This is a genomic window from Fusibacter sp. 3D3 (assembly GCF_001748365.1).
Taxonomy (GTDB): Bacteria; Bacillota; Clostridia; order Peptostreptococcales; family Acidaminobacteraceae; genus Fusibacter_A.
In genome coordinates this window covers 1-57,671 of record NZ_BDHH01000005.1, presented here as the reverse complement: position 1 = coordinate 57,671, position 57,671 = coordinate 1, and the positions used below count along the sequence as shown (strand labels likewise).

Here is a 57,671-nt window from a genome sequence, read left to right as displayed (position 1 = left end):
ATTGCCAAGAGTGCTATTATATAAAACTTTTTCATAGTGACCTCTTTTTATAAAATATTATAAATAGAACGCTTTACACAACAAAAACTTTAAGTTAACTTGATTCTTAAACTTCCATGAAAATCGGTAAAATCATTGGAGAGCGCTTTGTACTTTGATAAATATATTGACTTAAAGCATCTCTTACAGAGGATTTTAAACTTGCCCAATCCTTGATATTTTTACTTAAGCATTTCGCGAGCTCGGCCTCGACCACTTTGCTTGCACCATCCATTAAGGTTTCGGATTCTCTCACATAAACAAATCCTCTAGAGATTAAATCAGGGCCATTGACGAGTTCACCTGTAGCACTTGATAATGCAACCACAATGATAATCAAACCATCTTCGGACAGATGCTTACGATCTCTTAATACGATGTTTCCAACATCGCCAACACCAAGTCCATCGATAAACACACGACCCGCTGGCACCGACTTACCAATTTTAGCTGTTTTGGATGTAAACTCTAGAACGCCACCATTGCTCAAAATGAAGATGTTATTAGGACTCATTCCCAATTCCAGCGCTAATTTTTTATGTCTATCCAAATGAACATATTCACCATGAACAGGCATAAAGTATTTTGGCTTGACGAGAGAATGCATGAGCTTTAGCTCCTCTTGCTTCGCATGCCCCGAAACATGAACATCTGCAAGCGATTCGTAAATCATAGTGGCACCTTTTTTCGTCAGTTGATTGATAATTTTTCCAATGCTTTTTTCGTTACCAGGGATTGGCGATGACGACAGGATCACCAAATCTCCAGGAACGATTTCCATGCTTCTATGTTCGGAATTCGCCATTCTTACAAGAGCACTCATCGGCTCCCCTTGTGAACCCGTGGTAATCACGACAATTTCATTTTCTGGATAACGATCAATGTCTTTGATATCAATAATGATATCTTCTGGTAACTTTAAATAGCCCAGTTCCGTCGCGACACTAGAAACATTCAACATACTTCTACCCGAAAATGCAACACGTCTATTGTTCAAATAAGCTGCATTGATAATTTGTTGAAGCCTATGAATATTAGATGAGAACGATGCGACGATTATCCTTGCCGTTGCATGCTTGAATATGTTCTCAAAAGTCTCCCCCACAGTGCTTTCACTCATGGTGTAACCTTCTCTTACAACGTTTGTACTATCCGCAAGAAGTGCTAAAACACCATCATCACCAAGTCTTGCAAATCTAGCCAAATCCATTTTTTGACCATCAATTGGTGTAAAGTCAATTTTAAAATCGCCAGTGTGTACAATTTTACCGTATGGGGTCGTAATTGCATACGCAACAGCATCTGCAATACTATGACAAACCCTTATTGGTTCAACTTCAAATACACCCAACTTTATGATTTGTCCTGGTACAATTGTAACGAGCTTCACATCATTAAGGCGGTGCTCCTTAAGCTTGTTTTCAACAAGTCCCAGTGTCAATCTGGTCCCATAAACAGGCACTTTAATTTCTCTTAAGACATAAGGTAGTGCACCAATATGATCTTCGTGACCATGTGTTAGAACAATTCCTTTTATTTTAGACAAATTCTTTTTAAGATACGTAATATCTGGAATAACAACATCTATCCCAAGCAATTCATCCTCTGGAAATGCCAACCCACTATCAATAATGAAGATATCCTCTTCATACTGAACTACAGTCATATTTTTGCCAATTTCGTTAAGACCTCCAAGCGGGATAATCTTTAAAAGGGGCTCATCTGATACTGGCCCTTCTACGACTGGCGCTACTTGCGGTGTCGGCGTTTTCTTTTTTTGAAAATTATTGCGATTTTGTTGTGGTCTTTGCTGAGGATTCTGTTGAACCACCTGCTGTGGTACTTGCTGAGGCGTTTGTTTTGGTTTTACACCCTCATTTACGGCGCCATTACTCTGAGTTTCTTTTTTCACAGGTGCTTTTTTTGCAGGCGCCTTTCTTGCAGGCTGCTGCTTGATGGCTTGTTGCTTTTCAACCGCTTCATTTGAATTTACATTTGTACTTTCAGTTCCATTTTTATTTACATTTTTTTGATTTGTCATAATTTCACCTCTCCAATTTTTCTGTGATATGACAAAGGCCGATCCATGAGATTTTATATACGAAAAATAAACCCTGTATCAAACAAGGTTTTTACATTTACTACATAAGCCATAGAATTTCAATTTATGATCCACAATCTTAAAATCATACTCTTTTTCTATTTTAGCTTCAAGTTGATCTAGTAAATCGCCTTCTACTTCAATTACCGCACCACAGCTTGAACATATCAAATGATGGTGATGATGTGAACCATCATCACAGTACAATTCGTACCTTACGCAACCGTCCTCTAGATTCAAAGAGGATACTACTTCTAGCTCATCTAACATCTGTAATGTTCTGTATACTGTAGCAAGTCCCATTTCCGGATTCCTTTGTTTAACGATATCATATATTTCTTCTGTATTAAGATGTTTTCCTTTATTTTCTTCAATGGCATTGATAATAGCAAGACGTTGCGGCGTAAGTTTATATCCGGACTCTTTTAATTTTATTTTATATGCTTCTTGACATGAATTCATTTTAACACCTCAATACTTTTTTTAAATTTTAACATACAGGAAACGATACGACAACTTACTCTTCCTCGTCGTCTTCGTCGTCGTCATCATCATCCATTTCATCCATTAATTCATTGTAGGCTTGAATAACCGATTCAAGCTCTTCTTCATCCGAGATCGTCTCAAAGATGAATTCAGCATCTTCTTCAGTCACTTTAAAAATGAGTACTTCATCTTCATCTTCCACGTTTGAAAGGATGGCATACTCTTGTTCATCAAGTTCTAAAGTTGCGATGATGTTAAATTTCACTGCTTTACCATTGTCGTCAAATAATTCGACAATATCTTCATGATTATGATCATGCGTGTCTACTACTTCGAACAAGTTTTCTTCTTTTTTCATTCTACACCTCTATTCGTTCTTAATATTTATCCTTAACACGGGCTATGCGCTTGGCCATATCCGTGTACAGTTCTATTTTTCAATTCATTCGGTTCTTGAAAGACTGTCAAGGTATCCTTGCAGAATTAACTGTGCTGCAATTTTATCGATTACAGTTTTACGTTTTTGTCTACTGACATCCGCTTGAATTAGCATTTTTTGGGCACCAATCGTCGTCAGACGTTCATCCCAAAATATAATCTCTATATCACGACTAATACGATCTGAATATTTGATTTTTTTTTCAAGTTTTTTGATGAAATCCTGCGTTTTTTCACCTTGTGGTCCTAACGTGCCATTCATGTTTTTGGGAAGCCCAGAAACAACTCTTGTGACTTCATATTCTAAGATCAAATCCACCAGCCTATCGATATCTTGCTTTATGCTCTGTCTGAAGATTGTCTCTTTACCCTGTGCTGTTATTTTAAGCGAATCGCTTATGGCTACACCAATAGTTCTATCGCCAACATCTAGTCCCATATATCTCATTAATACATATCCTCCAGTATAACCGAATATCTTCAAAATAACAATAGCATTTAAAAAATCAGGGCGCCCGGCTCAGAAGATCATTTTCTCTGAGGGGGGGCCCATTGGAAAGCTACCAAAGCAAAGTTTGGCACCTTACATATCTGTTTTTCAATTTGTAGTTAGGGTTTCAAAATTTTATTACTTTTTAACACATTCCATATAATGTGTTAAAAGTTCTTCCAGGATTTCATCTCTTTCCACTTTTTTAATCATTGTCCTTGCATCATTGAAAGTTGTGATATAAGTTGGATCGCCAGAAAGCAAATAGCCCACCAGTTGATTTACGGGATTGTAACCTTTCTCTTCAAGTGCTTTAAACACATAGAGTAAAATATCTTTTTGATTGCCTTGCTCTAAATAATCTTCAACGCTGAACTTCATCGTGTTTTTCATGTAAAAACCCCCTTCTCCAAGTACTTATATCCATTATATACCCGATTTATGACAATAACTCATAAACTTTCTTAAGTGCCTCTTTAACTTTTTCAGGATGCTTGCCACCAGCTTGTGCCATGTTCGGTTTGCCACCGCCACCGCCACCTGCTACCTTTGCAGTTTCTCTGATGAGATTGCCCGCATGAGCGCCAAGTTTAATCGCCTCGTCCGAAACCATTGCTAAAAATTCGACTTTATCGGTTTCAACATTTGCAAGGACAACAACACTATTTTCCAATTTCATTTTGATTTGATCTGCTAAATTTCTAAGTGTATTCATATCCACGCCTGTAAAATCAGCAGTTACAATGTGCATGCCTCTTACGACTTGGGCACTTTTAAGAAGTTGTTCCAAATCACTTGTCACCAATTTATTTTTGAGCTTTTCATTTTCTCTCTGCATTTGCTTCATCTCTAGAAGCAAACTTTCAGCCTTGTGTTCCAAATCATTCTGATTTGTCTTAAGCATATCAGAGAGTTTTTGAATTTTACCATCAAGTTGTGTTAACATTTTATAAACATTTTCGCCAGTGATTGCTTCTATCCTTCTAACACCAGCCGCTACACCTGTCTCACTAACGATTTTAAACAGACCTGCTTCTGCGGTATTTTTAAGATGTGTGCCACCGCAAAGCTCAACGCTAAAGTCCCCCATGGTTACCACGCGCACCCGATCACCATATTTTTCGCCAAAGAGTGCCATAGCCCCTTTTTCTTTAGCTTCATTAACGCTCATATTTTCGGTTTGAATAGGAAGTCTTTTTAAAATTTGCTCATTCACACGCATTTCTATTTTCATGAGATCTTCATATGCAATGGCTTCAAAGTGTGAAAAGTCGAATCTCAACCGCTCAGGCGAAACCATAGAACCCGCCTGTTCCACATGTGTACCCAGTACTTCTCTGAGCGCTTTATGCAAAAGATGTGTCATAGAGTGATTCCTTGCAGTCGCAAGTCTTCTATGCATATCAACAGATGCAAGTACCGTGTCACCCACTCTAATCGTGCCTTTATTTACTTTAACGTGATGTGCAATGAGTTTACCTACACTTTTTCTGGTCTCCTCTACATCTGCTTCAAATGCATCTGTGGATAACTTGCCCATATCGAACACTTGTCCCCCACCTTCAGGGTAAAACGGTGTTTGATCAAGAACAATGCTCACTTCCATGCCTTCAAAAGCTTCATCCAAAAGCGTCTCGCCCACAATAGCCAAAATTTTAGATTTCACTTCTGTTTGGTCATAACCAACGAATTCGCTTGACATATCCTTTGGTAATTGACCGAGTGCGTCTTGTGCCCAACCGAGTTCATCGCCTGATCCTCTCGCAGTTCTCGCACGTTCTTTTTGCATCATCATTTGCGCCTTAAAAGCTTCTTCATCTACAGTCATTTGATACTCTTCCAAAATTTCAAGCGTCAACTCAAGCGGAAAACCGTAAGTGTCATATAATCTAAACGCTTTTTCGCCACTGAGTACTTTTTGATCTTCAACTTTCATAGACGCCATATACTCTGTCAAAATGGTAAGTCCTTGATCTATAGTGGTTTGAAAACGCTCTTCTTCCACTGCAATAATTTTTTTAATGTAGTCTTTTCTAGTCGACAAGTTTGGATAACTTTCGCCATATGCAGCCACCACCGCATCCACGAGTTCAGTGAGAATATTACCTGTCATACCGAGCATTTTAGCATGTCTTGCTGCCCTTCTGAGCAATCGTCTCAAAACATAGCCTCTTCCCTCGTTATTAGGCATGATGCCATCACCTACCATAAACGTTACCGCTTTCACATGATCTGTAATAATACGAATGGAAATATCTTGTTTTCTATCAGCGCCATAGTCCACGTCACACTTTGAAATAACTGCATCTCTAATCTGTTTAATCGTGTCCACTTCGAAAATTGTATCTACATCTTGCATAATGCAAGCGATTCTTTCAAGGCCCATACCGGTATCAATATTCGGTTTTTCAAGCAAATTGTAATGACCTTGCTCGTCCTTATCATATTGTGTAAAGACATGATTCCAAAATTCTAAAAAGCGTTCACAGTCGCACCCTGGTTTACAGTCTGGATCGCTGCAGCCAAATTCAGGTCCCCTGTCAAAATAAATTTCTGAACATGGACCACAAGGACCCGTTCCTATTTCCCAAAAGTTATCTGCCTTTCCCAGTCTTGTAATCTTATTTTCTGGAATGCCGATCACATCTCGCCAAATCGCAAAAGCTTCATCGTCTTCAAGATAAACAGATGGCCAAAGTTTATCCACAGGAAGTTCAAGCACTTCTGTGATAAATTCCCATCCAAATTTAATAGAGCCTTCTTTAAAGTAATCCCCAAAAGAAAAGTTGCCAAGCATTTCAAAAAAAGTAGCGTGTCGAGCCGTTATCCCCACATTTTCGATATCACCTGTCCTAATACACTTTTGACAAGTTGCCATTCGCGGCTGTGGAGGAATTTCTGTCCCCATAAAGTATTTTTTTAAAGGTTGCATCCCTGCATTCACAAGCAGCAAACTCTTATCGCCTTGTGGCACCAGCGAATAGCTCGATGTAACGTAATGATCTTTAGACGCATAAAAATCTAAAAAAGCTTTTCTGATCTCATTTAATCCCATAGATTTCATTGGTATATCCTCCCAAAACAGTCCTTTTCTAAATTTGTTACAAAAAAACAAAAAAACCTTCAAAAGCTGTAGGGACGACAATATCGCGGTACCACCCTACTTAAAGATGCCAAGGCATCGATCACTCTTAAAGGTAAACTGCAAAATAACGATTGCAAATCGCAAACATCTACTATTAATTCAATATTTGAGCTCAGAAGCTGCTTCGATCACGATGAATTCATTTCAGCATTAGAATTCTCTCTAAGGATGTGATTTACTCCTCTTCGTCATAGCGATTTTATATTCTCAATATTAATAGTTTATCACAGTTTTTTTAAAAATAAAGTCTTTTTTAAAATTCTATATTCACAACATCATGATGATCGTGCTCTTCATTCGGGTCAAAATCTTTTAAAGCTTCAAAATGCAAATCATTTTTAGTAGCATAGTCATAAATTGCCGCTTTTAAAGCTTGTTCCGCCAAAACAGAACAATGAATTTTCACAGGTGGGAGCCCACCAAGTTCATCGACCACTTGCTTGTTCGTAAGCGCTAGAGCTTCTTCAATCGTTTTCCCCATGATGAGCTCAGTTGCTACGGAAGATGCTGCAATTGCAGATCCACATCCAAAAGTTTTAAATTTCACATCTTCTATAACGTCACCATTAACCTTGATGTAAATACGCATAATATCGCCACACTTCACGTTGCCAACTTCACCAACACCATCCGCATTCTCAATCTCGCCAACATTTCTAGGATTCATGAAATGATCCATAACCTTTTCTGTATACATACTACTTTCCTCCCGCAACTCTATCATATAAGGGTGACATCATTCTCAGTTTATGAACCACTTCTTTTAACGATTCAATCGCATAATCCACATCTTCTTCTGTGGTGAAATCACCCATAGATAACCTCAAAGAACCATGCGCAATTTCATGTGGCAATCCAATCGCCAAAAGCACATGAGAGGGATCAAGAGATCCAGATGTACATGCAGAGCCGCTTGAACCTGCAATGCCCTTTGCATTGAGCATCAACAAGAGACCTTCTCCTTCGATGAATTCAAAACAAACACTGACATTTCCAGGATGTCTCTGCGTTGGATGTCCATTATATCTTGAATAATCTATATTTTCTATGATGCCTTTTGCAAGTCTATCTCTTAACCCAGACAATCTTTTAATGTGCTCATCCAGCTGAGCCTCTGCAAGTTCCGCTGCTTTTGCAAAACCTACAATACCTACAACGTTCTCAGTACCCGCTCTACGGTTGCGTTCTTGTGCGCCGCCTTCAATAATATTTTGAATTTTAATGCCCTTTCGGATATACAAAGCGCCCACGCCTTTGGGCCCATATATTTTATGGCTTGAAACACTCATCAAATCTATATTGAATGTATCGACGTCTATTTTAACATTGCCATAAGCCTGAACAGCGTCTGTATGAAAAATCACTTTATGCTTTCTTGCAATTTCACCAATGCTTTTAACGTCTTGCATCGTACCAATTTCGTTGTTGATAAACATGATCGAAATCATAACCGTTTTCTCGGTAATAGCAGCTTCAAGCGCCTCTAAACTGATAAGACCTTTATCATCTACCTCTAAATAAGTCACTTCAAAACCTTCTTTTTCAAGCGCATTACAAGTATGCAAAATGCCGTGATGTTCAATCGTCGTTGTGATCAAGTGATTGCCTTTGGCTTTGTTTGCACGCATAACACCCTTTAGTGCCCAGTTGTCTGATTCAGAACCACCCGCTGTAAAGTAAAGTGTCTCCGGTGTGGTCCCCATGGTTGCCGCAATAGTCGCTCTTGCAGATTCCAGCGCACGTTTAGCCTCTTGACCAAAGCCGTGTATGCTTGAAGCATTTCCAAAATTTTCTGTAAAGTACGGCATCATCGCATCTAAAACTTCTTGCTTTACTGGAGTTGTTGCTGAATAGTCCATATAGATCCTTTTCATAAGAACCCTCCTCATAAACGTAATATTTCAATTATTGGTTACTTTCTCGCCAGAGTAAAAGCCTATTTATTACTATCTACATTCACAAATAGTCTCAATGATGAGGCTATCTTGATTTTGTTCATAATCGTCGAGCATGTGTTGTAATGTAATTGAATTTACAACACTTGTAATACTTTCATAAATTTTCTCATAAATGACCTTTGTAACACAGTAGTGAGAGTGATCACAAGCATCCCCATCATCGTCCTCAACCACACAGTCTGTAGGCGCAAGAGGACCTTCTAAGGTCGTTAATATGATCCCCACGGTAATTTCATTTGCGGGTCTGGCAAGCATATAGCCACCTTGAGCGCCTCGTATACTAGTCACAAGGCCTGCTTTTCGAAGCGGCGATATCAATTGTTCTAAATAATTCACTGAAATGGCTTGTCTCTCCGAAATGCTCGTTAGAGATATAGGGCCTTCTCCATAATGCATGGCTAGATCAAACATTGCCTTAAGACCATATCGTCCTCTCGTTGATAGTTTCAAAATTATCCTCTCCTTCAATTCCTAGTCATTTACTATGAAATCCCTTTAATTATAATATATCCGATTAATTGAGTCAACTTTAAAGCCATAATTTCTTATGAATTAATTGTTAACATTTTATCGAAATGTGCCGATAATGGTTATAAAGCTATAAAGAATGAGGTGTTAAAATGTCAGAACGCATGAATGAGCTCTACAACTTAACTCAAAAGGCCCAAAAAATGGAACTTATTAATGAAGAAATTGCGCTTGGAATTTATCAAGAAATCTTTGCTAATTATACCCCAAAGATTTCAAAAACCTATGAAAGTGGTATCAGGCTTTTAGAAAAAAGACACCGCTATGATGAAGCCCTCGTTATTTGCACGCGTGCAATTGAATTGATCAAAGCAGATCAAATTTCTGGAACGCTTGAACGCTTTGAATCTATAAAAGAGCGTTTAGAGCGCAAAATGAAAGAACTTAATCCAGAACCTGTAGCGTCCGAGAAAAAGCCCCTAAAAATCAACTACAAATTCATACTTATTTGCTTTTTCATCTTTGTCGCTGGCGTATATCTTTTTAGGCTTTCTAATCCCTATACTGAAATTGAAGTCAACCTAGAAGGTAAACAGGCCCTAGAAGGTGCCGACCAAGTATTTGATACTTCAAAATCTGGCGAAACAAATTCAGATGAAGTAAAGTATCCCATTACAGAGGGCATGATTGAAATCGCATCCATTGAAGGCCTTAAAAATCATGACGTCACCAATATCAGCATTGTACCTCAAAGCGAAACGATTGGCATTGGCATTCTCGTCACTGCTGGAACAAGTGAAAAGCGCTGTAAAAATATTGCAATTGACATTATAAAAACACTTTCAGGTGCCGCTTCCGCATCCTATTCAGAGATTAAAGGTCCTGGTATTGGTTCACTTGGTGAAATTTATGATTATTATGAACTCGTCATTTCTGTTGGCACTGGGGCAAATGAAGATGAAATCATCGCAAGAGGCACTAAAAATAAGGATTCTGCCGATATTTATTGGCGCAACTCAGAAAAGTAATCAAAATTTTTTATTATTGAAATGGACTCAAAATTCAATAATCTGCTCTTGCCACACGGCATTTGAGTCCAAATAGCGCTCAGCATAGGTAACTCGGTCTTCCCGATCCACTAATATAACGGTTTGATAGAGCGTCCCATAAGTTTCCAAATCTATAAAAATGGACGAAAGACTACGTTCTAAAGCAATATCAATCCCCGTATGAGGTAAATTCATCTCTATTGCCGAGATAAATGAGCTTATACTTGGGATGTTGATTGAGCGCAAATAAGATTGTACACATCTCTTACCTGCTTTCCATTGTGGGCATGACCATCTTTTCACTTAATGCTTCTGCAATTGGACTGCCTTTTAACACGGTCACAAGCTTCAAAGCAAATTCAAGCGCAACGCCAACACCTCTACCTGTGATCAATTTGCCATCTTGTACGACGGGTTCGTCTACCTGAATACACTGATCTAGTTTCTTCAAAAAGTTTGGATAAGCAGTCACTTTTCTTTTGTCAATTAGGCCCCAATCATAGAGCACCGAAGGCGCTGCACAGATTGCTGCAATATAGACATGCTCTTCGAATCCTTTTTTGACAAGTGCTTCTAAATCGCGATTTGCTTTGAGATTATCAATGCCAGGAACACCACCTGGTAAAACCAACATTTCAACTTTTTCAGTTGGATTTAGCAATTCAATCTCAGTATCCATTTTAATCGTGATGCCGTGTCCACCAGTGATCTCACGACCGTTTATGCCAACCATTTTCACGTCTATATCTGCTCGCCGTAAAACATCCACCGTTGCAAGTGCTTCTACTTCTTCAAATCCTGTTGCAAAAAAAATGTAAACCATCTCTTATACCTCCATATTCTAGCGCTCATAGCGTACACTCAGTCCGCTGCGCTCTTCGTAACCCTTGCGCAATCCGTTCCCGCGATTACCGAAGTTCATCCTTTTCACCCTTAGGGGGAAAGTGGCGTAGTCCTTGCATCGCAAGGAATATGACATCAGATGGATTTCCTGTAATCGACGTGTTAGACGACGTTAATTTATTGTATCTAAACGGTGGTTCTTAATATCCTGAATTGTCTTATAGACCATCACTACTTTTTCAAACAACATCCAGCAATCATAAACAAATTCTAATAAAAATAATTCATCAGTTAAAATACCTGAAGTATTAAATATTTCAATTTTATGCTCATAAGGAATGTAATTCCATGATTCATGACCTATTGCATTTCTTACTTTATTGTCAAACTTTGGCATCAAACTATCAAATCCTACATTTAAATCTAAAAATTTCTGTTTATCTCCCTTAGAGAGACGTGAAAACTGATTAAAAGTATTAATACTCTTATTTTTAATTAATATTTCAGTTGGAAATTGACAATAATTATCTCTTTCTAATATATTATTTAGCAATATAATTGTATCGTATACAGATAGTAAATTTTCGTAAACCGTCAAATAAATATTCTTAATATCAGTGAAATCAGTGGTCGTCAAAGTATATTCTTTATATATAGCATCGTGCGATGATTCGTTAATGTAACATAAAAGAGTCGATGGCAAAAATAAGTAATAATTATTTATAATTGAGTTTAAACTTCTGAACAATCTTAAATCACAATCTTTTAACCTTTCAACCGTGCAATGCTCTGTTAGAAATTTATTATACGCGATTTTTTTTTCGATTCTTAAAATCTTCATAAGCCTTAAATTCTCTTTATTATAGTTCGTAATTGTCTTGTCTTTTAAAAAAGCAGAATAAATATTTATATTATAAGTATATAAATGCTCTAAAAGTGTCTTATCAGTATGAATATAACTAGAATCAAGATCAAGACGATCTTTTAATTGTTGAGACAAATATTGAATATTATTGTTATAATATAGATCGTTAATCCTTTGATAAATATGCAATTCATTTTCATAAACTTCAATGCCTCTTAAAAAACATTTTCTAAAACTCTCATAATTTTCAGGTCCAATATATTGAATTGATCTAATAAAAGGAGTCATTCCCGGTTTAACATTTCTTTGTTTAGTAATCTTATATGTCAAAAGTTCAGATGAAGTTTCTGCAATAAAATCATAATCATCTCCTTCAACCCTAGTCGCATTTTTAGTAGTCATATCAATAGTAATATTTTCTTGATCAGTAATTAAATCGAACTTCAAAATGGTTTTACATTCTGGACATACAATACTGACTGGTGCTTGTTTAATATGTCCAACTTGCCATTTCAAATCTACTATTGAATTACATACATCACATTTCATGTATATGTTAGTTACCATAATGCCCCCCTAATAAATTAATGTTGTCTAACGTTTCCGCGATTACCGAAGTCACTCTCTTTTAACACCTTAGCGGAAAAAGTGTCACAGCACTTGCCACACAAGGGCTGTGACATAAGAGTGATTTAGGTAATAGGCGTGTTAGCTGTTGGAACTAGAGTTGATAAGATCAGTTTCAATTTCACAAATTTCTTTCTCTAAAACACTAATTTTATTTACTAATTTTGAGTGAATTTTTAGTACCCTTTTCTCTAAGAAATCATCAAATTGATTAAAGAATTTAATTGGATTAAACTCTTTTCTAAACAGAATATTATGAGAAGTAACAATAATTGGTGTAAGACCTAAAAACAAGTAAAACTTCCAACTATAAGTTCCTGAATCATTCAATATTTGATTTTTAAACCCTATAAAGTAGTAAAAAAACAAAACAAATATCGTTAATATTTTAATAATCTTCTTGTAAATTATAACTCGATTTTTTATATCCCGTAGTTTAGTTTTATCAATGCCTAAAGCTGTTTTTTTCTCATTTAGGAGCTTCTTTAGAATGGCAGTACTTTTTTGTATTACATCACTTTTTTCATTTATTTCTGATTTCATATTCGCTATTTCTTTATTTAAAATTTCAATACGATTTCGTTTAACTTCCTCTTCCTCAATAAATTTATTAATTGAATCTTCTGTAATTAGAGACAGCGCATCATTAATTCTTGATTTGGTGATCTCTTCTGGTTTCATAACATAGGATTTCAGATGAATAAGTCTTGCAATTGCAAGTTCTTCACTTAATTTTCCGGAATTTGCTTCTTTCTTTAACTCAAAAAACTTATCTGAGACTTTACATCTTATAATTGTTGATAAGATAGTCTGTGATTTTGAAATAACATTAAAAGATTTTGGATAGTTCAAATTTCCGAAACCTTTATTCAATACATACCATAACTCCTCGGTTATTCTGAATAAATTAATTGCATATTTATATATTTCTTTACTTTTAACTCTTCTATCTTTTGCAATTTTAAGAGTTTCTGTTGTCCCAGTTAAAAAAATATATTCACATTCTCTTAAATTGATCGATCCATTTCTTTTTCTTAATATTGCTATATAATTTAATATTTTTAACGTATTGTCAATATCATTAAAATCAGTTGATAATTCCCTTATTAATTCCTCACTAATTAAATTGAATTTTTGATTTTCTTCACAATAAAAATCTTGATATTCAGCTTCATAAATATTGTGTTTTTCTAGAGTAATAAAAAAATCCGTTTTCTTTTCAAGAATATCGCTTGGCATACCACACCCATTTAAAATTGAATTCATGGCAACATTTGACGGGTCAATCTGCTCATCTCCATCAAGTAGATATTTAGCTTTTGTAAAAAATCCATCTATTTCTCTTTTTACTTCTTCAAAATATTTCAATTTTATTGCGGTTCCGCCAACCTTTTCATTTATTTCAGAAACTAATTTTAGAAAATCTTCTAAAAATATTTTATATAATTCACCATTATAACCAGCTAAATGAAACAATATTTCAACATCACAAAAAATCACAAGCTCATTTTTCCAACAGTTTGCATCAAAATAATCACTCTCATGTTTCAATCCGCTATATAAAATTACTCCTTCTTTTATTTTTTCCAAATTACTCGAAAAATCAAGTTTTGTAGAATTGCTGATTATAAATGCTGAAACATATTCGTTATATTCGTTATCATTAACCTCATTAAGTAGAAATGAACAAAATGAAGCTTGTAAATTGTGCTTCCTCTTCGCAGTTATTTTAATATTTTTTTGCTCTTCTACAAACTTTATTAATGCATCAATGATTGTATTTGTCTCAATTTGGCTTTCCTGAAATTGTACATCTACCTCACTTGTCAAATTAACATCCACATTTTGAACATAGCATTTTCCATCTATTCTTTGGATACTACTCATTTTAGAAATTGTTGAATTAACAATTGCAACTGGTATTTCAAATTCAAATGTTTCATTTAACAAATTTGAAATTTCTATCAATTTGAAATTATGTAGACGTTTATCATGTATTATATAATTGATGAATGTCTCAATTATTTGATAGTAATCTTTCTTTGAGTTATATAATTCTCGAAATACTGCTAATGAAGATAAAAGTTTTGTTTGATTTCTTTGAGTGTTCATTTCATAGTCCCCCTTCTAGTTCTTTCAGCTAACTTGCGGATTGTCGGTATCTCCCAATACTCAGTCCGCTGCGCTACCTTCGTAACCCTTGCGCAATCCTTGCGGATTGTCGGTATCTCCCAATACTCAGTCCGCTGCGCTACCTTCGTAACCCTTGCGCAATCCTTGCGGATTGTCGGTATCTCCCAATACTCAGTCCGCTGCGCTACCTTCGTAACCCTTGCGCAATCCTTGCGGATTGTCGGTATCTCCCAATACTCAGTCCGCTGCGCTACCTTCGTAACCCTTGCGCAATCCTTGCGGATTGCATTCAGCGGGAGTTTCACTCCCGCTGAATTAGGAATATGTTCTCCCACTTTTTAAAAAGTGGGAGAACATATTCCCAAGGGTTATATTAACATTATAATATATTTAACAGAAATCATGAGACATTTTTGTGGTGATTGCGTATAATTAGGGTAACAGTAGAAAAATGGAGGTAAATATTATGTTTAAATTTGCTAAAAAAATGGAAGAAGAAAGACAATATTATGAAGATCTGCTTACTAGATCAGAACAAAAACAAACTGCCAGCCTTATAGTGGGCTTTGCTGTTGGCGCTGTTGCAGGCTATTGTGCTAAAAAATATGTTTTGCCAAAGCTTGCTAAAATTGAGTATAAAGAAAGATTTTCAGAAGAAACCGATTTTTTAAAAGAGCGCTTTAGCGATTTAAAACATTCATTTCTCTCATTAAAAGATAAGCTGCCATTTGGAGACTGCTGTGATCATCTCTGTTGTTGCGGTGAGGATGATGAATGTGATGATGAATGCTGTTGTGAAGAAAGTAAGGCTGAAGAAATATCATCTAAAGCTGTTGACGCCGTTAAAGGTGCTCAAGAAGCCATCCATGACAAAGTAAAAGAAACTTTTAATGAATAATCGTGCAAAGAGTTGTCGCATAAAACGACAACTCTTTTTTTGAGCTTTAATACATAAAATGTTTTATTTTGAAAACTTAGTGCGCTCAAGGTATGCCTTAATAACCGCTTCATGTCCCAAATCAGTCGGTCTATAATAACGCTTTTCTTTGATCTCATCTGGTAAATATTGTTGTTTGATATAATGACCTTCAAATGCATGTGGATACTGATATTTTGGATAAGCCGAGTCCCCACTGTAGTTGCGCTCTAGTTTTAAAGAGGTTCCGTCTTTGAGATAATAAGGTATTCTGCCTGTATCGTGATTGGCGATATCTTCAAGCACTTCGTCTATGCCAAGATATGCTGCGTTTGATTTAGGGGCTGTCGCCACATAAGTTGCAGCTTGAGCCAGTAAAATACGCCCCTCTGGCATGCCTATAAAGTCCACAGCTTGAGCTGCATTGTTGGCCACCACAAGCGCCATCGGGTCTGCGTTTCCCACATCTTCTGCTGCACAGATCACGATTCTCCTTGCAATAAATCTTGGATTCTCCCCCCCGTAAATCATCTTGCCCAGATAGTAAAGTGCCGCATCTGGATCAGAACCTCGCATACTCTTAATAAAGGCAGAGACAATATCATAATGATTGTCTCCATTTTTATCATAATCCATATATTTCATTTGAAGACATTCTTCAATCACTTCTGGTGTGATATTGACTTTTCCGAGCAAATCATCTTGCGAAAATACCGCAAGCTCCAAAACATTCAAAGCCCTTCTCGCATCTCCAGCCGCCATCTCTGCTATATACTGCTTTGTTTCATCCGAAATAGCGATGTCATACATCCCAAGTCCGTTTTCCATATCCGAAAGCGCCTTGTTGATGATATTCAAAATACTCTCACTGTCCAATTTTTCAAGTTTAAAAACAGATGATCTGGAAATCAAAGCACTGTTCACCTCAAAATAAGGATTTTCAGTGGTTGCACCGATCAATATAACCGTACCATCTTCCACAAAAGGCAAAAGTGCATCCTGCTGGCTTTTGTTAAATCTATGAATTTCATCAATAAATAAAATTGTCCGTTTGCCATAAAGGGATAAATTATCCTTGGCCATCTGCACCGTATCTCTGATGTCCTTAACCCCTGAAGTTACCGCATTTAAGCTGATAAATTCCGATTCCGTCTTTTTTGCGATAATTTTTGCAAGCGAAGTCTTACCACTCCCAGGGGGCCCATAAAGCAGTATAGAACTCAATCGATCCGATTGAATCAGCTTTGAAAGAAGTCGCCCTTCACCAATAATCTTCTCTTGCCCAAAAAAAGCATCCAGCGTTTCAGGTTTCATCCGTTCTGCCAGCGGCGCTTGTTTTTCAAGTTTTGCCTTTGCCATTAAATCAAATAAATCCATCCTTAAACCACCTTCTCCAAAGTCCACTTCACAATCTCATTAAATGTCATTTTAAGCGGTTCTATTGCTTTGTTTTTAAAAGCATTTTGCCAATCTAGATAGAAAGTTCTGATTTCATCGTTTAATTCAATCTCAAGGGGGTTCAAATATTCTGCCACGAGTTGCTGCATTATGATGAGCAAACGATAGCTCAGTTCATCTTGTAACAATTTGGCGGCACCCTCTAAGCATTTTAGCATGGACTCATAATAAGCGACTAGAGTCTCCTTTTCCATATTTTGAACGCCATACTGATTGATCATCATTTGAAGATCATGAGGCGTAACCGTTTTGAGTCGTGTCATCATTTGATACGCTTGAAATTGTATTGTTGAAAATAAAATAGCAGGATTCGCTGAAAAATTTATAAATTCAGAACCCAGTGGATTCTTTGAAAGTCCTGGTACTTGTGCCACATAAGTCCCAATTCCCCTCTTTACTTCAAGGACATTGCGACTCTCAAGTGTTTTGATCGCTTCCCTCAACGTCGCTCTTGATATATTGAGTTCTTCTGATAACTGTAACTCATTGGGCATCTTGTCTCCTGGCTTAAATAAGCCTTTAACGATTAAATCCACTATATTTTCGACTATTTTCTCTGAAAGAAGTTTTTTTTGATACATCATATGCGCTCTCCTGAAATTACGCTTTAAAATTATAAAGCGGTCTAATGATTTCTACTACATCAACGGTATCTTCAATATATTTTAAAATCAGATCCAGCGGTTTATAAGCCATCGGACTTTCATCCAATGTTTTCTCTGTAATGCTGCTACTATAAATGCCCTGCATCTCATTTTTAAACTCTGTAAGCGATAAGTTTTCAATAGCCATCCTTCTGCTGAGTAACCGTCCTGCACCATGAGGTGCGGAATAATTGTAGTCTGCATTGCCTTTCCCAATTGCAATTATAGAACCGTCTCTCATGTTTATAGGGATCACCAATTGCTCACCTTTCTGCGCGCTAACCGCGCCCTTTCGAATCATAAAATCATCAAAATGAATATAGTTATGCACGGTTTCAAAGTGCACTAATGTTTCTAGAGGCTGCTTCAGATGTTCACAAATCTTTTGAGCGATTATGCTTCGATTTAAAGAAGCGTACTTTTGAGCAAATTTCATATCTTGAAGATAATTCTCTCGATCATGTCCTTCCAGAAAAGCCAACTGATTAGACACATGATACGGTTCCATTTTCTTTTCGAATTCTAAAAGAATTGCCTTTTCTAATGCTTTGTTCTTTTGTTTTCGAATGCGTTTTAGAGCCTGATCTTTTTCAGATTTAAGTTTCTTTTTAACATGCTCACAATAATGTATGGCCTTTTTTTGATAAAAGGAGGCTACTTGGTGTCCAAAGTTTCGGCTACCTGTATGGATCACTAAATATTTCTCACCTTCTGAATTGACATTGATTTCAATAAAGTGATTACCGCCACCCAAAGTGCCTAGTGAAAGCAAATGCTTACGCGCATCCGAACAGGTTAATTTAGAAAGTCGTTCCACTTCCAATTTAAAATCGTCCTCAAAAGTCGTTGATAATTGTGCGTTGATTTCAAATCCACTTGGAATATGCGCCCTAATGTACTGATCTAAAAGTTTAAAGTCAATCTCCATTTGCCCTAAAGCAACAAGCATCATACCACAACCGATATCCACACCGATGAGGCTTGGTACAATCTCGTTGGGCACTTGAGCTGTAAAGCCTATGACACACCCTTTACCCGAATGACAATCTGGCATAATCCGTATCTTTTGATCCTTAAAAATGAACAAATCACAGACGCTTTTCACTTGCCTTTTAGCATCTTCTTCTATTGCGTCACAAAAGACCAGTGCTTTATTGTATTTGCCGTTAATTTCAATCATCTCATCACGTCCTAAGTCAGTGCTGGAATTCTCCTAATTTTCAATCATCTCAATCATTTAATCCAATTGTAACATGAATATATTCGATTATCAAAATATCAGTGCACAAAATTTCTAAAGTTCTTCTATATATTGCCGATATATCTATTGCAAGGATGCCAATGATTTCAAGGAGGAATAATTATGGATATTCAGGTTAAATCTTACGAATACTCAAAAATAGAAAGCACGAGTGCTTCTATTTCAAAATCATCAACAGGTGATTCTAAGGCTCAAATTAATTCATCCAAAACAGAGCAAGCTGTTTATAAGGAACAATCTCTTTATATTGAAGATACACTAGAGATTGGCACTCCCCCACCTAAAGCTGAGGCGACTTATAAATTCGATGCTAAAAAAATTGCAGAAATGAAAAATGAAATGTCTTTAAAAAGCGATTCTTTTAAAAGCATGGTTCGAGATATGCTCGAAAAACAGGGTTTAAATGCAGATGTTATTTTGGCAAGAATGGATCAAGGTGAAAAAGTTCAAGTTAAGGTCGATGACGAAACCAAAGCTAAGGCAAAAGAAAACATTTCCGAAGACGGTTTTTGGGGTGTTAAAGAAACTTCTAAACGCATCTTAGATTTTGCAAAAGCAATCAGTAACAGTGACCCTTCTAAAATCGAAATGTTAAAAGATGCTTTTAAAGCCAGTTATGAGGAAGTTAAAGAACTTTTCGGTGGCAAACTGCCAGAAATCAGTCAAAAAACTTATGACGCTGTAATGAAAGGCTTCGACGATTGGGCAAATGGTGATACAGACACCACTGAGCAGACAGAAACTTAAATACTTTAAAAATAAATAAACATTATAAAGCGATACGCATAACCTTCAAAATTATGTGTATCGCTTTCTTTATGTGCATTGAATCACTCAGACACCTCTGGTTTAATCATGAAGAGATCATTTGTCTTTTCTTTGACAAGGAGTATCACGGAGATATGATAAGCGCCATTGCGAAGTGTCATTTCGGATACGCCACCGATGCATTTTACAACAATGCTCACAAATTTTCCGAATTCATTCACAAAATGAGTGAGACCCTGCGTTTCTTCACATATAATTTTGAAAACCATAATGTGCTTACCATTTGTCAGATCAGCTTTAAGAACAAAACGATCCATTTGGGAATCGCTATGCTTGATATTCTCTATGATCTCACCAATGACACCTGTGATCTGCTTGAAATTATCATAATATGAGTCACGTCGACTCTCTTTGTGAATTTCTATAATCTCACCAAGCTGGTAATTCTTATTGAAAAATTCTGCGAGATCATCCAGATCAAATGCACGTAGTGAAAACTTAGAATAATCAAAGACTTTATTGAGGAAATTCATTCTTGTATTCATGTGCTGCAAATGCATGGCAATCAAATGTTCTTTTTCATATTGCTTAGTGCTATCAGTGACCCCCTCAGTGGTAATATAGGCGTCTAAATCCTTGGACAGCTTTCTCACATCCTCAGAAGTCAGCAGGTGATGATAATTTATGGTTTTAATCATTTCTTCATAAAGTTTTAAAAAGTAGTCTACTTTTTCATAGCCTTCTGTAAGTAATTTTTGGTAGAGTTCATTTTTTTTCTCAAGCGAGCGCTCTTTAGTTTCTTTAGAGTGTCTTTCATGATAAAGCTCTATGGCTTCTCTGATGTAAACCTTCAATTCTGTATCCAGATCCCAGGGTTTCGTCAAAAATTTATAGATATCCACCTTGTTGATTGTCACCAAAATTTGCGGGAGCTGTGTGTAACCGCTCAATACGATTTTCACCGTATCTGGGCTCATTTTATGGATAAATTGAAGTAATTCAAGGCCGTTCATCCCTGGCATTCTCATGTCCGTCACCACAACAGCAATCTCTTCTTTTGCGAATAACTCAATGGCTTTTTGCCCTGAATCTATAAAGAACTTTTCATAGGGCTCTGTTCTTAGACCTCTATTAAGCGCCTTCAATATTTCGACTTCATCATCTACGATAAGGACTTTGTATTTACTATAATCTACCATTTTGTCCTCCTGCTATTCATTCTCATATTTAACAATAATGGGCTTTAAATACTCTAAATCAATTTTCAATATATCTAGGGCTTCCAGAAAACTAGATCTCAGTATCTCATATTCACCTTTTTCAATCATGGATGCCAAAGTAACTAACGCTACCAATTCCTTATGAATGATATGCTCGTCAGAAGGTCTATGATGGTACATGCACACCTCAATTAATTCTATAGGGAAGGCCCACCAATTTAAAAAATAACCGCCCACAACGGCATGATCTATCTTAAAATTCACTTTTTCTTGGGCCATAATTTGATCATCACTAATATCTGCCGATAATATCTCCGAAGAATAAGCCTCCTCAAATATTTGAAGCATAATGATTTTCCCAATATCATGTATCAAGCCAGCTGTGCCCACAATTGGCGGTACTTTCTTTTTGTAATACTTCTCATGCAAATCGTGAAAGATATTATTGGTCCTCGCCGAATGCTGCCAAACGGATTCGCCTTTTTTAATCAGAGGTTCTTTCATCTGTGAAATTTCATAAGATAAAATAATCTGCTTCAAGTTATTTAAGCCAATATACATCACTGCCTGCTGTAAATTGCCTGTTTTCGCTTGATAAAATGCTGAATTGGCAAGCCTCAGTATATTCGATGTAATCGCTAAATCTTCTTCTATTATGCCACAAATTTCTTCAATACTCTTGTCTTTTTGAATCAACATATTCACGCGGTCAAAAAGTCTTGGAAGTGTCTTAATATTTTCAAAATTTTGAACTTTATCAAATAAATTCACTTGCTCAAACTCATCTTCTAGTGAAAACATCTTTTTTATACTGCCAATGATCTCATCATTATTCCACGGTTTATAAAAGTATTGCTTTGCAAGGTTTTTACTAACCGCCTCCGTGATGCTATCCACAGAAGCGTAACCGCTAAGCGCTACTCTTATTGTCCTCGGCGAAGCCTCTTTAAACACTTTTAAAACTCTAATGCCATCGAAATTTGGCATCTTGATGTCCGTGACCAACATGTCGATAAAGTCCAGTTCTAAGTAGATATTAATGGCTTCAGTGATACCATCCGCATAATAACATTCATATTCAAGATTTCTGAAAAGTCTTTTTAAAGACCTTAAAATATTGGTTTCATCATCTATGAATAATATTTTTCTCATCCCTTTACCTCCACACTTTCAAGTCATATATTCATAAATTCATCAACTGTATCCACATCCACTTTACGTATTGGTATTTTTATTTTAAATGTGGTTCCAAGACCATATTCAGAGATGAAACTAATCTCACCACCATGCTTATTTGTTATTATATCATACGCAATGCTCATGCCTAGTCCTGTTCCCAGCCCCACTTCTTTTGTGGTGAAAAAAGGCATGAAAATTTGTTCTTGATCGCTGGTTTTTATGCCCATACCATTATCCATAATTTCACAATATATATACTTTTCGTCACTTCGAGTCGTCACTTTGATAAGCCCTTTAAAATTTTTGCCCTTTTCTTTAATGGCATGGACTGCATTGATCAAGATATTGAGCAACACTTGATTGATCTCGCCAGCGATTGCATAGGTTAAAGGCACATACTGCATATCCTTAATGACTTCTGCATCGTATTTAATTTCATTATTTGCGATCATTAAAGTCTCTTCAAGACCTTCATTTATATTAAATTCCGTAAAAGACATCATATGATCCACTCTAGAAAACTTTCTAAGACCGGATACGATTTTTTCAACGCGTTCAAGACCAACACTCGTATCTTGAAATAAGCCCTCATAGTCCTCTAAAATATATTTGTAATCACTTGCCTCAATATAATTTTCGATTTCCTCAAAAAAAAGCTTAGCGGATGGCGTGACATCATCTTCTTCACAGTTTTTTTTAAAATCACTAAATTCACTTTTAAGTCTAATGAGCAATTTCGTGATTTCTCTAAAATAATCGTCTAACATTTTAAAATTACTCTTAACAAATCCAAGCGGATTATTGATTTCATGTGCGACCCCTGCTGCAAGTTGCCCGATACCCACTAATTTTTCTTGATTTAAGATTTTGACTTGGGCTTGATTGATCTCTTTAATCTTTTGCGTCAATTGGTAATTCATATCTAAAATGAGCGATTCACAATTATAAGCCTCCGTAATTTCTTCGATCTGACATATGAACAAGGTGTGCTCTTCAGCAAGTTGCATCTTTAACAAAATTTCAAATTGCTGTTCTTTCTCATCATTTTTTGTCTGGTGTTCAATCAAAGCGACTTCTTTCTTCATACTTCTCATCAGGAAGATTTCTTTTTTTAAAAGTGCTTTCCACCCTAAATCTCTATTGATGATCTCACTAAAGGCTTTATTATGAACAAGCAAATCTCCATTTGAAGTAAGTATTGCGAACGCTATCTTAAGTTGAGCACAAGATTCAAAGAAACTTGCTACAATAGAGTTTTCTGTTAAAAAATGCTGTTGGTCGTCTGTCCAGATCCAATTAGATAAACTCATCCTCGTATCCTCCTAGATATTCTAAGAAACATATACCCTGAATTGAGATGACAAACCAGTTATCCGACTTAAATCAAAAAAGAATAAAAATCTGTAGCCCTTTAAATATAGAGGATATACAGATTTTTTTCGCATATTAATTTATATTATTGTAAGCATCAATTGCTTATAAAATGACCTTCTTAATGTATTCAGAAGTACACGCTTTAAGCATTGCCCCATAGTCTAATCTAAACTGAACGACCTGTCCCACAGCATAGGTTTCTCCAGTAGCGGTTAAATCCATAATCATATGGTCACTGGATGCCCCTATAATCTCTATGCGCTCATCCAAAGGGGTGAGCCCTTCAGGATTGACATCTTGTCTACCGATTGCTGCAATTGCACGCAACATTTTACCTTTATCCACAAAGGTCGGTTTGTTTCCAAAAGCATCCATACCAATCTTGCCTGTTGGAATGGAATCCTTCGTTTTGAGTTCAATAATTTCAGCTTCAAGAATAAACGCATCTTCATGAGCCCCTTTAATGATATCCCCATAAGCGGTTTCTCTTCCGAGCACAATCGCTTCACCAATTCTAAGATTATTGATTTTAGAAGGCATTTCACCGTTATCTAACAAAAATAGACTACTTGAATTGCCACCAGATATAACCTTTAACGCGAGATCAAACTCTTTTTCAATGTGCGCTGCAATAGACACGAGATCACCCAAATTATCGGGTCCTGGTATTACACCACCATAACAGGTTAAATTGACGCCAATCCCCTCTAACGTAATATGCTTCATGTCCATAATGGCTTTTACAGTTTTATCAACATCTGCTTTTAAGATGCCCTCTCTCAGATCTCCTAAGTCGATCATTAGAATAACACGATGTTTTTTAGTCGCTTTATCAGCTGCATGATCAAGTGCTTTTAGGGTTTCAATTTCTGAATTCAAACTGATATCACATAGCGCAACCACACGCTCTGCCTCAGATTGCATGGGCAATCTCAATAAGACTTTATCACAATTCAAATCGATCATTTTTTCAAAGTTTTCAAGCCTTGAATCCGCTATTGCCTTTGCACCACCTTCTATTGAAGCTTGCGCTACAGAAGGCATACCACAATACACTTTGGATACAGCATATAAATCAATATCTAATTGTGACGCTTTTTCTGCTATAAGTGCCGTATTTTCTTTTATCTTTTGACGATTTATAACAAGTCTTGGATACATTTTACACCTCATCCTTTATTCTAAGAGATTTTTTTAATAGCAGTAATGCAGATGCCTTATGTTCTTTTGAAAGGACACCTAGAGAAGCCATAATATAATCATGATCAATTAAGATTTGGGCTTCTTTTTTCGGTAAAAGTTTATCCCCAAGATCATTTTTGGTGATTTCCGCAAGTAATGCCATGCGACTCGGCAATCGTGTACAGGCGCCACCAGTGCCTATGATAAACTTCACACTGGTTAAATCTTTGCCCTCAGCATAAGTTTTTTTACCGCCGCCCGCAAATAAGGTTCTAAAACCCCCTGCATGTCGATTGGCTGATACTATGATGGCTTCTTTTGTAAGCCTTTCAACAAATGCAAATTGTTCTGGCGTTTTAGGAATTGGCACGTGTTCAGCCACAAGGATTTTTATGGTTTCTTCATCCATATTCAACTCTTTTGAAAGATTTTCAATGCCAATCATCTCTACAATATGGGTCATGTTGATGTATACGCCCAAATCACCCTCAACCGTTCTTTTTGCCATAGGTTCAGGTGCAATCAAAATCCTTGATATCTCATCACTGTCTTCTGTAACAGAATGGATATCAGTCGTTGCACCCCCTACATCCACAGTTATGAGGTCTCCAATGTCTTCTCTTAGCATTTTAGAGGCTTCCATCACAGCACCTGGCGTGGGAATAATCGACCCTGAAACCATCTCTCTGATATGTTCCATGCCAGGAGCGTGTACAATGTGTTCTTCAAAGATGTCTTGGAGAACACGTCTTGTGGGTTCAACATTCAGTTGATCTATTTTGGGATAGACATTTTCAACAATATAAAGCTGATTTTGCTTGCCCATTTCTTCAAAAATTAATTTAATTTCTTCTTGATTTTCAATATTTCCAGCATATAGAATAGGCACATCCAGATCCATTTTGGCTATGAGTTCTGCATTATAGATCGCGGTATCTCGCTCTCCATAATCTACGCCTCCTGCAATCAAAATAATATTAGGCTTTACGTCCTTTATTCTCTGAAGATCGGTTCGCCTAAGCTTGCCCGCTGTAACCATATGAATATTGGCACCAGCACCCAGTGCTGCTTCTTTAGCCGCCTTTGCTGTCATGTCATAAACAAGACCATGCACAGTCATTTTAAGCCCACCTGCAGCACTACTGGTTGCCAAAAGTTTATTGTATTCCACTTGATCCGTTTTTAAAGATAGAGTCAAAGCCTCAATTGCCTTATGAAGGCCTATGGTCACATCACCTTCCAGCACTGTCGTTGGCGATTGGCCCTGTCCGATGAACTCAGGGAAAGGTGTGTCTATCCCATTAAAAGCGTTAATGACTGTGGTTGTACTGCCAATTTCAGCAACAAGTAAGTCAATTCTCATTTTTTCACCACCATTTCGAAGACTATTAATTTATAGGCAGAAAGAGGGCGGTTCGCAAACAGCCCTCTTTCTTGAATTGACGATTATTCGCCTCTTAATGCTTTTGCTCTTTTGACGATGAATGTCGCCACATTGACCCCTCTGTCATAGCGTCCAAAACCTTCATCCATACCATTTTGTCTCGCAATTTCAGGTGTTACCTGAGTCCCGCCAGCACAGATGATGAATTTATCTCTGACGCCTTTTTCAACTGCATATTCATGAATACGCTTCATGTTTTTGTAGTGAACATCATCATGAGAGATAATCGTTGAAGCTAAGATCACATTTGCATTGAGTTCAATCGCTGCATCCACAAGTTTTTCGATAGGTACACTTGTCCCTAGATACTCAACTTCCATACCGTATTTTTCAATCCCGCCATGTTTGATGTCGATGACTTCTCTAAGACCAACAGAATGCTCATCTTGGCCCACAGTTCCAGCAACAATTTTAACTGGATTTGAATCAATCATAGCTCTAATTTCATCATCGCTCAATACCTCTGGTTCTGGTGGAATCACCACAGTTCTCATGTCGAGATCCATATCGAGAACCCCTTTAAGCTGAACTCTAGTGCCTTCAGATGGATGCATTTGTTCGATGTGAATCACTTCAACATCTTTTAAATTCATCTTTTTACCAAATTCGATTGCCGCATATTGTGCAGGACGCAGTGCAAGTGGTAAAAGGATTTCGATTTGAACAACACCGTCACCTAGCCACTGAACTTCTGGTTTAACAAATGGAGATTCCCCGTGCTCGCCTCTGTATTTTTCAGTTTCTTCCATACGCTTGTTGACGTTATCCGTCTCATCGAGCTCATCAATAAAGATAATTTTTTCTGGTTTTTCAAAGGTACAACCATCGATCAATTTTGCAGGATCTTTCTCAGCGGTTGCATCGTATTGAGCAACATTATTGTTGCCATAATGTGCTGTAACCGGTGCAAAATAATCAGCTTCTCTTTCATATACAGAACCTGAACCAACGCCACCATCAATCTTACGACCGATACCATCACCATTTCTTTCTGGATACATGCCTGAATCCACAAAGAATCCTTTTTCAACAGCGTTAAAATAACCCTCATTTGCTAAGATTTCTTCGATATATAAAACAGCTCTCTCTTTAAGTTCTCTCGCTTTTTCTCTAAGATAACCCTCTGATTTAAGCTCTACCATTTCCATCAAACTATCAAGGCCTGTTAAAGTTTGCTTTGCAGTTTCACAAGCTTCAATATTGTACATATGCCATGGCACATTTCTGCCTTCATCAGGTGTGATTGTAGATTGAATATCCGCTGAAGTCAATCTAGAAATAAGCATATTCATCACGTGTGTCACAGTCGCTTCTCTTGAAGAAGAAGTGATGTATTTCGTATTCATTTGAGCTCTCATCTTATACTCAGTAAATAAGTCTCTAAGGGCAACTGCGTAAGGCAAATCAAGTTTCATACAAGGTGCTGGCGTAGAGGTAGGCGGCACAGTCGATAGAGAAATATTGGCTTTAGGCATCCCTACTTTATAGGAGTAAAGTGCATTGATCCCATGTTGAACCATTAATTCTGGCATAACTTTCCATGCATCTCTAGCTGTTGCGTTTGCGTTATGAGCGCCATCGATTTGAACCATATCTGCCCATGCCATTACTTTTTTAGATTCAGCGGCATCCACAAATGATCTCACCATGTTGATGTTCCTGTAGAGTACGTTGTATTGTGGATCTTGATGTGCGCCATTTACGCCTTCTTCTGCAAGCATAACGGCAACATCTGGACCCGCAACGCCTGATACATATGAGTGATAGTTGATGGGTCTGCCGACTTCTTCTTCGATTAAGTCAAGTGCTTTTCGATGTGCTCTCACTTGCTTTCTAGAAATTGGAATACCGCCAATTCCTTGTGGTGTGCCTTCTATAAGACCATCAAAGTGAGATTGACCAGCAGTTCTGATAACCATAATATGGTCAGCACCATGCCATGCAGCCATTCTCATACGTCTAATATCATCTTCGAAACGGCCAGAAGCAATTTCAGTGGTGATTGTGTTATTCGGTTGTGGATCTATATTGCCAAAATATTGCGATGCAGGACCAGCAATGTAGTTTTTAAGAGGTGTTGACATATCACTGTATTCAAAAGGACCGTAGACTTGTTTTTCACTTTTTGCTCTCCAAACCCAGCCTCTTCTTTTAGGCACATAATGCTCAAGATCTTTTAAAATTTCTTTTACATCCATTTTTTGGTTGATATCTAATTTTTGCATTATTTTGCCCCTCCTTTGAACATCGTCACAGCGTCATCCCAGTGCTTGCCTTCGATTAACTCAAGGCCCGCTGTTCTGATATCGATATTATTAGATTTAGCCACTTTATAAACCACATGTCCAACGCCATGGCCCATTAAACCTCTGTCAATCGCACCATCTACTAAAGGTTGTGCTTCAAGGCTTGAAAATCCCATTCTAAGGAGTACCGATCTCTCCACCGCTGGTGATGTGTGTGTTTTCGCTAAGTCCAGTAACGGGTCAACAACTTCCTCAAGTAAATTCCAGAAACGTTCCTTGAGTTGCTCATCTGTAAGATCCGCAAGGTGCGCTCTTCTAGATTGAAAGTCATCTTCTCTCTTTAAAAAACCTTTCATTGAATGATCCTCCTTATTTTCTATCTCCGCATGAGATTTAAAATTTAATATCAAGTTCCTTTAACGTCTCTGTTACAAAAGCCTCATCCATACCCGTTTCATCTACTAAAAATGCAATATCTGCTTTTGAAACAGAAGTGACATTATTGTTTTGAACTGCGTTTTTGACCACTGATTTGCGTATTTTCTCCATGTCAAGGTCAATCGCTTTAATCATGCTTGGATGCTTGGGTAATATGATGTTAACGCCAGGGATTTGGTCCTTTGGATTGCCAAATTTGATTTCAATCCCATTGTCTCTTGCAAAAGAAAGTTGAGGTTGAATATGTTTACCAGCACCTGTGTACTCTGTTTCTTGAACAATGATGACTTGATCTTCATCCATTTCACGTGCAATACTAAAAGCAGCTGCAAGTGAAGTGTTGCCTGCTGGACCTCTTTCTAATCCTTCTATCTGTGCAAGCGCTTCTGTCATGTAAAAGACTTCGCCTTGCGTCACCGTCACATAACGATCCATGTAACGCATAGGTCTAGCTGCTGATCTCGGCACATCTGAACGGTCTGGATAAGTTGCAAATGGCAATCCAAATCCCGTGTGACCCGTTGTAAATGACTTTTTATTAAATTGGCCATCGCTTGCCATATGAAGCCCTGATAAATCCACAGATGCACCCACAACAACCGTATCCGTTGCACCAGCCTTGATTAGGCCTCTCGCTGTTCCAGTGAGATTTCCGCCACCTGCATTGGTACAGACGACTACATCGGGGTCTTTACCCACTCGCTCGCGCATTTGCATTGAAAGTTCATAACCTAAAGTCTCAACGCCTGCTATACCAAAAGGTGTATAAAGGGATGCATTAAAATAGCCTGTTTCTTCAAGCAACAAAAGAAAATGATAAAACAATTCTGGCCCAACTGTAAGTTGTACGACTTCAGCACCGTATGCCTCACACTTACGTGCTTTTTCCACAATTTCGGGTTGTCCCAAGCCTTTAGAATCAAAGGTCTCTTGGACGATGATGCACTTTAAACCTTGCATCGCTGCTTGTGATGCAACAGCAGCACCATAGTTACCACTAGTTGCCGCAATGACACCTTTATAGCCTAACTTTTTAGCGTGATGAACTGCATTTGCTGCTCGCCTTGCTTTAAAGCTTCCAGAAGGGTTTCCACCTTCATCTTTGATAAATATACGCGCGCCCTTGCCCTTTTCCGAACATTTTCTAGCAAGTGCAGTCAAATTTTTAAGTTCAAATATTGGGGTGTTGCCAACACCCGTTTCCCCTTGAATTTTTTGCATTTCTTCAAGTGTATAACCTGTCTCACGCATCATTTTTTCATAGTCAAAGCCAATACCATCGTTTTCAAAAGTCGCATAGTCAATACCAATCGCTTTTTTCATGATTTCATTTTTCCGGCTCATCACGGCTTGATAGGTATTATCTTTCATCTGCGTCACCTCCAAAAAGGATGTCTTTTAAATCGATCCCTATTTGTAATAATTCCGGTATAAAATTACCGAATGAATGTGAATAAGTCGGATTGACTTCAACAATTTTACCTGTTTCCAATCGACCTGTAATGGTTTTAACCGTCACTTCTTCACCTAATTCTGAATCCGACTGCGCAAAGCCTTTAACCCACATTTCCAGTGGCACTTTTTTAGTGTCCTCTGGTACTTGAGGTGCTCTTTGCTCACAGGTTAATATAATTCTATGAACTTTGACCCAATCGCCTTTTTTTATCTGCATTTCGGGCACCACCTTTCTATTTAAATCCTATTTGAGCCATCTTTGATGTCTCAAACCGATTTTCGCTGACACCTTTCAGCGGCCACACATTCCGCTTCAAGTCTTTCGGCTCAAATCTTATGATTATCACTGTCCGCCAAAACTTTGTTTTGTCTGACCCGTTCTCGTCTAACCGCTTAGAGCAGGGTGAACACTCCTGACTCTAAGCTGGACGAAAACTAGTGATTTAAATCATATTTGAGCCATCTTTGATGCCTCAAACCGATTTTCGCTGACACCTTTCAGCGGCCACACATTCCGCTTCAAGTCTTTCGGCTCAAATCTTATGATTTTATCATTTTTCTCATATCGCCCATGATTGCTCTTGGTACTGGTAAATCAAGCATTGTTTTTAAACCTGGATCTGCGTTGATCACTTGAGGAATCATATTGACACACATAGCGATTGTACCAAGGCCACCTTCAACCTCTGGCTTAATGCTCATGTTAACTTCTGGTGTGCCTTTGAGTGTCACATAGTCACCAGTGAAAGTACCTTCCATTTCTGGCTCGATTTGTTGAGGGTGAATCATATCAATTTTGACCTCACCGTTTACAAAGCCTTGACCTGTCATGTTGACACCCGCAACATGACCTGCAGCAGCAAAACCATATGGCGATTTACGATCAACAGTTGTCACAATTGGTTTCATTTGAGTTTCATATTTTTCAACATCCCAGCCGATTGCATCCCCGATCATTCTAATGGATTCAGCAAACCCAACATGACCCGCAAGCGAACCATCTGCTACGCCAGCGTTGAATGCATCAACTGTGATACCGACGCCTTGTTCTTCCATAACAGCAGGCCCAAAGGGTGATAAGCTGTTAACGCGTTTTGCTTCAATGTGCGTCACATCCGTCATACAACCTGTTAAAATGACCACTAATAAGTCCATGATCAAACCTGGATTGATACCAGTCCCTAAGATTGACACACCGTTATCTTTTGCTATTTTATCGAGCTCAGCTGCGAGTTCTGGATTTTGAGATTGTGGATAAGACATTTCTTCCGCTGTGGAAATCACATTAATTTTTTTCTCAAGAACGAATTTTAACCTTGGGAACGCCTTAGCTGTAAATGAATCTGTCGCACATAGACATATATCACAAGATTTTTCAGTTAAAACTTCTTCAATATTGGGATTGACGATTACAGATGCTCTATCGCCCCTATCAACGCCTATGATTTCGTATATGTCTTTACCTACTCGATCTTCGTGTCTATCACAAACGCCAACGATTTCAACACCTGTTTTAGTTGCTAACATTTTTGCCATGCCGCTTCCCATTGCTCCGAAGCCCCAAATTGCTACTTTTACATTTTCATTTCTCATCAGAAACCACCTCCGTATAGTATTTAACATTACGTCAATAATTAAACGCAAGTATCATGCCAAATGTATATTTTTTTAAACAAATCACTCAAACACGTTGAAAAATCACAATGTTTTAATATTCGTACACTGTATAATCAGATAATTAAATCAAAAAGTCCCACTCTTTTTTTGCATTTATTGTGCATTTTGAGCAAAATATTTTGCACATATGCTTTAAAAGTTGCTATTCCAATTAGAGAAAGCAAAATATTTTGCTTTCTCTAAGATTTAGACGCAAAATATTTTGCTGCTATTTTATTAACTTTCTACTTTAAAGAAATCTCTAAATGGTTTATAATCTCATAAAGCGAGGTAATCTTATGAAAACAATCATTAAAGACCCACAAATCAAAAAGTTTTGTTATTATGGCTTTTTTAAAGACTTAAAATTCTTTGAACCCTATCTGATTATCTATTTATCCTCCATTGGATTATCATATCTTCAAATTGGTGGCCTATATGCCTTTAGAGAAGTCATCATTTATATCTTTGAAATTCCATCTGGCATAATCGCAGATACTTATGGTAAAAAATTGGAACTCATGATCTGCTTTGTTTTTTATATGATTTCATTTTCACTATTCTTTATAAGTAGTCACATTTATATGATCTCTTTGGCAATGCTCTTCTTCGCCCTTGGAGAAGCCTTTAGATCAGGGACACATAAAGCCATGATTTTTAGCTATCTAGAACAAAAAAATTGGTTTGAATATAAAACCTTTGTCTATGGGCGAACGCGGTCGTTTTCACTAATCGGGGGCGCGCTCTCTTCAATATTGTCTATTCTGTTCTATCTTTACACGGGCAATTTAAAAACGTTATTTGCAATCTCAATTTTACCTTATGTACTCGATTTTATGTTGATTGCATCTTATCCTAACAGTCTAAACGAACGCCATAAGGTCACTTTTTCTCTTTTAGACTTTGCCAAAGAGAATAAAAGACAACTGGAACGCTTTTTTAAGTCTAAAAAGCTGATCATTTTGACTTTAAACTCTGCTTCCTTGGATGCTATCTTTAAAAGTGTTGGGGATTATATTCAGCCCATTCTACAATTGCTCATTATTGCTACTTTTAAGGCAACGGATACAACTCTTGTGATCTACTTAGGCATTGTTTACGCCGTAATGGGTTTGTCCAGTGCTGTGGGCTCCCGAAATGTATACAAACTACTTGAGCGCTATTCAAAAGTACATCTTTTGGATCATTTTTATAAAATGATGATCTTCCTCTTTTTAGGGATCGCTCTTTCCACCTACTTTGAATTGCAAATTATCTTAGTATTACTCTTTGTGATCTCTAACATTCTAATAGATTCAAGACGTCCGGTCTTTGTTGATCTCATCGGTGATCATCTAGAGAAAGACCAACGCGCCACTGTTTTATCCATAGAAAGCCAACTGAAATCTTTCATCGTGATCTGTGTAGCCCCTCTTTCAGGCGCCATTGCCGATCAGTTTGGATTCACCTCTGTCTTTATATTTTTAAGTGTGCTCATGCTTATTTTGATGCCAATCTTTTCGGTTACAAAATTGTTTAATAAATAAAGAACTGGCAATCAAGCCTTCAAAAATTTTTTTTGAAGTGCTTAATCACCAGTTCTTCTACATTTAAACAACCTCTATATGAACTGCTAGCAAGGTAATATCATATAATTGGATTCACCTTTTTTCTTAACATTTTTCTTGATTTTAGCAAGTTGTTCGCTGAGTTTTTCAGAAGTTGAGTACACGGATAAATCACCATATATCCCAGAGACTGATAAAGAAGTTAAAGGCAATTCTCTAAAGACGCCAAAGCGGTCTTCAGAATGTATTTTTCCGATTACCAAGTGCTCCTCTTTAAAAAAGAGTGCCTTGTCGCATTCGAATTTTGAAATAATCATCTTGCACAAGTTGACATAGGCATCCATTTCGCCGTTGACCACTAAAATGAAATCATCCCCGCCCACATGTCCTAAAAAATTCGAATAGGGAAACCGTTCTTTTACCAGGTCTTTAAGCATGTCTGCCAAATAGCGAATCATGACATCGCCCTTTTCAAATCCATAAACATCATTGTAAATTTTAAATTCATTGATATCCACATATAAAATGAGCGAACTGCTTTTGTAGGAAACCAAATCTACCAAAACCCTATTAATGATTGGATTTCCTGGAAGTCCTGAAAGTGGATTATGTTCTTTCCCGTTATTTTTTTCATACATGAGTGCATATTCCATGATTTTTTTCATGTTGACAAGCCCAAAGTATTGATTCCCTTTAACGACAATAACATCATCGAACAATCGATCATCAGATCTTTCCATGGCTTTTTTTGCCACTACGTTAATCGGTGTGAAGTAGTCCACCACCAAAGCGTGTTCGTACATGATTTTGGATATAGGTCGGTTTGAAAAAACCGCATAGCCATATTTTCCAGACATCGCTGCGTCTAAATCATGCTTCATAACAATCCCTTTTGGAATGCCGTTGTCACAAATACAAACACTCTGCCTGCTCGTATTTTCCAAAAAACTCTTGATGGTAACACAATGCGTCATGGACTCGTATGTGATTTGGTCACTCTCACCCACCAAGGTTGAAATATAGTGATATTCTGAAGAAAAAGCATTCATATTATTGGCGATTTGGTTATAATCTTTTATGCGCTTCATTAAATCTTCATCTGCAAAAGTCAACGCTCTATCCGGTTGTTTTAGATAAAATCCCTGCGCTGCATGTACACCTAATAGTATTAAAGTCTTGAGTTCTTCTTTTGTCTCTATGCCTTCAGCGATCACTTTTATATTCGTTGTAATCGAAGTATCCACAAAAGCTTTGATCAGAGACTGTTTAAAAGCATCTTTGTCAATATTGCGGATGAGGTCCATATCTATTTTAATAAAGTGTGGTCTCACTTCATTGATGGTCTTAAGACCGGAATAACCCGCACCCACATCATCAATTGCAATTTGATACCCCTGTATTCTATAATTTTCTAAAACCTGTTGAAAAGACTCATAATCACTAATTGAAGTCCTCTCTGTTATTTCAAAGACAATAGAATTTTCTGAAAGTCCATTCTGCGCCAAATATTCTTTCGTGAGACCTGACTTAAACTCATTTGATTTCATAATATCAGGGTCCACATTTATAAACAAAAGTTGATTTTTCTTTAATAATTTAGCCCTTTCAATTGCCTTTTGTCTAAACAACATTTCAAGTTCCCATATTTTACCCAATTCATGTGCGGTCTCAATTAATTTTAGCGGAGAATAAAGCATCGTATTTTCTGGTCCACGCGACAAAGCTTCATACCCTAAAACCTCACCACTTTTCAGACTAAAAATAGGTTGGTATAACGTCGTGATACTTTCATTTTCAAGTATTTCTAAAAAAACAGACGCCTTATCTCTTTCCACCTCTGTATATTCTGTTATATCCATCACTGGCAAACTCATGAACAATCCCTCTCTTTCGTTTCAACCATAACATTTGAATTTTAAATCCGCGTTAAGATTAAATCAAACTTGAGTAAAAACAGATATTATTGGTTAGGGTGTCAAATCCAAAAGTCGAGCACCCCTCTAACCTATTTTATCGCAAAAAAAAGAGCCCCTTCGGCTCAATCTAGTGAAATGTCATATATTTTAATTTTATATTGAAGATTTTGTCTTGAAATATTCAGATGCTTTGCCGCTTTAGAAACATTGCTGTAATAGTGCTTCAGCGTTTTCTCGAGAATATCCCTTTCGATATATTGCAAATGCATATTGAGATCGTCAACTGCCATCAAATCTTCCTGAATATATTTGCTTTTCAGAAGAAGGACTTCCGAAACATGTGAGGGCATATGTTCCTTTGTAATCACGTGTTCATCCGTTATAAGATTCATAGCAGATTCTATAAAATTTTTAAGTTCTCTTATATTACCAGCCCAGTTGTAAACCTTAAATGCATTTTGAAGCTCTTCTGTGACCATCCAAACATCTTTTCCCAGTTTTTCATTGTATTCTCTGATAAAATAATCCACCAGAAAGGGAATATCGTCTTTACGTTCATTCAGACTTGGAATTCTCAGATTGATGACATTAATCCGATAGTATAGGTCTTTACGCATATGACCATTTTCAATGAGTATTTCAGGGGCTTCATTGGTAGCCGCAATAATCCGAACATCAATTGGGATATCTTTATTGCCGCCGACACGCCTGACGTAATTTTCCTGTAATACCCTGAGCAGTTTAGCTTGCAACGACATACTCATACTGTTGATTTCATCCAGAAAAAGAGTGCCGCCATCCGCTTGTTCAAAGAGTCCTGGTCTATCTTGAGCCCCTGTAAAAGAACCTTTCGCTGTACCAAAGAGCAAACTCTCAAGTAGAGAATCCGGTATTGCCGCACAATTTTGCGCGATAAAAGGCAAATCTTGCCTTGTACTTGCAAAATGAATACTCTGAGCGAACAGTTCCTTACCCGTCCCAGTATCCCCGTATATGAGCACACTCGAACTGGAATTAGAGGCCCTCTTTGCAATTTTTATGGCCTCTTGATATTTTTCATTTTTGCCAATCAATTCATCGAAATGATATTGTCTGATGCCCAATTCTTTTTTGACTGGTTTTATCAGTTTCTGTTGTAACTCTATGATCTGTTCTGTCATATCTGTGACAGCCGTTAGATTTTTAGCAATTTCCACAGCCCCTATAAGCACATCCTCTTCAAATATCGGATAGGTGGTATTAATCGTTGAAATACGCTTACCTTTAAAGTTGAGATAGTTTTGTTCTCGATTGAAAATGGGCATTCTTGTGTTGAGTACAGTGAGCAATGTCGAATTTTCTTTTGTCCAATCGGGGAAAATATCCAGTAAATGGCGCCCGATAACTTGATTTTCCTTAAGACCTTCAATTTCTTCCATCGCCTTGTTGTATACAATCGAAAAACCATTGAAGTCGACAATGTGGATGCCCTCTTCAATGGTATCTAATATATTTTGACTCGCTCTGAATAACATTTGATCTAAATTCATAAAAGCCCCCATTTTCAACCATTATACAAACTTATAAGGGTTGTATGTCTTTGTGATTCTTTTGTACAATCATTTCAATATGTGCCGTGTACTTTTGACTTTGAAGAAATCTCTTATCGTTTCTTTTGATGATCAAAAAAGTGCCTGTCATCAATACCAAGCCCAAAAGCGCCGATGGCACCTCAATGTTTTCAAGACCCATCAGTCCAAAAAGGGGTTGCCCTAAAAATAAGCCTACTAAAAGTGCCACAAGCGGAATGATATACATGATAAAAGCAGCTCTGAGCACACTGTCTGTCCCCATTGTGACTTCAACCAAATCGCCTTCTTCGCCATGAACATCATTAAGTGCAATTAAGTGAACATCTTTTTGGTCATCACCCAAATGACAAGCACCGCAATTCCCACACGCAGTGTGTCTCATCAATTTAACTTTGGAATACTTGCCCATCTCTTTTACAATAATACCTGTACGATTCATAATATCATGCCCTTTCTTAGCAAATCTATACTTTAATTATAGGCCATCTAAAACAAAGCGTCAATGAGAAGAACTCTCATTAACGCTTTGCCATAGATTAGGACCTTTATTTCTTTTCAACAGGTGTTATTTTGAGGAACAACTCATTGAGCTGTTTTTCCTCAGCAAATCCGGGTGCATTTGTAAGTGGACATCTCGCATCTTGTGTCTTAGGAAATGCAATGACGTCTCTGATATTCTCTGTGCCTACGATGAGCATCACCATACGATCAAGACCATATGCAAGTCCACCATGCGGTGGTGCACCATATTTAAAGGCATCGATAAAGAAGCCAAATTTTTCGTTTGCATCTTCTTCTGTAAAACCAAGCGCTTTAAACATGCGCTCTTGAACTTTAGGATCATGAATCCTAATAGAACCGCCGCCGATTTCATAGCCATTTAAAACGATATCATAGGCTTTTGCTCTACAATGCGCTGGATCAGATTCTAATTTGTCGATATCTTCATCTTTAGGCGATGTGAACGGATGATGTTTCGCCATATAACGATTTTCTTCTTCGTCATATTCAAAGAGTGGAAAATCTGTCACCCATAAGAATTCATATTTTGAACGATCAATAATTTCCAATTTTTTAGCCACTTCACATCGAAGTGCCCCTAATGCATCAAATACAACATTTGGTTTATCGGCAACGAAAACCAACAAATCGCCCTCTTCGCCATTCATCTTTTGGATAATTTCAGCGCGCATTTCTGGCGTTAAGAATTTAGAGATCGGTGAAGTCACTTCACCCCCAGCAAGTTTAATCCATGCCAAACCTTTAGCACCATAAGTCTTAACGAAATCTTCTAACTTTCCAATTTCTTTCCTAGAGATATGATCGGCTTGACCTTTGAAGTTAATCCCTCTGACATCGCCACCGTTTTCAACCGTATCTTTAAAGACTTTAAAATCAGCCTCTTTGACAATTGCATTGATGCACTTGAGTTCGAATCCAAATCTCAGATCGGGTTTATCAGAACCAAAACGCGTCATAGCTTCATTATAAGTCAATCTTTTAAGCGGTAAAGACACCTCAACATCTGCAACCTCTTTAAAAATGCGTTTTAAAAGCCTTTCGTTCATCCCCATAACATCATCTTCATCCACAAATGACATTTCAATATCAATCTGTGTGAACTCTGGTTGACGATCAGCTCTCAAGTCTTCATCTCTAAAACACTTTGTGATTTGATAATATCTATCGAATCCAGAAACCATGAGCAATTGCTTGAACAATTGTGGGGACTGAGGTAATGCATAAAATTTATTGGGATTTACACGGCTTGGCACCAAGTAATCCCTTGCACCTTCTGGTGTTGGTTTAGTAAGCATAGGGGTTTCCACATCTATAAAGCCATTCTCATCAAAAAAACGTCTAGCAACCGTAGTCACTTTGTGTCTTGTGATAAAGCTCTTTTGCATTTTAGGCTTTCTAAGATCTAAATAACGATACTTGAGTCTCAATCTCTCGCCAGCATCATCATTGTCATCCACATGAATTGGCGGTACTTCAGATTCGCATAAAATCTTAAGATCAGATGCAAAGACTTCAATTTGACCCGTTGGCAACTGATCATTGACAGACTGTCTCTTTTCGACTTTACCCGTCACAGCAAGCACGTATTCATTTCGAATTGAAGATGCTTTTTCAAAGGCCTCTGCTGAAACATCTGCATCAAAGATAATTTGACAGATGCCTTCTCTATCTCTTAAATCCACAAAGATCAATCCACCGAGATTTCTTCTTTTTTGTACCCAACCCATTAAGGTCACCGTTTCACCTATATTGGCTTCACGTAAAGCACCGCTATAATGTGACCTTTTTAATCCGTTTAATGCCTCGCCCATGTCTTCCTCCAATATCTATTCCACAGCTTTAATTTGAGCTGCTATTTTTTTAATTTCATCCATTTTATAATCCACTTGAGTGCCCGTTTTCATCTCTTTAAGTGCAAAAGCTTTTTTACGGACTTCCTCTTCACCCAAAACGATTACATAGGGAACCTCTATTTTATTGGCATACTTAAATTGTGCTTTCATCGAGCGCTCTAAATGATCCAGTTCCACCTTGATCCCTTCATTTCTCAAAGCCTGAGCGAGCATCAAAGCAGGTGCTTTTGCAGTTTCACCTAAGTTGAGGATAAACAAATCCACATAATTGGGCTTCGGAATTTCAACACGCGTTTGCTCCATAGTCAATAATAGACGTTCCATGCCCATGCCAAATCCCACACCAGGTGTTTCAGGGCCGCCGACTTCCTCTATAAGGCCATCATATCGGCCGCCACCACATACAGTCGCTTGAGAACCAATATCTCTTGAGATGAACTCAAAAGCTGTTTTGGTATAATAGTCAAGCCCCCTTACGATGCCAGAATCCACTATAAACTCAATTTTCATGCCCGTGAGCATATTCTGAACTTCACTAAAATGGGACTCGCAGGATTCACAAAGGTAGTCAAGCATCACGGGCGCCCCTTGAACTTCTTCTTGGCAAGATGGATTCTTACAATCCAAAATTCTCATCGGATTTTTAGAGAAGCGGTCATTACAAGTTTCACATAAACGTGGTAATTTCGGCTCTAAAAAAGCACTTAAAGCTTTGTCGTAAACAGGTCTACAGGCTTTACACCCAATACTGTTAATTCTGAGTTCCACCGCTTTAAGACCCATACGTTCAATAAAAGTAGCCCCTAAAGCGATCACCTCGGCATCTGAAATCGCACTTACAGAACCAAAGATTTCGATTCCGAATTGATGAAATGCTCTCATTCTACCTGCTTGTGGTCTCTCATGTCTAAAACAAGGGGTCACATAATAGTACTTGTGCATACTGCCCTGTCCATGCAGCTTATTCTCAACGAATGCTCTGACCACAGGTGCAGTGCCTTCAGGTTTTAAAGTCATGCCTTCTTTTTCCAAGTAACGATTGAAACTTGCAACGGATTGCTCATCCCCTTGGATCTCTCTGATCTTCACATTGGGAATCACATTAAACATTTCCTTTTGAACAATATCCGTGGTTTCACCTACACCTCTTTTAAAGAGTTTGGTATATTCAAAAGCTGGCGTACGGATTTCCTCAAAGCCGAATTCAGCACAAATCGTTCTAAATGCATTTTCGATATGATGCCATTTATACACCTCACTTGGTAATATATCATTGGTTCCTCTTGGTTTTGAAATCACAATAAACGCCTCCTCTCATTCAATTTTTATATAATAACCCTATGGATTCACTGATCCTCTCAATACTTCTTTGCCAGCACTTCTTCAAAGCGCGTAATATAGTCTTCAACGCCCTTGAAATTGGCAACGCGTTCAAATCTATTTTCCTCTGGAAAACAAATCTTCGAGACAGCACCAGCCCCTAAGGCCATTATCGTATGTCTCTCTTCCATGATTCTCATATTGTAAAGCGACTCATAGCCCCGCTTAGCATACCCCACATTTTCAAGATGTCCTATCATTTTTTTCTGTCTGTACATATAATAAGGGGTGTAACCACTGCCTCTGAGTGCAGACTCCGATTCATGCATCATGGTTTCCACCGTATGATCATGTGAGAGTTCAAAATTTTCTAAGGACTCATTGAGTCGCGACGCACGTTTAACCGCCAAGGTGTGAATCGTGATGTTTTCGGGATCAAGCTTTAAAGTCTCTTTAATGGTATGTCTTGCCAATTCAATATCTTCTTCAGGAAGTCCCATAATTAAATCCATGTTGATACTTCTAAAACCTATGGTTTTAGCCAGTTGCATAACCTTTTGAATATCTGAAACCACATGATTTCTACCAATCAATTTTAAAGTCTTATCATTCATGGTTTGAGGATTGATGCAAATACGATCTACACCGTATTTTTTCAAAACCCTGAGTTTGGTTTCATCAATGGTATCTGGTCGACCCGCTTCCACGGTGAATTCTTTCACCAGACTCAAATCGGTAGCGTTTTGTATCGTTTCCAAAAGCAACGCCATTTGCGTTGAATCAAGGCTAGTCGGTGTACCTCCACCAATGTAGATACAGTCAATGATTTGATTCTTTTTATGGATGAGCTCAAATGTCACCTTGATTTCTTCAAGTAACTTGTCTAAATAAAGGGGCACCAATTTCGCTTTTTTCTCCAGCGAATTCGAAGGAAATGAACAATAAAGACATCTTGTTGGACAAAACGGAATACAAATATAAATAGAAATCTTATCGTTTTCAACTGGAAACAAATAGGGTCTTTCCTTCTGTGCAATTTCAAGGAGTAAATCAATCTTCTCATCTGTTATGAGATAAAGTTCACTTAATTGTATTCTGATTTCAGATGTGCTGTACCCTTGATCCATGAGTTCATGTACAATTTTAACAGGTCTAATGCCAACAAGAATCCCCCATTTAGACATGGGTTCATAATACTTGACCATCAACTCATATAAAGCCCTTTTCATCTTGCGTTTGAAATGGGCTTTAATGGTTTTCAGTTCAATGAATTCATTGTGATTACCCGTTTGCATTTCAAATCGAAGCCTTATTTCAGATTCCAAATCCATGAATGTATAGGGTTCGCCATCCGCTATATTCATAAATTCATCGCAATCAAATTTATCTACAATTAAGCCATAATCTCCTTTTAAAAGGCACTCATGGTATACTGCTTCATCATCGGTAAAAGATAAATGGGATTTTAACACAAAAATCTCAAGTAAGTTTTCAAGATCATAAAAATACTTTCGATTTTTTACAAGCACCATCAAATTTTTCATTTATACAACATCCTTACTTCCTATAAAAATGGATTTTTCTTTCTTTCAAATCCAATTGTTGTACTCGCACCATGTCCCGGATAAACCGTGACATCATCTTCTAAAACAAGTAATTTTTCTTTGATTACACGGATCATTTGTCTATGGTTCCCACCATACAAATCAGTTCTACCAATAGAACCATAAAATAGCGTATCCCCTGAAAATAATATTTTCGCCTCACTAAAATAAAGACAAATCCCACCCTTTGTATGGCCTGGAGTATGAATCACCTCACACTTGTGTCTGCCTATAACCAATTTGGTATCGTCCCCAATCGTCTCATCTGCTTTAAAAGCAATATCAGGTCCATTCATGTTGAGCGTTAAATTAAGCGACGCATCCTCTAAAAGTTCAGCATCATCATGATGGATCAAAACCTTTGATGCCGTTAACTTTCTAAGTTGCTCAACTGCCCCTATATGATCACCATGCCCATGCGTTAATACGATATATTTTACCTTTAACGCTTTATTTTCAATCTTTTTAAAGATTCGATCTGCTTCTCCACCTGGATCTATTACCATAGCTTCTTTCGTCTCTTGATCTGCTACGATATAGCAATTAGCCGCATAAGAGCCTACAGCAAGTCTTTCAAGTATCATTTTGCCTCCTAAAGTGTTCTCTAAAATGTTCTCTGTGAATCTATGATTATTGTTACAGGGCCATCATTTTGAATATCCACAATCATATGCGCGCCAAAGACCCCTTTTTGAACATGAATACCCTTTCCTTTTACCGATTCAACAAAAGATTCATATAAACGATTGGCTTCTTCTGGTTTAGCGGCACTGCTAAAACTAGGTCTTTTGCCTTTTCTCACGTCACCATAAAGCGTAAATTGAGAAATACAAAGCATATCGCCACCGACATCTATAAGAGATAAATTCATTTTATCATCAGAATCTTCAAAAATACGTAGCCCACAAATTTTTTCTACCATATAGTCTACGTCCTTCATGGTATCGCCTTCACCGACACCTAAGAGGACATTTAAACCTTTTTTGACATTACCTACAATGACGCCATCAACCTCCACAGACGAAAAGTTGACCCGTTGTATAACAGCTCTCATGTCCAGCTCCTTAATTTATGACGTAACCCGTTTTACTTCAATAACATCCGTCAACATTTTTATCTTTCGAATAAACTTGTTGAGCTCTTCAATATCTGAAATTTCCATAGAAATATTGATAATCACAATGCCATTTTTGTCAATTTTAGCGCTAATGCCCGTCATCATCATGTTCAGATCATGCATCATCGTCGTAATTTCCGATAACAGTCCCTTTCGATCTATTGAAATTACTTGAACACTGGTTAGGTATGCAGACTCCTTAGAACCTGCCCATTCCACTTCAATAAATCTGTTTTTAGAATCATCTGTTTTCTCAAAGTTTTCACAATCGGCTCTGTGGATTGTAACACCTCTACCACGTGTTATATAACCAATAATTTCATCTCCAGGAACTGGACTACAACATTTTGCAAACCGAATGAGAATATCGTCTATGCCTTTAACCGAAACGCCTGTCTCATTCTTCTTTTCTTCTTTCTTCTTAGAATGTTCATCCGCTTTTTCAATTTCAGGCATCTTCTTCGCTTGTTCTTCTTTTTGTTCTTTAATATATTTTTCTCTAATTTTAGGCACCACTTGATTGGTCAATATACCACCATATCCGATGGCATTGTACATATCATCAAGTGATTTCAAACTAAGCCTTCGCATGATTTCAGCCAAATAGTCCTCGTTGAGCACTATTTTTATTGGTACATTTTGCTTGCGCAGTTCACCCAAGATCATCTCATGACCTTTTTCAATATTCTCTTCACGGCGCTCTTTCTTAAACCATTGCTTAATGCGTTGTTTGGCTTGAGTGCTCTTTACAAATTTGAGCCAATCTCGAGAAGGGCCAACGGCATTTTTACTCGTCAATATTTCCACGCGTTGACCGTTTTGGAGTTGGTAGTTAATGGGCACGATTCTGCCGTTTACTTTAGCACCAACACATTTGTTACCCACCTCAGAGTGAATTTTGTAGGCGAAATCTATGGGGGTTGAACCCACAGGTAAATCTACAACAGCACCATCAGGTGTAAAAACAAAGACTTCAGTATTGAAAAGATCAAACTTTAATGATTTCATGAATTCACTAGGATCTTTAAGATCACTTTGCCATTCCATCATCTGTCTAAACCAAGAGATTTTCTTTTCCATTTCAGTATTCGCTGCATTAGAACCTTCTTTATACTTCCAATGTGCGGCAATACCAATTTCAGCAATTCGATGCATATCACGCGTTCTTATTTGAATTTCAAAGGGTTCACCATTCCCCATTAAAGTCGTATGAATAGACTGGTAGAGGTTCGGTTTAGGCATGGCAATATAATCCTTAAACCTGCCTGGAATAGGCGTCCAAAGCGTATGAACAGCTCCCAAAGCACTGTAACAATCCTTGATGTCATCACAAATAATACGGATTGCCGTAATATCGTATATCTCATCAAATTCTTTATGTTGATATTTCATTTTTTTATAAATACTATAGAAGTTCTTTGGCCTACCATAGATCTCAAAATTTATATTGAGATCCGTAAGTGATTTATTGAGTTTAGTCAAATAATCATTAATAATCGATTCACGTTCAGTTCTTTTTTTATCTACCTTTTTAACTAGATCCATGTACCCTTCAGGATCTAAATACTTCAAACTCAAATCTTCAAGTTCCCATTTGATTTTAAAAATCCCGAGTCTATTGGCTATAGGTGCAAAGATTTCAAGTGTTTCTTCTGCTTTTTCCCTTTGTTTTTCAGGGGGCATATTACCAAGTGTTCTTATGTTATGAAGTCTATCTGCTAGTTTTATCAAGATCACTCGAATATCACTCGACATGGCCAAAAACATCTTTCTCAAATTCTCAACTTGACGTTCCTGTTTTGTTTCATAGTTGATGACAGCCAATTTAGTGACCCCGTCTACTAACAGCGCCACATCATCACCAAATTCTTTTTTTACGTCTTCAAGTTTCACCGTAGTGTCTTCGACAGTGTCATGCAACAAAGCCGCAATGATCGTTTCTTCATCCATTTCAAGCTCAGCTAAAATAAGAGAAACATTTGCAGGATGACTGAAAAACGGCGTTGTGCCATCTTTACGCATCTGACCTTCATGGGCTGTTTCTCCAAATCGATAGGCTTTTGCAATTCTATCTAAATTCACATAGGGCGCAAATTGTTTCACCCTTGCCAAATATCCGTCTAAGTTCATAAGCACACCATTATTTCTTTCTACATTGAGCAATATTTGAGTCATCATCCGATGCCTCAGACCGATTTCCACTGACGATCTTCAACGGTTAAACATTCCACTTCAAATCTTTCGGCTCAAATCTTATTATCTATAATAATAGTCCGCATAGGATTACCTTGCGAACTACTTATATATATTGTAACGATTACGGTTTAAATTTACAACTCTTTTTTACGACTCAAAAGGAATAACTGAAAATACATCATAACCTGCAAGTATTTCTCTACCATTTAAAAAGCAAAGTTCCATGAGAAATGCAAGTCCCACAACTTTTCCACCAAGCTTTTCAACGAGTTCACAGACTGCCTTTGCAGTGCCACCAGTTGCAAGTAAATCATCTACGACTAAAACGCGATCCCCTGGTTTAATGGCATCTTTGTGAATTTCTAAAGTATCCATACCATATTCGAGTTCATACTGATGTGCTATGGTTTCATAAGGCAATTTGCCAGGCTTTCGAATAGGGACAAAACCCTTTCTCGTCAATACAGACATAGGCGCTCCCAAGAGAAATCCGCGCGCCTCAGGCCCCACTATAATATCATATTCAACCCCGGCAAGCATTTCGATACAAGCATCTATTGCGCTCGCATAAGCATCACCATCTGATAGTAATGTCGTAATATCCTTAAAACTAATCCCAGGTTTCGGGAAATCTTCAACCACTCTAATTTTAGATTTAAACGTCATCTAACTGCCTCCTGCTCATGAGCCTCTCTATGAGGTTCCCATATTTTTTTATAAAGCGGCAAAGCTTCTAAATCAATCCGCTCCTTAGGTTTGGATAAGATACTGAGCATTATGGTACCACTTTTCTCAGAATATTGAATCAATCTCATATCCTCTAACAAATCCAAACAAATTAAACACTTTGGCATGCTTAAGTTCAACTGATGTGCCATTTTCTTGAGTTCAAACTGGGCCATTGAACCTATATTCTTATAGAAATGCATCAAATCATTTCTGCTGGGAATATGAATGGACAAGTTCCAGTTTTCATCTAATATAACCGCATCTGCAATCTGACTTGCCGTGCTTTCATAAGGCATAAATACAATGTCGATGTGACCTTGTACGCACTCCTTGAAATCCAGTTCGTTAAAATGTAATGCATACGCATAAAAATTGCGTCCGAAAAAATAATCCTTTAATCGAATCATGCCCTCTATGGAGTATACGAAGAGTGTCTTTTTTTGAGGGGCAAGGAATATTATATCAAAATCTGATTCACTTGTAAATTTACAGATATCCCTTTTTGGCGTCCCCGCCTCTATGAAGTTAGAAACTGCTTTCACCATTTTAAGTTCTAATAAATCATTCATAGGCATGTGAGGTTTTACAACATCCTTAACCATAAACTGGATTGTTTCAACGCCCATGAAATGATTGATTTCTAAATTTAACAGCAAATGTATTTTATCTTGTTTCCTTAAGTAACGACTTAAATGTGCATTGTTGAATGATAATGCATCATAGACTCTAACGCCGTCATTGACGATCATTTTAAGGTGAGCTTGTTCTTTGCCTATACACTTAAAATCTTCTAAGGTTAAATTTTCAAATGTAAATTGGGGCTTGGGATTAGCAAGTCCAAAGGGTTTCAGCGCATCAATTTCCTCTATGAGCTTATGATTGACCATCTGGGGCTTCAAAATGCCATCTGCCTTGCGCTTACGCGTGAGCATTTCAAACGAAATATGGGCTTCACTGTATTCTAAAAGACCTTGCTTAAGTAAGGCCACATGTTCTGCCTTTAGAGTGAGCCCAGCAGCCTGTTCATGTCCCCCAAATTTTTCGTATAAATTTTTAAACTGACTGAGCACATCGAATATACTGATGCCATCCACACTTCTAGCAGACCCTTTAGCGACGCCGTCTTCCACATTAAGGATTACTACTGGCCTTGAAAACCGATCACAAAGTTTAGACGCAACAATACCGATAATTCCAGTATGCCACGACTCACCAACGACAAGCAAAATCTTCTCTCGTTCGAGATCTATATGCGTTTTAATAAAATCAATCGCTTCTTCTAAAATCAATCTTTCTCTGGATTGCCTTTCCGCGTTGAGTTCACTTAAATCTCTAGCAATTGCCTCCGCCCTTTGATGATCTTCTGTCAAAAGCATCTCAACCGCAATTTTAGGATCGCCAATTCGGCCAGAAGCATTTATCCTCGGCGCAATGATAAAGCCAATATGGCCTGCGTTGATTTCCTTGCCTTCAAGGTTAGCTTCTTTGATCAGGGCTCTAATGCCTGGTATTTGTGACGATTTCATTTGTTCAAGACCCAATTTTGTGAAAATTCGGTTTTCATCTCTCAAGGGCACGATATCTGCAATCGTCCCCAGCGCAACAACATCCATAACAGAAGGGATAAACGCCATAAAAGAATCCGTCATCAAAGCTTGAACAAGTTTTAAAGCAACGCCACATCCACAAAGCATATCAAAAGGATAACCCTCTATTTTGGGGTTAATGATCGCAAACGCATCAGGCAGTACCTCTTGACATTCATGATGATCCGTCACAATCACATCAATGCCAAGCGTTTTGGCATACGCCACCTCATCCACTGCTGTTATACCACTGTCCACAGTAATGATCAACGTGCCCTCTGTCTCATGGATGAGCTCAATACCTTTCCTGCTGATCCCATAGCCCTCGTCGTGACGGTCTGGTATATAGTAAGAGACTTCTATTCCAATATATTTAAAATATCGACACATTACAGTGATACTCGTGATGCCATCCACATCGTAATCCCCGTAAATCCATATTTTTTCTTTCCCATTAATCGCCTGCTTGATTCTATTCACAGCGATGTCCATATCCTTCAATAAAAATGGATCGTGTAGATCTTCCAGTTTAGGTGAAAAAAAAGTATTCACTTGTTCTGCAGTGGTCATCCCACGATCCAATAACAATTTTGTAATAAGAGGTTCTGTATTAAAAATTTGACTGTACTGCTTTATCTGGTCATCATCAATATCAATCGAATGCCATATTGAACTTTGAAAAATCATTTAGTCACCGTTTTCTACATCGTTATTTTGTAAATTTCCAATATTTTGTGCGCTTTCGATATTTTTTACACTTTCAACGTTTTGTGCATAATCTTGAGCCCTTAGGACTTCATTTGCTCTTAATTCTTTGATTAAAGCTTCGCTAAGAGATACTTTTTCTTCAAGCTCTTTCGAATAAGCTTCTTTTTGAACCAATTGCTTTTCAAGTTCCGTATTTTTTTTATTCAAATCTTTAATTTGTTTATGCGTTTTCAATTTCTTAAAGGCATCAAAAAACCAGATAACCAATGCCCCAATTAAAGCCGAAGCGATAATGACAATCGCTAGCGATAAGTCCACTTTAGCAAAAAAGAAGCTCACCGTAACAACAGATGCATTAAAAAGTGCAAATGCTGCAATGAAAATGGCAAAAATAAGCGTTAACACGACATTTAATTGCATATAATCCTCCTTTACAAACATGTTCTTCTTTCCTTAGGTTAAAAAAGCGTTATAATCAAACCCACCTGTTTAGTTGAAAGTTTTGATCATAACGCTTAAGATGACGTTTGTGGTTCTATAGATGTTGAATGTAATTAATTTGCTGCATAAGAACCTTTGTGTGCAATTTTATTTCTAAGGATTGCCCACACTGGACTCGCAATAAAGATTGAAGAATAAGTCCCCACTGCTATACCCGTCATAAGTGGTAATGCAAATTCCTTAATAGATTCAACGCCTAAAAAGTAAAGTGAACCAATCACAAGCAAAGTCGTAAGCGAAGTATTAATAGATCTTGTAAGCGTTTGGTTAATCGATACATCTGCAACTTCAAAATGAGACTTGCCTTTGGACTTTTTAACATTCTCTCTTACTCTATCGAAAACAACAATTGTATCATTGATTGAGTACCCCACGATGGTCAATATTGCCGCAATAAACGAAGAATTCACTGTCAATCTGAAAATCGCATAGATTGAAATCAAGACTAAAATGTCATGAATTAATGCGATAATAGCAGCAATACCAAATATAGGCTCAAACCTAAACGAAATATAGATGAGCATAAAAATGGATGCAACGAAAATTGCCATTAAAGCTCTATTTCTAATCTCTGATCCAATAGAAGCTCCAAATTGTTCTGCACTTCTAAAGTCTGTATCTTGTAAATTATATTTGGTCTTTAAAACTTCAAAAATTGCAGAACGTTCATCATTTGATAAAGATGCTTTTGTTTTAATAATAACTTCAAGTTTTTCTTCACCTGCATGAACAATCTCTGGTGAGAGGTCAAATTCTTTTATGACCTCACTCACTTCGCTGACGCTAACCGTTTGATTCAAGTTAACTTGCATCATTGTACCGCCAGTGAAGTCAATTCCAAAATTAAGCCCCTTCGTCAGCATGATTATAAGACCTACTAAGATGACAGCACCTGAAATGCCAAACCATAATTTATATTTTGGTGTAAATTTAATTGCTCTCATTTCAGCTACCCCCTTGATCCATAGAGTTTTTTACGATCTGTGAAACCAAGTGATAGTTTCAGTAACGTTTTAGTGACAACAACTGCTGTAAACATACTTGCAATGATACCAATCATAAGCGTAACGGCAAAACCTTTGATCGGACCTTCACCAAATATAAATAGGATAACAGCTGCAATAAAAGTCGTCACATTTGAATCAATAATGGTTCTCATCGCTCTGTGGAACCCACTGTCGATAGATGCTCTAAGCGATTTTCCAACCAACATCTCTTCTTTTAATCTTTCAAAGATAATGACGTTGGCATCCACTGCCATACCAAGAGACAAAACAATACCTGCAATTCCTGGTAAAGTCAACGTCGCATTAAAGCCAATCATGACGTATAAAACGATTGTTGCGTATAATACAAGTGCTATAGATGCGATCAAGCCTGGTATACGATAATATACAAGCATAAAGATAACCACTAAGATCAAGCCAATTTTTGCAGCGTTAATCGCTGATTTAAGGGAATCCAGTCCTAATGTTGGTCCAATTACTGAAGTTTGAATTTCTTGTAATTGAACTGGAAGTGCACCACCTCTAATAAGGGTTGCAAGTTCATTCGCAGCATCAAGTGTAAAATTGCCTTCGATTATTGCACTATCATCTGTTAAGATTTTGCTAACCGATGGTGCTGAAATCACTTTACCATCCAATAAGATCGCAATTTGTCCTGATTGAGTACCCTCTTGCGTCGCCGCTCTTGTCCCTGCTGTAAACAAATCGGTTCCCGTCGAATTAAATTTTAAAGCAACTACGGGTTGATTGTAGGTGTTGCTTGAAACATAAGCATCTGCAATGTTCTCACCTGTCAATACGGTTTCAGATTCAAACATATCACTTGTCATGCCTGCATACGCTGGTGTAGTTCCAATAACTCTGGCAAATTCAAGTTGAGCGGTCTGACCAATCATATTGATCGCCTCTTGAGCATTGCTCACGCCAGGCAATTCTATTCTGATTCGATTATCCCCTTGAATTGTAATAACGGGTTCCGTTAATCCAAGTTCGTTGACACGTCTTCCGATAACCTGCTTAGTCTGTTCCATCGTTTTGGTTAATGCTGCTCCTGTTTCTTCCGTCATTGCTTCGTAAACGACCACGACGCCACCTTTGATATCAAGGCCTAATTTAATTGAATCATTGACTGATCCCAAAGTGTAACTGCCGATAGTTAACCCATTTATCGCCACAAATGCAAGACCTGCTATGAGTGCAACAACTAGGAAAAACAAGATCGTATTTTTTCCTTTCATCTAGCTTCCTCCCTACTTTGATTTATGATGTTGTGACAATTCCACATATCCTATAGCAGATTGCTCAATATGTTCAATTTCTTCATTCGATAAAGTTCTCACGATTTTACCTGGAGATCCAACGACTAATGAATTGCTCGGAATTCTCTTGTTTGGTGGAATCAAAGCGCCTGCTCCAATGATACAATTTTTTTCTATATATGCACCATCTAGAACGATTGCTCCCATGCCAATCAACACATGATCTTCTACGGTACACCCGTGAACGATTGCGCCATGACCGATTGTGACATACGGTCCAATCGAAACAGGGAAACCCTGACTGGTGTGGATGACGACTTGATCTTGAACATTTGTATAATTTCCAATAAAAATAGGTTCGACGTCACCCCTAACTACTGTATTATACCAAATGTTTGCACTTTCTTCTACTATTACTTCTCCTATAATATCAGCACTTTCCGCAATAAAGCAACTACGCTGAATTTGAGGTATATGTGACTTAAACACTTTAATCATAATGTGCCCTTTTCTTGATTGAGTTTGCCATAAATGTAAATCGAACATTCAATGCGTTTTTTCTCAAGTTCACACCCTAAATCATAGGGTACATAAATATCTTTGTTAAAGTTATAAGCGTTCGCATGACATCCACCGCTGCAATAAAACTTCGCCCAACACTCACGGCATTTCTGTTTATTATAGACATGGGCATTTTTAAATTCCTTTGTAAGTCCAAAGTCCAATAGCCCCGCCATGACATTACCCATCTTAAAGTGTTCATCCCCAACGAATTGATGACATGGATAGATATCTCCCACCGGTGTGATCGCAAGATACTCTGATCCTGCACCGCAACCTGTAAGGCGTTTCACCACACAAGGGCCTTGTTTCATGTCAATTGCAAAGTGGAAAAACGAAAATTCTCTTTCAGTACCTTTTCTTTCTATTATAGCATTGGCAAGTTCTTCATATTGCTGATTGATCACTTCAATATCCGCTTCAGAAAGCGCATAATGATCCTCTGGATGTGCTACAACGGGCTCAACTGATGTGGACTTAAATCCCAAATCGGCCAAATGCAAGACATCTTTAGCGAAATCTTTATTGTACTTTGTAAAAGTACCTCTCACATAATAAGCTTTATCTTGACGACTTTCCACCATTTTTTTAAATTTAGGAACGATGGCATCATATGTGCCTCCCCCAGAGATCGTATATCTCATCTTATCATTGGTTTCTTTTCTACCATCGATGCTGAGGACAACATTATCCATCTGCTCGTTGATGTATTTTATAATGTCATCATTAAGCAGTGTTCCGTTTGTGGTAATTGTAAATCTAAAGTGCTTTTTATGGGCTTCTTCTAAACTTCTGCCATACTCAACCAGCTGCTTCACCACTTCAAAATTCATAAGCGGTTCACCACCAAAGAAATCCACTTCTAGATTTCTACGATTGCCCGAGTATTGAACCAATAAATCCAAAGCTTTCTTACCAACTTCAAACGACATCATCGAACGATCGCCTTTAAAATCACCCTGAGAAGCAAAGCAATAAGCACATCTTATATTACAATCATGTGCAATGTGAAGACACATGGCCTTAATCACAGGACTTCTATTTTGAAATTCAATAGAACTGACATATTGGTCATCTGTGAACAACATCTCTTGTTCTATCAATTCGTCTATTTCATCTATCGTTTCTTTAATCATCTCTTCTGGGTAGCGGTCCATTAAATTTTTAACGACATTCACTGGAGATGTCTTAGGATAATATTCGAGCACATCGAATACGATTTCATCCACTACATGTACCGCACCACTATTCACATCAAGGACAAAATAAAGATCGCCTTGTTTAAACTTATGAATCATTAAATCCTCCATTTCTAGAGCTCGCCCAAAGGCATGAAGAAAAGCAGCTTCAAGCTGCTTTCTAAACTGAAGCTATTATTTATTTTCACATTCTTGATTTCCAACTGTACAAGAAGTTTTACACGCTGATTGGCAAGACGTTTGGCATTCTCCGCAACCACCATGTGCAGCAGAGCTTTTTAATGTACCGCTGTTTAAAGTTTTGATATGTTTCATCTCATTTCCTCCCTTAACTTTTCATTGACTTAATTTGTCAATTCTTTGTGAAAAGAAAACACAAATCATTATACCATACTTTTTTTAGGATGAAAAGAAATAAAGTGACGATCAATCGCCTTCTCTGCACCATGCAGCAAAATGCACACTATCTCTAAATACTCTGATATTGTGCTGATCTAATAGCTTTCTAGTAGCTCTATTAACAATCTCTTTATCACTGTATATTTTATCCGATAAGACGTTTGTTATTTTTCCATGCCCTTTAAAATCCTCAAAAGTTGATTCCAAAATCTGATTTTCCACCTTGTGAACCACCTTGTTTGGTCCAGTGCATATGCCATGATGGCATTTGGATCCCTCCATGACCTGAATATGATCGCTTGCTTTGATCTCATCTTCATGAATCTCAACGGATTCATACTGAAGATTAAAAACATCTGCTTCGTTCTCTTTGAACACATCACTCTTGTGCTCCAACTCTTCCGTCAAATCCACAGCAAGGTCTTTTAATACACCTAAAACACTTTTTTTCTCTTGTAATACGATTTTGGCAAAGTTCTTAAAATTCATTTCATTCCTCCTCTTATTTTTTTGAACCTATTTTCAAACTGAAATCTTTTCGCTATATGTAATTGCTCTGTATTTATTCAAGCATCTCCATAAAAGCATACTTAGAATTCCAGTGAACATCTTGTATAAATGCTCTGAGTCCTATGATATCCTTTTTCTGCATCAATTCTATGATTTGAAAATGTTCTTCATTTGTTTTCTTCAAAGCACGTTGGTATTCATCTTGATCAGCACCTGTATAAGCTTGTTTAATAAATGCTTTTTTAAGATTCCCAATCATCTTATTCAAATCCTCATTGTCACTGGCATCAATGATCATTTGATGAAATTCATGTTGAAGCTGATAATAGCCCTCATAATTTTGAACTTCTATCAATTGATTCATTTTTACAGTCATTTGTTCCAGCTTTTCAAAATCTATTGCGCGCTCTTTTTGAATACAAGTTGTAGCAGCCAGTGCTTCTAATGCGCCTATAATTTCATATATATTATGCACTCTTGATAGTGAAATGGCTTTAACCATAAAGCCCCTTCTTGGAAGTTGTTCAATATAACCATCCAAAGTCAATTGTAACAGCGCTTCACGGACTGGGGTTCTAGACACTTCTAGGGATTCACATATGCTACTTTCATTAATGCGCTCTCCAGGTTTTAATGCCTCTTCTCTAATTTGATTTGAAATATATTCGTAGACATGATCCTTTAAAGACCTATAATTCAACATTTAATTCCTCCTATATAGGTGCGCAAAATCTTTAGCATATATATTGTATCTCTTTTTTGTAAGTCTATCAATATTTACCTTTGGTGAAGACACGGCTATCGCATGAAAATCTACCATAATCAAGGCTTTTATTCAAAGTCTTAAAAAAATAGCATTGCGCTATTGGATTATGTGGCATGACTTATGTTTTAATGCAGAGCTCAATCCTTTTTACAGTTTTGAGGGCACAACTAATAAACCGTTTGTATCACTACAGCCGACTTACCCTACGAATGGTATAACTCAGCCTTTTTTCTACAGCTCAGATACTACTTTCGTTAGAAAAGACTCATCTATTGATGCTTTATAACGCTTCAACTTTAAACTGGTCTTCTTTTTCGTGATGGTCTCTTGTTTTAAAATATTCATGGCTATCTTCTTCAACATGGATTGATTTGCAGCACCGTTATTCATTCTTACTCGGCTATGATCTTCTCTAAAAACAACATCAAGTATCCAATGACAACTTTCTACACCCCAATGTGATCTCACGGCCTTTGCAAACACTTCACATGGTCCTTCTTCTGGTGTTTTTAAACTGGATATGAAATAGCTCACTTCTACGCTTTCTTTTCCTTTTGTGGTCACTGTGCGCCTTACCATACCTATGCTTGATAAGTTTTTCCATTTGTCTTTTTCTACATACCATTCTATATCGTTTGTCTGATAATACTCTCTTTTTTCAATTCTTCCATGACCTTTTTCTAGAGTTGTTTTTCTACTTACTGGGTAATCTCTAAAATTGGATTCAATTGCATCTTCAAAATAACTTTTTACTTCTTCATTAAAATTACCTTGATTCCCTTTTAATGAGAGTACATAATCTGCTTCTTTTCCTATTATTTTTTCGACTATCTTTTTTTGTGTACCCATAGCGTCTATTGTGATTATGCTATCCTTTATAAATAGCAAATCCAACAGTTCGGGGATTGCTGTAATTTCATTACTCTTTTCTTCTGTTTTCAATTGTCCTAGCAAAAGATCATTTTCTTCTACCCACGCATTTACCAGATGGATTGCCTTTCTATCTTCTGTATGTGATCCCCTTGATGTTTTTCCATCTACAGCGATTATTCTGCCAGCGGATTCATTCGATAGCTTGCTTGTCCAGCTTATAAAGGCTCTATTAAAAGAATCACTATCCAAATTTTCAAATACGCGTTTATACGTATCATGAGAAGGTACGCCATTCTCTAAATCCACATATTTTTTAAACCATTCTTTTTTTGCCTCTACAAAGGATTCTACTTCTATCCAGGTATTCGCATTTGCAATCGTTGCAATCACTGTTGTAAAGATTATTTCTATCAGCTTATGTTTTACTTTCCACTCTTGTCTAAAATCGCTTACATTTTCAAATGCACTTTTAAACATTGTTTTGTCCATATGAATTCTCCTCCAGAGTTTTTTTCCTCTAGTATTGAATTCGACATTACTTCTTTAATTCCTTTTTGTAATTATTACCATTTATTCCTTCTGCATTTTCGCATTCACTTTTCCTAAAATACTCTACATTTTTTTCATGCGATAGCCGTGTAGGCAACCTTAGACCAAGAGTCCTCGGCTGTGCCTGCGGAYTGGTCCTCGGATGCCTAGATTACGCTATATGGGGTGGTGAGAAAWGATTTTGAAGGCTGTGTTTAACAGAAGGCTTACATTTTCATGTTTCTTCTATTCTCCTATATCTGCAAAAAAGCAAAGAGATCTGATTATTAGATAATCAGATCTCTTTGTAACCAGCAACGTTTCGCTCCATCTAGGCAACCTTAGACCAAGAGTCCTCGGCTGTGCCTGCGGACTGGTCCTCGGATGCCTAGATTACGCTATATGGGGTGGTGAGAAAAGATTTTGAAGGCTGTGTTTAACAGAAGGCTTACATTTTCATGTTTCTTCTATTCTCCTATATCTGCAAAAAAGCAAAGAGATCTGATTATTAGATAATCAGATCTCTTTGTAACCAGCAACGTTTCGCTCCATCTAGGCAACCTTAGACCAAGAGTCCTCGGCTATGCCTGCGGATTGGTCCTCGGATGCCTAGATTACGCTATATAGGGGTGGTGAGAAATGATTTTGAAGGCTGTGTTTAACAGAAGGCTTACATTTTCATGTTTCTTCTACTCTCATACTATCTGCAAAAAAGCAAAAAGACCTGATTATTAGATAATCAGATCTCTTTGTAACCAGCAACGTTTCGCTCCATCTAGGCAACCTTAGACCAAGAGTCCTCGGCTATGCCTGCGGATTGGTCCTCGGATGCCTAGATTACGCTATATGGGGTGGTGAGAAATGATTTTGAAGGCTGTGTTTAACAGAAGGCTTACATTTTCATGTTTCTTCTATTCTCCTATATCTGCAAAAAAGCAAAGAGATCTGATTATTAGATAATCAGATCTCTTTGTAACCAGCAACGTTTCGCTCCATCTAGGCAACCTTAGACCAAGAGTCCTCGGCTATGCCTGCGGATTGGTCCTCGGATGCCTAGATTACGCTATATGGGGTGGTGAGAAATGATTTTGAAGGCTGTGTTTAACAGAAAGCTTACATTTTCATGTTTCTTCTACTCTCATACTATCTGCAAAAAAGCAAAAAGACCTGATTATTAGATAATCAGATCTCTTTGTAACCAGCAACGTTCTACTCTCCCAGGCAGCTGCCCGCCAAGTACCATCGACGCTGGAGGACTTTACTTCTGTGTTCGGTATGGGAACAGGTGTAGCCCCTCCGCCTTCATCACTGGATTATCTCGTATTAAATTAAGTTCACAAGCACTCCGACACGCCTCCTGCATTTACTGCGTAAAGGCTATGTCGGCTTGAGATTCTTGCAAGCAAGAACTCAATGTTTGCACACTCAAAATTGCATATATCAGATTAACCGATTTGTTCTTTTGTGGTCTTAAACCTTGCTCGTTTTCACAAGTGAAAACTTGTCATTGGTCAAG

The 57,671-nt window shown here is 37.5% G+C and carries 52 protein-coding genes, 1 rRNA gene and 1 other annotated feature (1 of these 54 running past the window's edge); of the genes, 4 read left to right on the top strand and 49 right to left on the bottom strand.

Going from position 1 to position 57,671, the window contains the following annotated elements; all coding sequences use genetic code 11:
* The 10 genes from mltG to F3D3_RS07470 form a co-directional block, all read right to left on the bottom strand.
* Positions 1-35 carry the 5' portion of an endolytic transglycosylase MltG gene (gene mltG / locus F3D3_RS07515; protein ID WP_069872660.1) on the bottom strand. 979 nt of this gene lie to the left of the window's left edge, so 35 of the gene's 1,014 nt are visible here — the first part of the coding sequence; the start codon lies at positions 33-35; its stop codon lies off the left edge, out of view.
* Positions 36-106: 71 nt separating this feature from the next.
* On the bottom strand, positions 107-2,080 hold the full coding sequence (locus tag F3D3_RS07510; RefSeq protein ID WP_084388893.1) for a ribonuclease J: 1,974 nt from the start codon (positions 2,078-2,080) through the stop codon (positions 107-109).
* A gap of 78 nt (positions 2,081-2,158) precedes the next feature.
* Positions 2,159-2,602 carry a Fur family transcriptional regulator gene (locus F3D3_RS07505; RefSeq protein ID WP_069872658.1) on the bottom strand — a complete coding sequence of 148 codons (444 nt, stop codon included), beginning with the start codon at positions 2,600-2,602 and terminating at the stop codon, positions 2,159-2,161.
* 55 nt (positions 2,603-2,657) lie between these two features.
* Positions 2,658-2,984, bottom strand: coding sequence for a DUF1292 domain-containing protein (locus F3D3_RS07500; RefSeq protein WP_069872657.1), 327 nt, complete (start codon positions 2,982-2,984; stop codon positions 2,658-2,660).
* 84 nt (positions 2,985-3,068) lie between these two features.
* The gene (gene ruvX, locus F3D3_RS07495) at positions 3,069-3,512 is read right to left on the bottom strand and encodes a Holliday junction resolvase RuvX (RefSeq protein ID WP_069872655.1); all 444 of its coding nucleotides are present in this window, start codon (positions 3,510-3,512) and stop codon (positions 3,069-3,071) included.
* A gap of 180 nt (positions 3,513-3,692) precedes the next feature.
* Positions 3,693-3,947, bottom strand: a complete 255-nt coding sequence (locus F3D3_RS07490) for an IreB family regulatory phosphoprotein (protein ID WP_069872653.1) — start codon at positions 3,945-3,947, stop codon at positions 3,693-3,695.
* Positions 3,948-3,993: 46 nt separating this feature from the next.
* Complete coding sequence (gene alaS, locus F3D3_RS07485; RefSeq protein ID WP_069872652.1) at positions 3,994-6,618, bottom strand: alanine--tRNA ligase; 2,625 nt, start codon at positions 6,616-6,618, stop codon at positions 3,994-3,996.
* A 67-nt stretch (positions 6,619-6,685) separates the two neighbouring features.
* Positions 6,686-6,900: a binding site (T-box leader), on the bottom strand.
* A gap of 52 nt (positions 6,901-6,952) precedes the next feature.
* On the bottom strand, positions 6,953-7,396 hold the full coding sequence (gene nifU, locus F3D3_RS07480; protein WP_069872650.1) for a Fe-S cluster assembly scaffold protein NifU: 444 nt from the start codon (positions 7,394-7,396) through the stop codon (positions 6,953-6,955).
* 1 nt (position 7,397) lies between these two features.
* The gene (nifS, locus tag F3D3_RS07475) at positions 7,398-8,573 is read right to left on the bottom strand and encodes a cysteine desulfurase NifS (RefSeq protein ID WP_069872648.1); all 1,176 of its coding nucleotides are present in this window, start codon (positions 8,571-8,573) and stop codon (positions 7,398-7,400) included.
* 72 nt (positions 8,574-8,645) lie between these two features.
* Positions 8,646-9,107: an Rrf2 family transcriptional regulator gene (locus F3D3_RS07470; protein ID WP_069872646.1), complete on the bottom strand. Its 462-nt coding sequence runs from the start codon at positions 9,105-9,107 to the stop codon at positions 8,646-8,648.
* Between the two features lie 170 nt (positions 9,108-9,277).
* Here F3D3_RS07470 and F3D3_RS07465 point away from each other — a divergent pair, with 170 nt between their 5' ends.
* Positions 9,278-10,153: a hypothetical protein gene (locus tag F3D3_RS07465; RefSeq protein WP_069872644.1), complete on the top strand. Its 876-nt coding sequence runs from the start codon at positions 9,278-9,280 to the stop codon at positions 10,151-10,153.
* Between the two features lie 27 nt (positions 10,154-10,180).
* On the opposite strand, the gene F3D3_RS23320 is transcribed toward F3D3_RS07465, so the two are convergent.
* The 5 genes from F3D3_RS23320 to F3D3_RS07450 all read right to left on the bottom strand — a co-directional run bounded on the left by F3D3_RS23320 (position 10,181) and on the right by F3D3_RS07450 (position 14,621).
* Positions 10,181-10,369: an NRDE family protein gene (locus F3D3_RS23320; protein WP_084388892.1), complete on the bottom strand. Its 189-nt coding sequence runs from the start codon at positions 10,367-10,369 to the stop codon at positions 10,181-10,183.
* Entirely contained in the window at positions 10,344-10,436 is a 93-nt protein-coding gene (locus F3D3_RS25170; RefSeq protein ID WP_084388891.1) for an NRDE family protein, read from the bottom strand. Before F3D3_RS25170 ends, F3D3_RS23320 begins: the two co-directional genes overlap by 26 nt.
* Positions 10,437-10,439: 3 nt before the next feature.
* Positions 10,440-10,997 (bottom strand): DJ-1 family glyoxalase III, encoded by a 558-nt coding sequence (locus F3D3_RS07460; protein WP_069872643.1) that lies wholly within the window; start codon positions 10,995-10,997, stop codon positions 10,440-10,442.
* A 192-nt stretch (positions 10,998-11,189) separates the two neighbouring features.
* Positions 11,190-12,449: a hypothetical protein gene (locus tag F3D3_RS07455; RefSeq protein WP_069872641.1), complete on the bottom strand. Its 1,260-nt coding sequence runs from the start codon at positions 12,447-12,449 to the stop codon at positions 11,190-11,192.
* 141 nt (positions 12,450-12,590) lie between these two features.
* Complete coding sequence (locus F3D3_RS07450; protein ID WP_069872639.1) at positions 12,591-14,621, bottom strand: hypothetical protein; 2,031 nt, start codon at positions 14,619-14,621, stop codon at positions 12,591-12,593.
* A gap of 487 nt (positions 14,622-15,108) precedes the next feature.
* On the opposite strand from F3D3_RS07450, the gene F3D3_RS07440 reads away from it, so the two are divergent.
* A complete protein-coding gene (locus F3D3_RS07440; RefSeq protein ID WP_069872635.1) occupies positions 15,109-15,540 on the top strand; it encodes a hypothetical protein in 432 nt (143 codons plus the stop codon).
* Between the two features lie 63 nt (positions 15,541-15,603).
* Here the strand turns inward: F3D3_RS07440 and F3D3_RS07435 are convergent, their stop codons facing one another.
* Genes F3D3_RS07435 through F3D3_RS07425 form a run of 3 tightly spaced genes read right to left on the bottom strand, consistent with a single transcriptional unit; the run spans position 15,604 to position 18,840 of the window.
* Positions 15,604-16,935: a replication-associated recombination protein A gene (locus F3D3_RS07435; RefSeq protein WP_069872634.1), complete on the bottom strand. Its 1,332-nt coding sequence runs from the start codon at positions 16,933-16,935 to the stop codon at positions 15,604-15,606.
* Between the two features lie 2 nt (positions 16,936-16,937).
* On the bottom strand, positions 16,938-17,600 hold the full coding sequence (locus F3D3_RS07430) for a FadR/GntR family transcriptional regulator (RefSeq protein WP_069872632.1): 663 nt from the start codon (positions 17,598-17,600) through the stop codon (positions 16,938-16,940).
* A 16-nt stretch (positions 17,601-17,616) separates the two neighbouring features.
* Positions 17,617-18,840, bottom strand: a complete 1,224-nt coding sequence (locus F3D3_RS07425) for an RtcB family protein (protein WP_069872631.1) — start codon at positions 18,838-18,840, stop codon at positions 17,617-17,619.
* 183 nt (positions 18,841-19,023) lie between these two features.
* On the opposite strand from F3D3_RS07425, the gene F3D3_RS07420 reads away from it, so the two are divergent.
* Positions 19,024-19,668, top strand: coding sequence for a hypothetical protein (locus F3D3_RS07420; RefSeq protein WP_069872629.1), 645 nt, complete (start codon positions 19,024-19,026; stop codon positions 19,666-19,668).
* Between the two features lie 83 nt (positions 19,669-19,751).
* Here F3D3_RS07420 and F3D3_RS07415 read toward each other — a convergent pair whose 3' ends face one another.
* The 10 genes from F3D3_RS07415 to ord form a co-directional block, all read right to left on the bottom strand.
* On the bottom strand, positions 19,752-20,888 hold the full coding sequence (locus F3D3_RS07415) for a response regulator (RefSeq protein ID WP_069872627.1): 1,137 nt from the start codon (positions 20,886-20,888) through the stop codon (positions 19,752-19,754).
* A gap of 12 nt (positions 20,889-20,900) precedes the next feature.
* Positions 20,901-22,061 carry an HDOD domain-containing protein gene (locus F3D3_RS07410; protein ID WP_069872626.1) on the bottom strand — a complete coding sequence of 387 codons (1,161 nt, stop codon included), beginning with the start codon at positions 22,059-22,061 and terminating at the stop codon, positions 20,901-20,903.
* 23 nt (positions 22,062-22,084) lie between these two features.
* Positions 22,085-23,398, bottom strand: coding sequence for a sensor histidine kinase (locus F3D3_RS07405; RefSeq protein ID WP_084388890.1), 1,314 nt, complete (start codon positions 23,396-23,398; stop codon positions 22,085-22,087).
* Positions 23,399-23,564: 166 nt separating this feature from the next.
* Complete coding sequence (gene orr, locus F3D3_RS07400) at positions 23,565-24,623, bottom strand: ornithine racemase Orr (RefSeq protein ID WP_069872624.1); 1,059 nt, start codon at positions 24,621-24,623, stop codon at positions 23,565-23,567.
* Between the two features lies 1 nt (position 24,624).
* Entirely contained in the window at positions 24,625-26,007 is a 1,383-nt protein-coding gene (locus tag F3D3_RS07395; protein WP_069872622.1) for a GlmL-related ornithine degradation protein, read from the bottom strand.
* 83 nt (positions 26,008-26,090) lie between these two features.
* Entirely contained in the window at positions 26,091-28,313 is a 2,223-nt protein-coding gene (oraE, locus tag F3D3_RS07390; RefSeq protein WP_069872621.1) for a D-ornithine 4,5-aminomutase subunit OraE, read from the bottom strand.
* Positions 28,313-28,690 carry an ornithine aminomutase subunit alpha gene (locus F3D3_RS07385; RefSeq protein WP_069872619.1) on the bottom strand — a complete coding sequence of 126 codons (378 nt, stop codon included), beginning with the start codon at positions 28,688-28,690 and terminating at the stop codon, positions 28,313-28,315. The genes oraE and F3D3_RS07385 overlap by 1 nt, the downstream gene beginning before the upstream one ends.
* A gap of 37 nt (positions 28,691-28,727) precedes the next feature.
* Positions 28,728-30,143 (bottom strand): 2-amino-4-oxopentanoate thiolase subunit OrtB, encoded by a 1,416-nt coding sequence (gene ortB / locus F3D3_RS07380; protein WP_069872617.1) that lies wholly within the window; start codon positions 30,141-30,143, stop codon positions 28,728-28,730.
* Complete coding sequence (ortA, locus tag F3D3_RS07375) at positions 30,133-30,444, bottom strand: 2-amino-4-oxopentanoate thiolase subunit OrtA (RefSeq protein ID WP_069872616.1); 312 nt, start codon at positions 30,442-30,444, stop codon at positions 30,133-30,135. Before ortA ends, ortB begins: the two co-directional genes overlap by 11 nt.
* A 323-nt stretch (positions 30,445-30,767) precedes the next feature.
* Positions 30,768-31,820, bottom strand: a complete 1,053-nt coding sequence (ord, locus tag F3D3_RS07370; RefSeq protein WP_069872614.1) for a 2,4-diaminopentanoate dehydrogenase — start codon at positions 31,818-31,820, stop codon at positions 30,768-30,770.
* A gap of 362 nt (positions 31,821-32,182) precedes the next feature.
* On the opposite strand from ord, the gene F3D3_RS07365 reads away from it, so the two are divergent.
* Positions 32,183-33,409 (top strand): MFS transporter, encoded by a 1,227-nt coding sequence (locus F3D3_RS07365; RefSeq protein WP_069872612.1) that lies wholly within the window; start codon positions 32,183-32,185, stop codon positions 33,407-33,409.
* 86 nt (positions 33,410-33,495) lie between these two features.
* Here the strand turns inward: F3D3_RS07365 and F3D3_RS07360 are convergent, their stop codons facing one another.
* The 21 genes from F3D3_RS07360 to rrf all read right to left on the bottom strand — a co-directional run bounded on the left by F3D3_RS07360 (position 33,496) and on the right by rrf (position 57,468).
* Positions 33,496-35,304: a GGDEF domain-containing protein gene (locus F3D3_RS07360; RefSeq protein WP_084388888.1), complete on the bottom strand. Its 1,809-nt coding sequence runs from the start codon at positions 35,302-35,304 to the stop codon at positions 33,496-33,498.
* Between the two features lie 164 nt (positions 35,305-35,468).
* Positions 35,469-36,875, bottom strand: a complete 1,407-nt coding sequence (locus F3D3_RS07355; protein WP_069872610.1) for a sigma-54-dependent Fis family transcriptional regulator — start codon at positions 36,873-36,875, stop codon at positions 35,469-35,471.
* Between the two features lie 31 nt (positions 36,876-36,906).
* The gene (locus tag F3D3_RS07350; protein ID WP_069872609.1) at positions 36,907-37,356 is read right to left on the bottom strand and encodes a SoxR reducing system RseC family protein; all 450 of its coding nucleotides are present in this window, start codon (positions 37,354-37,356) and stop codon (positions 36,907-36,909) included.
* Between the two features lie 106 nt (positions 37,357-37,462).
* Positions 37,463-39,250, bottom strand: a complete 1,788-nt coding sequence (gene aspS / locus F3D3_RS07345; protein WP_069872607.1) for an aspartate--tRNA ligase — start codon at positions 39,248-39,250, stop codon at positions 37,463-37,465.
* A 15-nt stretch (positions 39,251-39,265) separates the two neighbouring features.
* Positions 39,266-40,591, bottom strand: a complete 1,326-nt coding sequence (gene hisS / locus F3D3_RS07340) for a histidine--tRNA ligase (protein ID WP_306455933.1) — start codon at positions 40,589-40,591, stop codon at positions 39,266-39,268.
* Positions 40,592-40,650: 59 nt separating this feature from the next.
* Positions 40,651-42,156 (bottom strand): coproporphyrinogen dehydrogenase HemZ, encoded by a 1,506-nt coding sequence (gene hemZ, locus F3D3_RS07335; protein WP_069872604.1) that lies wholly within the window; start codon positions 42,154-42,156, stop codon positions 40,651-40,653.
* A gap of 20 nt (positions 42,157-42,176) precedes the next feature.
* Positions 42,177-42,800, bottom strand: a complete 624-nt coding sequence (locus F3D3_RS07330) for an MBL fold metallo-hydrolase (protein WP_069872603.1) — start codon at positions 42,798-42,800, stop codon at positions 42,177-42,179.
* A gap of 20 nt (positions 42,801-42,820) precedes the next feature.
* Positions 42,821-43,270 carry a D-aminoacyl-tRNA deacylase gene (gene dtd, locus F3D3_RS07325; protein ID WP_069872601.1) on the bottom strand — a complete coding sequence of 150 codons (450 nt, stop codon included), beginning with the start codon at positions 43,268-43,270 and terminating at the stop codon, positions 42,821-42,823.
* 15 nt (positions 43,271-43,285) lie between these two features.
* The gene (locus F3D3_RS07320; RefSeq protein WP_069872945.1) at positions 43,286-45,463 is read right to left on the bottom strand and encodes a bifunctional (p)ppGpp synthetase/guanosine-3',5'-bis(diphosphate) 3'-pyrophosphohydrolase; all 2,178 of its coding nucleotides are present in this window, start codon (positions 45,461-45,463) and stop codon (positions 43,286-43,288) included.
* 213 nt (positions 45,464-45,676) lie between these two features.
* The gene (locus F3D3_RS07315; RefSeq protein ID WP_069872599.1) at positions 45,677-46,195 is read right to left on the bottom strand and encodes an adenine phosphoribosyltransferase; all 519 of its coding nucleotides are present in this window, start codon (positions 46,193-46,195) and stop codon (positions 45,677-45,679) included.
* Positions 46,192-48,531 (bottom strand): single-stranded-DNA-specific exonuclease RecJ, encoded by a 2,340-nt coding sequence (gene recJ / locus F3D3_RS07310; protein WP_069872597.1) that lies wholly within the window; start codon positions 48,529-48,531, stop codon positions 46,192-46,194. The genes F3D3_RS07315 and recJ overlap by 4 nt, the downstream gene beginning before the upstream one ends.
* On the bottom strand, positions 48,532-48,972 hold the full coding sequence (locus tag F3D3_RS07305; RefSeq protein ID WP_069872596.1) for a LapA family protein: 441 nt from the start codon (positions 48,970-48,972) through the stop codon (positions 48,532-48,534).
* A gap of 134 nt (positions 48,973-49,106) precedes the next feature.
* Positions 49,107-49,997: a protein translocase subunit SecF gene (gene secF, locus F3D3_RS24605; RefSeq protein WP_069872594.1), complete on the bottom strand. Its 891-nt coding sequence runs from the start codon at positions 49,995-49,997 to the stop codon at positions 49,107-49,109.
* A gap of 5 nt (positions 49,998-50,002) precedes the next feature.
* The gene (secD, locus tag F3D3_RS24600) at positions 50,003-51,298 is read right to left on the bottom strand and encodes a protein translocase subunit SecD (protein ID WP_069872592.1); all 1,296 of its coding nucleotides are present in this window, start codon (positions 51,296-51,298) and stop codon (positions 50,003-50,005) included.
* Positions 51,299-51,310: 12 nt separating this feature from the next.
* The gene (locus F3D3_RS07290; RefSeq protein WP_069872590.1) at positions 51,311-51,817 is read right to left on the bottom strand and encodes a gamma carbonic anhydrase family protein; all 507 of its coding nucleotides are present in this window, start codon (positions 51,815-51,817) and stop codon (positions 51,311-51,313) included.
* Entirely contained in the window at positions 51,814-53,178 is a 1,365-nt protein-coding gene (gene scfB / locus F3D3_RS07285; protein ID WP_069872589.1) for a thioether cross-link-forming SCIFF peptide maturase, read from the bottom strand. The genes F3D3_RS07290 and scfB overlap by 4 nt, the downstream gene beginning before the upstream one ends.
* 75 nt (positions 53,179-53,253) lie before the next feature.
* Positions 53,254-53,394 (bottom strand): six-cysteine ranthipeptide SCIFF, encoded by a 141-nt coding sequence (scfA, locus tag F3D3_RS07280; protein ID WP_069872587.1) that lies wholly within the window; start codon positions 53,392-53,394, stop codon positions 53,254-53,256.
* A gap of 111 nt (positions 53,395-53,505) precedes the next feature.
* Complete coding sequence (locus F3D3_RS07275; protein WP_069872585.1) at positions 53,506-53,967, bottom strand: hypothetical protein; 462 nt, start codon at positions 53,965-53,967, stop codon at positions 53,506-53,508.
* A gap of 73 nt (positions 53,968-54,040) precedes the next feature.
* Positions 54,041-54,691, bottom strand: coding sequence for a GntR family transcriptional regulator (locus F3D3_RS07270; protein ID WP_069872583.1), 651 nt, complete (start codon positions 54,689-54,691; stop codon positions 54,041-54,043).
* Positions 54,692-54,985: 294 nt separating this feature from the next.
* A complete protein-coding gene (locus tag F3D3_RS07265; protein ID WP_069872581.1) occupies positions 54,986-56,116 on the bottom strand; it encodes an ISAs1 family transposase in 1,131 nt (376 codons plus the stop codon).
* 1,235 nt (positions 56,117-57,351) lie between these two features.
* A 5S ribosomal RNA gene (gene rrf / locus F3D3_RS07260) occupies positions 57,352-57,468 on the bottom strand.
* Between the last annotated feature and the right edge of the window lie 203 nt (positions 57,469-57,671).

What these genes read in the sequence shown, in the direction of transcription:
- F3D3_RS07510 (WP_084388893.1), bottom strand. Translation starts at nt 2,080, where the DNA reads ATGACAAATCAAAAAAATGTAAATAAAAATGGAACTGAAAGTACAAAT.
- F3D3_RS07505 (WP_069872658.1), bottom strand. Translation starts at nt 2,602, where the DNA reads ATGAATTCATGTCAAGAAGCATATAAAATAAAATTAAAAGAGTCCGGA.
- F3D3_RS07500 (WP_069872657.1), bottom strand. Translation starts at nt 2,984, where the DNA reads ATGAAAAAAGAAGAAAACTTGTTCGAAGTAGTAGACACGCATGATCAT.
- ruvX (WP_069872655.1), bottom strand. Translation starts at nt 3,512, where the DNA reads ATGAGATATATGGGACTAGATGTTGGCGATAGAACTATTGGTGTAGCC.
- F3D3_RS07490 (WP_069872653.1), bottom strand. Translation starts at nt 3,947, where the DNA reads ATGAAAAACACGATGAAGTTCAGCGTTGAAGATTATTTAGAGCAAGGC.
- alaS (WP_069872652.1), bottom strand. Translation starts at nt 6,618, where the DNA reads ATGAAATCTATGGGATTAAATGAGATCAGAAAAGCTTTTTTAGATTTT.
- nifU (WP_069872650.1), bottom strand. Translation starts at nt 7,396, where the DNA reads ATGTATACAGAAAAGGTTATGGATCATTTCATGAATCCTAGAAATGTT.
- nifS (WP_069872648.1), bottom strand. Translation starts at nt 8,573, where the DNA reads ATGAAAAGGATCTATATGGACTATTCAGCAACAACTCCAGTAAAGCAA.
- F3D3_RS07465 (WP_069872644.1), top strand. Translation starts at nt 9,278, where the DNA reads ATGTCAGAACGCATGAATGAGCTCTACAACTTAACTCAAAAGGCCCAA.
- F3D3_RS23320 (WP_084388892.1), bottom strand. Translation starts at nt 10,369, where the DNA reads ATGAATTTACCTCATACGGGGATTGATATTGCTTTAGAACGTAGTCTT.
- F3D3_RS25170 (WP_084388891.1), bottom strand. Translation starts at nt 10,436, where the DNA reads ATGTGTACAATCTTATTTGCGCTCAATCAACATCCCAAGTATAAGCTC.
- F3D3_RS07460 (WP_069872643.1), bottom strand. Translation starts at nt 10,997, where the DNA reads ATGGTTTACATTTTTTTTGCAACAGGATTTGAAGAAGTAGAAGCACTT.
- F3D3_RS07455 (WP_069872641.1), bottom strand. Translation starts at nt 12,449, where the DNA reads ATGGTAACTAACATATACATGAAATGTGATGTATGTAATTCAATAGTA.
- F3D3_RS07450 (WP_069872639.1), bottom strand. Translation starts at nt 14,621, where the DNA reads ATGAACACTCAAAGAAATCAAACAAAACTTTTATCTTCATTAGCAGTA.
- F3D3_RS07440 (WP_069872635.1), top strand. Translation starts at nt 15,109, where the DNA reads ATGTTTAAATTTGCTAAAAAAATGGAAGAAGAAAGACAATATTATGAA.
- F3D3_RS07435 (WP_069872634.1), bottom strand. Translation starts at nt 16,935, where the DNA reads ATGGATTTATTTGATTTAATGGCAAAGGCAAAACTTGAAAAACAAGCG.
- F3D3_RS07430 (WP_069872632.1), bottom strand. Translation starts at nt 17,600, where the DNA reads ATGATGTATCAAAAAAAACTTCTTTCAGAGAAAATAGTCGAAAATATA.
- F3D3_RS07425 (WP_069872631.1), bottom strand. Translation starts at nt 18,840, where the DNA reads ATGATTGAAATTAACGGCAAATACAATAAAGCACTGGTCTTTTGTGAC.
- F3D3_RS07420 (WP_069872629.1), top strand. Translation starts at nt 19,024, where the DNA reads ATGGATATTCAGGTTAAATCTTACGAATACTCAAAAATAGAAAGCACG.
- F3D3_RS07415 (WP_069872627.1), bottom strand. Translation starts at nt 20,888, where the DNA reads ATGGTAGATTATAGTAAATACAAAGTCCTTATCGTAGATGATGAAGTC.
- F3D3_RS07410 (WP_069872626.1), bottom strand. Translation starts at nt 22,061, where the DNA reads ATGAGAAAAATATTATTCATAGATGATGAAACCAATATTTTAAGGTCT.
- F3D3_RS07405 (WP_084388890.1), bottom strand. Translation starts at nt 23,398, where the DNA reads ATGAGTTTATCTAATTGGATCTGGACAGACGACCAACAGCATTTTTTA.
- orr (WP_069872624.1), bottom strand. Translation starts at nt 24,623, where the DNA reads ATGTATCCAAGACTTGTTATAAATCGTCAAAAGATAAAAGAAAATACG.
- F3D3_RS07395 (WP_069872622.1), bottom strand. Translation starts at nt 26,007, where the DNA reads ATGAGAATTGACTTACTTGTTGCTGAAATTGGCAGTACAACCACAGTC.
- oraE (WP_069872621.1), bottom strand. Translation starts at nt 28,313, where the DNA reads ATGCAAAAATTAGATATCAACCAAAAAATGGATGTAAAAGAAATTTTA.
- F3D3_RS07385 (WP_069872619.1), bottom strand. Translation starts at nt 28,690, where the DNA reads ATGAAAGGTTTTTTAAAGAGAGAAGATGACTTTCAATCTAGAAGAGCG.
- ortB (WP_069872617.1), bottom strand. Translation starts at nt 30,143, where the DNA reads ATGAAAGATAATACCTATCAAGCCGTGATGAGCCGGAAAAATGAAATC.
- ortA (WP_069872616.1), bottom strand. Translation starts at nt 30,444, where the DNA reads ATGCAGATAAAAAAAGGCGATTGGGTCAAAGTTCATAGAATTATATTA.
- ord (WP_069872614.1), bottom strand. Translation starts at nt 31,820, where the DNA reads ATGAGAAATGAAAATGTAAAAGTAGCAATTTGGGGCTTCGGAGCAATG.
- F3D3_RS07365 (WP_069872612.1), top strand. Translation starts at nt 32,183, where the DNA reads ATGAAAACAATCATTAAAGACCCACAAATCAAAAAGTTTTGTTATTAT.
- F3D3_RS07360 (WP_084388888.1), bottom strand. Translation starts at nt 35,304, where the DNA reads ATGAGTTTGCCAGTGATGGATATAACAGAATATACAGAGGTGGAAAGA.
- F3D3_RS07355 (WP_069872610.1), bottom strand. Translation starts at nt 36,875, where the DNA reads ATGAATTTAGATCAAATGTTATTCAGAGCGAGTCAAAATATATTAGAT.
- F3D3_RS07350 (WP_069872609.1), bottom strand. Translation starts at nt 37,356, where the DNA reads ATGAATCGTACAGGTATTATTGTAAAAGAGATGGGCAAGTATTCCAAA.
- aspS (WP_069872607.1), bottom strand. Translation starts at nt 39,250, where the DNA reads ATGGGCGAGGCATTAAACGGATTAAAAAGGTCACATTATAGCGGTGCT.
- hemZ (WP_069872604.1), bottom strand. Translation starts at nt 42,156, where the DNA reads ATGAAAAATTTGATGGTGCTTGTAAAAAATCGAAAGTATTTTTATGAT.
- F3D3_RS07330 (WP_069872603.1), bottom strand. Translation starts at nt 42,800, where the DNA reads ATGATACTTGAAAGACTTGCTGTAGGCTCTTATGCGGCTAATTGCTAT.
- dtd (WP_069872601.1), bottom strand. Translation starts at nt 43,270, where the DNA reads ATGAGAGCTGTTATACAACGGGTCAACTTTTCGTCTGTGGAGGTTGAT.
- F3D3_RS07320 (WP_069872945.1), bottom strand. Translation starts at nt 45,463, where the DNA reads ATGAACTTAGACGGATATTTGGCAAGGGTGAAACAATTTGCGCCCTAT.
- F3D3_RS07315 (WP_069872599.1), bottom strand. Translation starts at nt 46,195, where the DNA reads ATGACGTTTAAATCTAAAATTAGAGTGGTTGAAGATTTCCCGAAACCT.
- recJ (WP_069872597.1), bottom strand. Translation starts at nt 48,531, where the DNA reads ATGATTTTTCAAAGTTCAATATGGCATTCGATTGATATTGATGATGAC.
- F3D3_RS07305 (WP_069872596.1), bottom strand. Translation starts at nt 48,972, where the DNA reads ATGCAATTAAATGTCGTGTTAACGCTTATTTTTGCCATTTTCATTGCA.
- secF (WP_069872594.1), bottom strand. Translation starts at nt 49,997, where the DNA reads ATGAGAGCAATTAAATTTACACCAAAATATAAATTATGGTTTGGCATT.
- secD (WP_069872592.1), bottom strand. Translation starts at nt 51,298, where the DNA reads ATGAAAGGAAAAAATACGATCTTGTTTTTCCTAGTTGTTGCACTCATA.
- F3D3_RS07290 (WP_069872590.1), bottom strand. Translation starts at nt 51,817, where the DNA reads ATGATTAAAGTGTTTAAGTCACATATACCTCAAATTCAGCGTAGTTGC.
- scfB (WP_069872589.1), bottom strand. Translation starts at nt 53,178, where the DNA reads ATGATTCATAAGTTTAAACAAGGCGATCTTTATTTTGTCCTTGATGTG.
- scfA (WP_069872587.1), bottom strand. Translation starts at nt 53,394, where the DNA reads ATGAAACATATCAAAACTTTAAACAGCGGTACATTAAAAAGCTCTGCT.
- F3D3_RS07275 (WP_069872585.1), bottom strand. Translation starts at nt 53,967, where the DNA reads ATGAATTTTAAGAACTTTGCCAAAATCGTATTACAAGAGAAAAAAAGT.
- F3D3_RS07270 (WP_069872583.1), bottom strand. Translation starts at nt 54,691, where the DNA reads ATGTTGAATTATAGGTCTTTAAAGGATCATGTCTACGAATATATTTCA.
- F3D3_RS07265 (WP_069872581.1), bottom strand. Translation starts at nt 56,116, where the DNA reads ATGGACAAAACAATGTTTAAAAGTGCATTTGAAAATGTAAGCGATTTT.